Source organism: Serratia surfactantfaciens, from assembly GCF_001642805.2.
Taxonomy (GTDB): domain Bacteria; phylum Pseudomonadota; class Gammaproteobacteria; order Enterobacterales; family Enterobacteriaceae; genus Serratia; species Serratia surfactantfaciens.
Genome location: NZ_CP016948.1, coordinates 3,300,726 through 3,354,909 on the forward strand (window position 1 = coordinate 3,300,726; position 54,184 = coordinate 3,354,909).

62 protein-coding genes and 1 other RNA gene (3 of these 63 cut by a window edge) are annotated in these 54,184 nt (G+C 57.8%); 23 read left to right on the top strand and 40 right to left on the bottom strand.

Annotated features, from left to right (window positions below; translation table 11 throughout):
- On the top strand, window positions 1–1,197 hold the 3' portion of the coding sequence (srmB, locus tag ATE40_RS15525) for an ATP-dependent RNA helicase SrmB (protein ID WP_016929798.1). The gene continues 126 nt to the left of window position 1, outside the view; the window shows 1,197 of its 1,323 coding nt (coding positions 127–1,323); its start codon lies off the left edge, out of view; its stop codon occupies window positions 1,195–1,197.
- A gap of 52 nt (window positions 1,198–1,249) precedes the next feature.
- Here srmB and ATE40_RS15530 read toward each other — a convergent pair whose 3' ends face one another.
- The 3 genes from ATE40_RS15530 to grcA all read right to left on the bottom strand — a co-directional run bounded on the left by ATE40_RS15530 (window position 1,250) and on the right by grcA (window position 3,531).
- The gene (locus ATE40_RS15530) at window positions 1,250–2,005 is read right to left on the bottom strand and encodes an ankyrin repeat domain-containing protein (protein ID WP_063919912.1); all 756 of its coding nucleotides are present in this window, start codon (window positions 2,003–2,005) and stop codon (window positions 1,250–1,252) included.
- On the bottom strand, window positions 1,998–2,960 hold the full coding sequence (locus tag ATE40_RS15535) for a Tle-like phospholipase domain-containing protein (RefSeq protein WP_063919913.1): 963 nt from the start codon (window positions 2,958–2,960) through the stop codon (window positions 1,998–2,000). Before ATE40_RS15535 ends, ATE40_RS15530 begins: the two co-directional genes overlap by 8 nt.
- Window positions 2,961–3,147: 187 nt before the next feature.
- Window positions 3,148–3,531 carry an autonomous glycyl radical cofactor GrcA gene (grcA, locus tag ATE40_RS15540; RefSeq protein WP_004929114.1) on the bottom strand — a complete coding sequence of 128 codons (384 nt, stop codon included), beginning with the start codon at window positions 3,529–3,531 and terminating at the stop codon, window positions 3,148–3,150.
- A gap of 346 nt (window positions 3,532–3,877) precedes the next feature.
- Between grcA and ung the strand changes: the two genes are divergently transcribed.
- The gene (ung, locus tag ATE40_RS15545) at window positions 3,878–4,561 is read left to right on the top strand and encodes a uracil-DNA glycosylase (protein WP_033635636.1); all 684 of its coding nucleotides are present in this window, start codon (window positions 3,878–3,880) and stop codon (window positions 4,559–4,561) included.
- Window positions 4,562–4,616: 55 nt separating this feature from the next.
- Here the strand turns inward: ung and grpE are convergent, their stop codons facing one another.
- On the bottom strand, window positions 4,617–5,201 hold the full coding sequence (gene grpE, locus ATE40_RS15550) for a nucleotide exchange factor GrpE (protein ID WP_063919914.1): 585 nt from the start codon (window positions 5,199–5,201) through the stop codon (window positions 4,617–4,619).
- A gap of 125 nt (window positions 5,202–5,326) precedes the next feature.
- Here grpE and nadK point away from each other — a divergent pair, with 125 nt between their 5' ends.
- The 3 genes from nadK to bamE all read left to right on the top strand — a co-directional run bounded on the left by nadK (window position 5,327) and on the right by bamE (window position 8,532).
- Window positions 5,327–6,205, top strand: coding sequence for an NAD(+) kinase (gene nadK / locus ATE40_RS15555; protein WP_019452304.1), 879 nt, complete (start codon window positions 5,327–5,329; stop codon window positions 6,203–6,205).
- 86 nt (window positions 6,206–6,291) lie between these two features.
- Window positions 6,292–7,953: a DNA repair protein RecN gene (recN, locus tag ATE40_RS15560; protein ID WP_063919915.1), complete on the top strand. Its 1,662-nt coding sequence runs from the start codon at window positions 6,292–6,294 to the stop codon at window positions 7,951–7,953.
- Window positions 7,954–8,193: 240 nt separating this feature from the next.
- Complete coding sequence (gene bamE / locus ATE40_RS15565; RefSeq protein ID WP_004929101.1) at window positions 8,194–8,532, top strand: outer membrane protein assembly factor BamE; 339 nt, start codon at window positions 8,194–8,196, stop codon at window positions 8,530–8,532.
- 117 nt (window positions 8,533–8,649) lie between these two features.
- Here the strand turns inward: bamE and ATE40_RS15570 are convergent, their stop codons facing one another.
- Both ATE40_RS15570 and ATE40_RS15575 read right to left on the bottom strand, forming a co-directional pair.
- Window positions 8,650–8,934 (bottom strand): RnfH family protein, encoded by a 285-nt coding sequence (locus tag ATE40_RS15570; RefSeq protein WP_019452302.1) that lies wholly within the window; start codon window positions 8,932–8,934, stop codon window positions 8,650–8,652.
- A complete protein-coding gene (locus tag ATE40_RS15575) occupies window positions 8,927–9,361 on the bottom strand; it encodes a type II toxin-antitoxin system RatA family toxin (protein ID WP_025159544.1) in 435 nt (144 codons plus the stop codon). Before ATE40_RS15575 ends, ATE40_RS15570 begins: the two co-directional genes overlap by 8 nt.
- Before the next feature lie 161 nt (window positions 9,362–9,522).
- Between ATE40_RS15575 and smpB the strand changes: the two genes are divergently transcribed.
- Window positions 9,523–10,005 (top strand): SsrA-binding protein SmpB, encoded by a 483-nt coding sequence (gene smpB / locus ATE40_RS15580; RefSeq protein WP_004929094.1) that lies wholly within the window; start codon window positions 9,523–9,525, stop codon window positions 10,003–10,005.
- A gap of 49 nt (window positions 10,006–10,054) precedes the next feature.
- Window positions 10,055–10,418, top strand: a transfer-messenger RNA (tmRNA) gene (ssrA, locus tag ATE40_RS15585).
- Between the two features lie 297 nt (window positions 10,419–10,715).
- Here ssrA and ATE40_RS15590 read toward each other — a convergent pair.
- The 15 genes from ATE40_RS15590 to ATE40_RS15655 all read right to left on the bottom strand — a co-directional run bounded on the left by ATE40_RS15590 (window position 10,716) and on the right by ATE40_RS15655 (window position 25,671).
- Entirely contained in the window at window positions 10,716–12,026 is a 1,311-nt protein-coding gene (locus ATE40_RS15590; RefSeq protein WP_063919916.1) for an L-cysteine desulfidase family protein, read from the bottom strand.
- A 30-nt stretch (window positions 12,027–12,056) separates the two neighbouring features.
- Complete coding sequence (locus ATE40_RS15595; protein ID WP_063919917.1) at window positions 12,057–13,388, bottom strand: SLC5/6 family protein; 1,332 nt, start codon at window positions 13,386–13,388, stop codon at window positions 12,057–12,059.
- Window positions 13,389–13,724: 336 nt separating this feature from the next.
- Entirely contained in the window at window positions 13,725–15,386 is a 1,662-nt protein-coding gene (locus ATE40_RS15600) for a DUF2534 family protein (protein WP_063919918.1), read from the bottom strand.
- Between the two features lie 71 nt (window positions 15,387–15,457).
- Entirely contained in the window at window positions 15,458–15,874 is a 417-nt protein-coding gene (locus tag ATE40_RS15605) for a DUF2946 domain-containing protein (protein ID WP_244889047.1), read from the bottom strand.
- A gap of 326 nt (window positions 15,875–16,200) precedes the next feature.
- Complete coding sequence (locus ATE40_RS15610) at window positions 16,201–16,782, bottom strand: response regulator transcription factor (RefSeq protein ID WP_063919920.1); 582 nt, start codon at window positions 16,780–16,782, stop codon at window positions 16,201–16,203.
- Between the two features lie 309 nt (window positions 16,783–17,091).
- Entirely contained in the window at window positions 17,092–17,904 is an 813-nt protein-coding gene (locus ATE40_RS24765; RefSeq protein ID WP_156785434.1) for an MrpH family fimbial adhesin, read from the bottom strand.
- Window positions 17,905–17,922: 18 nt separating this feature from the next.
- Window positions 17,923–18,456 (bottom strand): fimbrial protein, encoded by a 534-nt coding sequence (locus ATE40_RS15615; RefSeq protein ID WP_063919921.1) that lies wholly within the window; start codon window positions 18,454–18,456, stop codon window positions 17,923–17,925.
- A gap of 12 nt (window positions 18,457–18,468) precedes the next feature.
- Window positions 18,469–18,960 carry a fimbrial protein gene (locus ATE40_RS15620; protein ID WP_063919922.1) on the bottom strand — a complete coding sequence of 164 codons (492 nt, stop codon included), beginning with the start codon at window positions 18,958–18,960 and terminating at the stop codon, window positions 18,469–18,471.
- An 11-nt stretch (window positions 18,961–18,971) separates the two neighbouring features.
- Complete coding sequence (locus ATE40_RS15625) at window positions 18,972–19,475, bottom strand: fimbrial protein (RefSeq protein WP_063919977.1); 504 nt, start codon at window positions 19,473–19,475, stop codon at window positions 18,972–18,974.
- 13 nt (window positions 19,476–19,488) lie between these two features.
- Window positions 19,489–20,139 carry a fimbrial protein gene (locus ATE40_RS15630; protein ID WP_063919923.1) on the bottom strand — a complete coding sequence of 217 codons (651 nt, stop codon included), beginning with the start codon at window positions 20,137–20,139 and terminating at the stop codon, window positions 19,489–19,491.
- A 35-nt stretch (window positions 20,140–20,174) separates the two neighbouring features.
- Window positions 20,175–20,948 carry a fimbria/pilus periplasmic chaperone gene (locus ATE40_RS15635; protein WP_063919924.1) on the bottom strand — a complete coding sequence of 258 codons (774 nt, stop codon included), beginning with the start codon at window positions 20,946–20,948 and terminating at the stop codon, window positions 20,175–20,177.
- A 52-nt stretch (window positions 20,949–21,000) separates the two neighbouring features.
- On the bottom strand, window positions 21,001–21,873 hold the full coding sequence (locus ATE40_RS24770) for a hypothetical protein (protein ID WP_156785435.1): 873 nt from the start codon (window positions 21,871–21,873) through the stop codon (window positions 21,001–21,003).
- Between the two features lie 10 nt (window positions 21,874–21,883).
- Window positions 21,884–24,415: an outer membrane usher protein gene (locus tag ATE40_RS15645; protein ID WP_063919926.1), complete on the bottom strand. Its 2,532-nt coding sequence runs from the start codon at window positions 24,413–24,415 to the stop codon at window positions 21,884–21,886.
- Window positions 24,416–24,479: 64 nt separating this feature from the next.
- Window positions 24,480–25,019, bottom strand: a complete 540-nt coding sequence (locus ATE40_RS15650) for a fimbrial protein (protein WP_015378836.1) — start codon at window positions 25,017–25,019, stop codon at window positions 24,480–24,482.
- A gap of 100 nt (window positions 25,020–25,119) precedes the next feature.
- Complete coding sequence (locus ATE40_RS15655; protein WP_063919927.1) at window positions 25,120–25,671, bottom strand: fimbrial protein; 552 nt, start codon at window positions 25,669–25,671, stop codon at window positions 25,120–25,122.
- A gap of 413 nt (window positions 25,672–26,084) precedes the next feature.
- Between ATE40_RS15655 and ATE40_RS15660 the strand changes: the two genes are divergently transcribed.
- Window positions 26,085–26,804, top strand: coding sequence for a winged helix-turn-helix domain-containing protein (locus ATE40_RS15660; protein ID WP_063919928.1), 720 nt, complete (start codon window positions 26,085–26,087; stop codon window positions 26,802–26,804).
- A gap of 42 nt (window positions 26,805–26,846) precedes the next feature.
- On the opposite strand, the gene ATE40_RS15665 is transcribed toward ATE40_RS15660, so the two are convergent.
- The 4 genes from ATE40_RS15665 to ATE40_RS24965 form a co-directional block, all read right to left on the bottom strand.
- Window positions 26,847–27,335, bottom strand: coding sequence for a hypothetical protein (locus ATE40_RS15665; protein ID WP_063919929.1), 489 nt, complete (start codon window positions 27,333–27,335; stop codon window positions 26,847–26,849).
- A complete protein-coding gene (locus tag ATE40_RS15670; protein ID WP_063919930.1) occupies window positions 27,319–28,083 on the bottom strand; it encodes a winged helix-turn-helix domain-containing protein in 765 nt (254 codons plus the stop codon). The genes ATE40_RS15665 and ATE40_RS15670 overlap by 17 nt, the downstream gene beginning before the upstream one ends.
- A gap of 150 nt (window positions 28,084–28,233) precedes the next feature.
- Entirely contained in the window at window positions 28,234–28,647 is a 414-nt protein-coding gene (locus ATE40_RS24960) for a S1C family serine protease (RefSeq protein ID WP_244889048.1), read from the bottom strand.
- A gap of 5 nt (window positions 28,648–28,652) precedes the next feature.
- The gene (locus tag ATE40_RS24965; protein ID WP_244889049.1) at window positions 28,653–29,249 is read right to left on the bottom strand and encodes a trypsin-like peptidase domain-containing protein; all 597 of its coding nucleotides are present in this window, start codon (window positions 29,247–29,249) and stop codon (window positions 28,653–28,655) included.
- 326 nt (window positions 29,250–29,575) lie between these two features.
- Here ATE40_RS24965 and ATE40_RS15680 point away from each other — a divergent pair, with 326 nt between their 5' ends.
- Genes ATE40_RS15680 through ATE40_RS15705 form a run of 6 tightly spaced genes read left to right on the top strand, consistent with a single transcriptional unit; the run spans window position 29,576 to window position 35,508 of the window.
- Window positions 29,576–30,988 carry a PTS transporter subunit EIIC gene (locus ATE40_RS15680; protein ID WP_063919931.1) on the top strand — a complete coding sequence of 471 codons (1,413 nt, stop codon included), beginning with the start codon at window positions 29,576–29,578 and terminating at the stop codon, window positions 30,986–30,988.
- Window positions 30,989–31,017: 29 nt separating this feature from the next.
- On the top strand, window positions 31,018–32,763 hold the full coding sequence (locus ATE40_RS15685; protein ID WP_063919932.1) for a sulfatase: 1,746 nt from the start codon (window positions 31,018–31,020) through the stop codon (window positions 32,761–32,763).
- 54 nt (window positions 32,764–32,817) lie between these two features.
- Window positions 32,818–33,534 carry a GntR family transcriptional regulator gene (locus ATE40_RS15690; RefSeq protein ID WP_015378844.1) on the top strand — a complete coding sequence of 239 codons (717 nt, stop codon included), beginning with the start codon at window positions 32,818–32,820 and terminating at the stop codon, window positions 33,532–33,534.
- Window positions 33,531–33,863, top strand: a complete 333-nt coding sequence (locus tag ATE40_RS15695; RefSeq protein ID WP_015378845.1) for a YidH family protein — start codon at window positions 33,531–33,533, stop codon at window positions 33,861–33,863. The genes ATE40_RS15690 and ATE40_RS15695 overlap by 4 nt, the downstream gene beginning before the upstream one ends.
- Window positions 33,860–34,192 (top strand): DUF202 domain-containing protein, encoded by a 333-nt coding sequence (locus ATE40_RS15700; protein ID WP_015378846.1) that lies wholly within the window; start codon window positions 33,860–33,862, stop codon window positions 34,190–34,192. Before ATE40_RS15695 ends, ATE40_RS15700 begins: the two co-directional genes overlap by 4 nt.
- A 14-nt stretch (window positions 34,193–34,206) precedes the next feature.
- On the top strand, window positions 34,207–35,508 hold the full coding sequence (locus ATE40_RS15705; protein WP_063919933.1) for an anaerobic sulfatase maturase: 1,302 nt from the start codon (window positions 34,207–34,209) through the stop codon (window positions 35,506–35,508).
- A gap of 47 nt (window positions 35,509–35,555) precedes the next feature.
- Here ATE40_RS15705 and ATE40_RS15710 read toward each other — a convergent pair whose 3' ends face one another.
- The 6 genes from ATE40_RS15710 to ATE40_RS15735 form a co-directional block, all read right to left on the bottom strand.
- A complete protein-coding gene (locus tag ATE40_RS15710) occupies window positions 35,556–36,239 on the bottom strand; it encodes a fimbria/pilus chaperone family protein (protein ID WP_063919934.1) in 684 nt (227 codons plus the stop codon).
- A gap of 16 nt (window positions 36,240–36,255) precedes the next feature.
- Window positions 36,256–38,571, bottom strand: a complete 2,316-nt coding sequence (locus ATE40_RS15715; RefSeq protein WP_244889050.1) for a fimbria/pilus outer membrane usher protein — start codon at window positions 38,569–38,571, stop codon at window positions 36,256–36,258.
- 133 nt (window positions 38,572–38,704) lie between these two features.
- The gene (locus tag ATE40_RS15720; protein ID WP_063919935.1) at window positions 38,705–39,340 is read right to left on the bottom strand and encodes a DUF1120 domain-containing protein; all 636 of its coding nucleotides are present in this window, start codon (window positions 39,338–39,340) and stop codon (window positions 38,705–38,707) included.
- Window positions 39,341–39,388: 48 nt separating this feature from the next.
- Complete coding sequence (locus ATE40_RS15725; protein WP_063919936.1) at window positions 39,389–40,027, bottom strand: DUF1120 domain-containing protein; 639 nt, start codon at window positions 40,025–40,027, stop codon at window positions 39,389–39,391.
- A gap of 160 nt (window positions 40,028–40,187) precedes the next feature.
- Complete coding sequence (locus ATE40_RS15730; RefSeq protein WP_080062487.1) at window positions 40,188–40,853, bottom strand: DUF1120 domain-containing protein; 666 nt, start codon at window positions 40,851–40,853, stop codon at window positions 40,188–40,190.
- 567 nt (window positions 40,854–41,420) lie between these two features.
- A complete protein-coding gene (locus ATE40_RS15735; protein ID WP_084799208.1) occupies window positions 41,421–41,873 on the bottom strand; it encodes a GNAT family N-acetyltransferase in 453 nt (150 codons plus the stop codon).
- 100 nt (window positions 41,874–41,973) lie between these two features.
- On the opposite strand from ATE40_RS15735, the gene ATE40_RS15740 reads away from it, so the two are divergent.
- Window positions 41,974–42,708: a class I SAM-dependent methyltransferase gene (locus tag ATE40_RS15740; protein ID WP_063919938.1), complete on the top strand. Its 735-nt coding sequence runs from the start codon at window positions 41,974–41,976 to the stop codon at window positions 42,706–42,708.
- 70 nt (window positions 42,709–42,778) lie between these two features.
- Here the strand turns inward: ATE40_RS15740 and ATE40_RS15745 are convergent, their stop codons facing one another.
- A complete protein-coding gene (locus ATE40_RS15745) occupies window positions 42,779–43,279 on the bottom strand; it encodes a GNAT family N-acetyltransferase (RefSeq protein WP_063919939.1) in 501 nt (166 codons plus the stop codon).
- 85 nt (window positions 43,280–43,364) lie between these two features.
- Here ATE40_RS15745 and ATE40_RS15750 point away from each other — a divergent pair, with 85 nt between their 5' ends.
- The gene (locus tag ATE40_RS15750; RefSeq protein ID WP_063919940.1) at window positions 43,365–44,291 is read left to right on the top strand and encodes a LysR substrate-binding domain-containing protein; all 927 of its coding nucleotides are present in this window, start codon (window positions 43,365–43,367) and stop codon (window positions 44,289–44,291) included.
- On the opposite strand, the gene ATE40_RS15755 is transcribed toward ATE40_RS15750, so the two are convergent.
- Window positions 44,286–44,801 (bottom strand): DUF1543 domain-containing protein, encoded by a 516-nt coding sequence (locus ATE40_RS15755; RefSeq protein ID WP_063919941.1) that lies wholly within the window; start codon window positions 44,799–44,801, stop codon window positions 44,286–44,288. The two genes, ATE40_RS15750 and ATE40_RS15755, sit on opposite strands and share 6 nt — an antisense overlap.
- 120 nt (window positions 44,802–44,921) lie before the next feature.
- Between ATE40_RS15755 and ATE40_RS15760 the strand changes: the two genes are divergently transcribed.
- Window positions 44,922–45,104 (top strand): YodC family protein, encoded by a 183-nt coding sequence (locus tag ATE40_RS15760; RefSeq protein ID WP_019452265.1) that lies wholly within the window; start codon window positions 44,922–44,924, stop codon window positions 45,102–45,104.
- 32 nt (window positions 45,105–45,136) lie between these two features.
- Here the strand turns inward: ATE40_RS15760 and ATE40_RS15765 are convergent, their stop codons facing one another.
- Both ATE40_RS15765 and ATE40_RS15770 read right to left on the bottom strand, forming a co-directional pair.
- Window positions 45,137–45,415, bottom strand: coding sequence for a GNAT family N-acetyltransferase (locus ATE40_RS15765; protein WP_019452264.1), 279 nt, complete (start codon window positions 45,413–45,415; stop codon window positions 45,137–45,139).
- Window position 45,416: 1 nt separating this feature from the next.
- On the bottom strand, window positions 45,417–45,647 hold the full coding sequence (locus tag ATE40_RS15770; protein WP_025159532.1) for a (4Fe-4S)-binding protein: 231 nt from the start codon (window positions 45,645–45,647) through the stop codon (window positions 45,417–45,419).
- Between the two features lie 192 nt (window positions 45,648–45,839).
- On the opposite strand from ATE40_RS15770, the gene ATE40_RS15775 reads away from it, so the two are divergent.
- Window positions 45,840–46,253, top strand: coding sequence for a DoxX family protein (locus tag ATE40_RS15775; protein ID WP_019452262.1), 414 nt, complete (start codon window positions 45,840–45,842; stop codon window positions 46,251–46,253).
- A gap of 50 nt (window positions 46,254–46,303) precedes the next feature.
- Here ATE40_RS15775 and smrA read toward each other — a convergent pair whose 3' ends face one another.
- Entirely contained in the window at window positions 46,304–46,876 is a 573-nt protein-coding gene (gene smrA, locus ATE40_RS15780; protein WP_063919942.1) for a DNA endonuclease SmrA, read from the bottom strand.
- Window positions 46,877–47,060: 184 nt separating this feature from the next.
- Between smrA and ATE40_RS15785 the strand changes: the two genes are divergently transcribed.
- Together ATE40_RS15785 and ATE40_RS15790 are read left to right on the top strand one after the other, a co-directional pair.
- Entirely contained in the window at window positions 47,061–47,396 is a 336-nt protein-coding gene (locus ATE40_RS15785; RefSeq protein ID WP_063919943.1) for an MbeD/MobD family mobilization/exclusion family protein, read from the top strand.
- Window positions 47,397–47,463: 67 nt separating this feature from the next.
- Window positions 47,464–47,910 carry a DUF1198 family protein gene (locus tag ATE40_RS15790; RefSeq protein WP_063919944.1) on the top strand — a complete coding sequence of 149 codons (447 nt, stop codon included), beginning with the start codon at window positions 47,464–47,466 and terminating at the stop codon, window positions 47,908–47,910.
- 27 nt (window positions 47,911–47,937) lie between these two features.
- Here the strand turns inward: ATE40_RS15790 and ATE40_RS15795 are convergent, their stop codons facing one another.
- The 3 genes from ATE40_RS15795 to ATE40_RS15805 all read right to left on the bottom strand — a co-directional run bounded on the left by ATE40_RS15795 (window position 47,938) and on the right by ATE40_RS15805 (window position 50,626).
- A complete protein-coding gene (locus ATE40_RS15795) occupies window positions 47,938–48,276 on the bottom strand; it encodes a DUF2002 family protein (protein ID WP_019455568.1) in 339 nt (112 codons plus the stop codon).
- Window positions 48,277–48,378: 102 nt separating this feature from the next.
- Window positions 48,379–49,551, bottom strand: a complete 1,173-nt coding sequence (locus ATE40_RS15800; RefSeq protein ID WP_084799174.1) for an MFS transporter — start codon at window positions 49,549–49,551, stop codon at window positions 48,379–48,381.
- Window positions 49,552–49,645: 94 nt separating this feature from the next.
- Window positions 49,646–50,626 carry a helix-turn-helix domain-containing protein gene (locus tag ATE40_RS15805; protein WP_244889051.1) on the bottom strand — a complete coding sequence of 327 codons (981 nt, stop codon included), beginning with the start codon at window positions 50,624–50,626 and terminating at the stop codon, window positions 49,646–49,648.
- A 135-nt stretch (window positions 50,627–50,761) separates the two neighbouring features.
- Here ATE40_RS15805 and ATE40_RS15810 point away from each other — a divergent pair, with 135 nt between their 5' ends.
- Window positions 50,762–51,841, top strand: coding sequence for an alpha/beta hydrolase family protein (locus ATE40_RS15810; RefSeq protein WP_244889052.1), 1,080 nt, complete (start codon window positions 50,762–50,764; stop codon window positions 51,839–51,841).
- Here the strand turns inward: ATE40_RS15810 and ATE40_RS15815 are convergent.
- A complete protein-coding gene (locus tag ATE40_RS15815) occupies window positions 51,801–52,697 on the bottom strand; it encodes a LysR family transcriptional regulator (RefSeq protein ID WP_063919948.1) in 897 nt (298 codons plus the stop codon). The genes ATE40_RS15810 and ATE40_RS15815 overlap by 41 nt on opposite strands.
- 105 nt (window positions 52,698–52,802) lie before the next feature.
- Here ATE40_RS15815 and ATE40_RS15820 point away from each other — a divergent pair, with 105 nt between their 5' ends.
- Window positions 52,803–54,184 carry the 5' portion of an MFS transporter gene (locus ATE40_RS15820; protein ID WP_063919949.1) on the top strand. 1 nt of this gene lie beyond the right edge of the window, so only the first 1,382 of its 1,383 coding nucleotides appear in the window; it begins with the start codon at window positions 52,803–52,805; its stop codon straddles the right edge of the window (only 2 of its three bases are visible, at window positions 54,183–54,184).
- Window positions 54,182–54,184 carry the beginning of a DUF4440 domain-containing protein gene (locus tag ATE40_RS15825; protein WP_063919950.1) on the top strand. Its footprint extends 378 nt past the window's final position, so only the first 3 of its 381 coding nucleotides appear in the window; its start codon is at window positions 54,182–54,184; the stop codon falls past the right edge of the window. Before ATE40_RS15820 ends, ATE40_RS15825 begins: the two co-directional genes overlap by 4 nt.

Sequence of the window (54,184 nt, forward strand, 5' to 3'; positions counted from 1 at the left end):
GACGTCTTAGGTTCGGCTCCGACCGGCACCGGCAAAACCGCCGCCTTCCTGCTGCCCGTGTTGCAGCACCTGCTGGACTTTCCACGTAAGAAATCCGGCCCGCCGCGCGTGCTGATCCTGACGCCAACGCGCGAACTGGCGATGCAGGTCGCCGACCAGGCGCGTGAATTGGCTGCTCATACCTCGCTGGATATCGCCACCATCACCGGCGGCGTCGCTTACATGAACCACGCGGAAGTGTTCAGCGAAAACCAGGACGTGGTGGTCGCCACCACCGGCCGTTTGCTGCAATACATTAAAGAAGAGAACTTCGACTGCCGCGCGGTGGAAACCCTGATCCTCGACGAAGCCGACCGCATGCTCGACATGGGCTTCGCGCAGGACATCGAAACCATCTCCGCCGAAACCCGCTGGCGCAACCAAACGCTGCTGTTCTCCGCCACGCTCGAAGGCGAGGCGATCCGCGAATTCGCCGAGCGCATCCTGAAAGAGCCGGTGGAAGTGGAAGCCGACCCGTCGCGCCGCGAACGCAAAAAGATCCTGCAGTGGTACTACCGCGCCGATGACGTGCAGCACAAAACCGCGCTGCTGATCCACCTGCTGAAGCAGCCGGACGTGCAGAAATCGGTTATCTTCGTGCGCAAGCGCGAACGCGTGCACGAGCTGGCCACCTGGCTGCGCGAAGCGGGCATCAATACCTGCTATCTCGAAGGCGAAATGGTGCAGGCCAAACGCAACGAAGCGGTTAAACGCATGATGGATGGCCGGGTTAACGTACTGGTCGCCACCGACGTCGCCGCGCGCGGTCTGGATATCCTCGATATCACCCACGTGTTCAACTTCGACATGCCGCGCACTGCGGATACCTACCTGCACCGTATCGGCCGTACCGGCCGCGCCGGGCGCAAAGGCACCGCCATTTCGCTGGTGGAAGCGCACGACCATCTGCTGCTGGGCAAAGTGGGCCGTTACCTGAACGAGCCGCTGAAAGCGCGCGTGATCGACGAACTGCGGCCGAAAACCAAGGTGCCGAACGAGAAGAGCAACGGCAAGCCATCGAAGAAAGTGCTGGCCAAACGCGCGGAAGATAAAGCGAAGAACAAAGAAAAGGCCAAGGTGAAAGTGCGCCATCGCGACGCCAAAAACGTCGGCAAACGCCGTCAGGCGAAGGCCAAGCCGGCCGGCGACGCGGAATAACCGCCGCTGCCTAAGAAAAAACCGCCTGTGCAGGCGGTTTTTTTATGGGCGTTTACTGCTGCGCGTAGTGCGTGGAAAGACGATGCCCCTGCAGCCATTTGTCCAGCTCGCGGAACTGCGCCTTCAGCTCGTCATTCTGCAAATGCGCCGGCGTTTGCGAGAAGTAAAACTGGAACGCGACGCCCTGCTGGTTGCGCGCCTGGGCATCGGCCCCGGCCTGCAACAGCAGCAGCGCCAGGTGTGGCGCGTTGATCTTCGCCGCCAGATGCAGTGGCGTATCCCCCAGCCGATCGCTCAAGGTGGTATCCGCTCCGGCCGCCAGCAACAGCCGCAGCTGCTCCTCACGCCCGGCCAATACCGCCGCCGCCAGCGGCGTAGCGCCGGTCACGGCATTGCGCACGTTCACCTGCCCCCCTTGGGTCAACAGCAACCGCAGATACTGCGGGTCTTGCAGCATCGCCGCGGTGTGTAGCGCGCTGTTGCCGTCCAGCCCCGCAGCCGCTGCGTCGGCGCCGAGATCCAGCAACGTCTGCACGCTGCCCGGCTGCTGCGAAAGCACCGCCCACTGCAACAGCGTGACCTGCCGATCGCCCCGCTCGCGCAAACGATCCTGCGTCGCCTGCGCATGGATGCCCTGCGTATCGCCGCGCGCCACCGCCTGAGCCAGCGCCAGATTGCTGCGGCCGTCAAACGGCGAAATCTCTTGCCCCATCTGTTGCTCCTTAGCCATCATCAGTAAACCGGTCACCGCGACCAGCGCCAGTAAGGCTATCGCCAGCGCCCGCCGCAAGCGACGCCCTTCAGGCATTGGCCTTGGCCTCCCACGGCTTTTGTTCCGCCATCGAGCTTAACACCTTGTCGATGCCGTGCGCCGTCAGGCTGCGATCCAGGTGCTTGCTCGGCCGCCAGTCATCGATGCCGGTCAGGGTATCGTTGTTGGCCAGGGTTATGTTGTGGCCGATAGCGTCCGGGATCAGCGAGGTCGATTCCTGAGTGCTGGTCAGCATGTCATATTGTTCGCTGTAACGGCGAATGCCACCGGCTTCGGCATCTTTCTTCGCCGCCGCCGGATCGATGCCCAGGCGATTCAGGGTGTAATCCGACACTCCGGCCGCGTTGAAGGTGACCGCCGTAGTGCCGGTCGCCAGTGCCGCCGTAGCCGCCAGACCGCCGCCGAGCGAATGGCCGGCGATCACCAGCGCATCGCCAAAGGCCGCCTTGGCGCTTTTGGCGGCGGCAACCGCCTGATTGTACTGCACATCGTCATAGCCCGTCGCCTGCCGCACGTTGCTCAACCAGTCGCGCCAGTCGTTGGTGCCGGCAAACGCCAATACAAACTGCTTGTCGTTGCTGTAAATCCCGGCCTGGAAACCGCTGCCCGCGTCGTGCAGGCTGGCGGGATCGATGCCGAAACCGAGCAGCGCGCTGTCGCTCAGTCGGTTGAACCCGGCGGCGCCCTGGCCGTTCAGCGAGTAAACGTCCTTGGCCAACAGCGCCAACGCATAATCGCCCTCTTGCGATTGCTGCCCCCGGGTAACGCCCGGCGCTGCCGCCGCCGTCGGCGCCGCCGCAGAGAGATCGCCGACCAGCGTATTCAACAGATTCTGCGCATTGAGCGTGTTCTGAGAGGGGGTGGCCACCGGCGCGGGACTTGCCGGCGCGGCTGCGGGCTGCGCCGCCGGTGCCGTCTCGGCGATGACGCGAGGTGTAGGGATCGCGGCCACCGGAGATACTGCAGAGGTAAAACTTAAAGGCATACTCATGCCGACTCCTTGTCGATAGACTTTTTATTGAGCACCTGAATAGGTACTGATTTAGCTATCGGCAGGTCGGATGAGTTCTGTATTAGGAATGCTTAACTTTGTGCAAATTGTGATCCACGTTCGGTTTTCGGCCGCCAAACGCAAAAAGGGAGCCGAAGCTCCCTCATTACTACGATTGCGCCGCCGATCACAGGCTTTCGGTAAAGGTGCGGGCGATAACGTCGCGCTGCTGTTCCGGCGTCAGAGAGTTGAAGCGCACCGCATAGCCGGACACACGGATGGTCAGCTGCGGGTATTTTTCCGGATGCTTGACCGCGTCTTCCAGGGTTTCACGGCGCAGCACGTTAACGTTCAGGTGCTGACCACCTTCTACTCGCACGGTCGGCTGCATTTCCAGCGGCACTTCACGGTATTCGATCTGGCCCAGGTCGCTGACTGCGACAACCTGATCTTCCGCGTAGTTGGCCTTGGCGCACACGCAGCGAGCCTCCGCTTTTTCATCGTCCAGCAGCCAGAAAGAATTCACCAGCGCCTGGTCGTTCGCTTTGGTAATTTGAATACCGGTAATCATTATGTTGCCTCCGTACAAGGGCGTAAAAATTCACGTCGTGAGAAAACCCAATTCTGGTTTCGGCCATTTGGTAAAACCATTGTTGTCTTGTTGTTCTGTATACCAGCCTGACCGGGCCAGTTCTTTGATTAAAGTCAATTTTTACCGGGTAGGCACAACGCGTGAAGGGGCAAATTTATGTTTTATATCAATTTTCCCGTCGCGCCAAAAACCAATTATTTTTGTAAATTTTCAAAAATAATTGCATTGCGCGCGACGGCGAGAAACGAAAAGCGGGTTTCACTGCGCGTGCCGACACGGTAAGCTATAGCCTATGAATTGCTAAAGAAAACAAAGGAGAGCGTTTATGGCCACCTCCCTCACCTGGCATGACGTGATCGGCAAAGAGAAAGAGCAGCCCTATTTTGTTGAAACGCTCGCCTTTGTTGCCGCTGAGCGCCAGGCCGGTAAGACCATTTATCCACCGCAGAAGGACGTGTTCAACGCTTTCCGCTATACCGAGCTGGCGGACGTCAAGGTCGTCATCCTCGGCCAGGATCCCTACCACGGCCCCAACCAGGCGCACGGTCTCTCTTTCTCGGTACGCCCCGGTGTGCCGGCGCCGCCGTCGCTGGTGAACATGTATAAAGAGCTGGCGACCGACATTCCCGGCTTCGAACGCCCGGATCACGGCTACCTGCAAAGCTGGGCCGAGCAGGGAGTGCTGCTGCTCAACACCGTGCTGACGGTAGAAGGCGGCCGTGCGCACTCGCACGCCAACCTGGGCTGGGAAACCTTTACCGATAAAGTGATCGCCGCCCTGAACGAGAACCGTGAAGGCGTGGTATTCCTGCTGTGGGGCTCGCATGCGCAGAAGAAAGGCAACTTTATCGACCGCAATCGCCACCACGTGCTGAAAGCGCCGCATCCGTCGCCGCTCTCCGCCCACCGCGGTTTCCTCGGCTGCCGCCACTTCTCGCAGGCCAATCAGCTGCTGGAGCAGCAAGGCCTCACGCCGATCGACTGGATGCCGCGCCTGCCGCAGGCGTAGCCCAGAGACAAAAAAGGCACCCTCGGGTGCCTTTTTTATGCCGTTGCCGGGGCGATTACGCCTTGGCTTTGGAGACCGCGACCATCGCCGGGCGCAGCAGGCGGCCGTTCAGCGTGTAGCCTTTCTGCATCACCATCATCACATGGTTCGGCTGGTGATCGGCGGATTCCATCATGCTCATCGCCTGATGCACTTCCGGGTTGAACGGCACGTTGACGTCGCCGACGATTTCGATGCCGTACTTGCGCACCACGTCCAGCAGCGATTTCAGCGTCAACTCGATGCCTTCGATCATTGCGGTCAGTTCCGGATTGTTTTTATCCGCCAGATCCAGCGCGCGCTCCAGGTTGTCGATCACCGGCAGCAGATCGCCGGAGAATTTCTCCAGGGCGAACTTGTGCGCTTTCTCGACGTCCAGTTCGGCGCGGCGGCGGATGTTTTCCGCTTCCGCTTTGGCGCGCAGCAGGCTGTCGCGCTCGTGCTGCTGCGCTTCCGCCAGTTGGGCTTCCAGTTCGGCGATACGCGCATCGCGCAGATCGACGCCTTCCGCCGCTTCCGGCAGCGTATCCTCGTGATGAGCGTGTTGTTCCATTTCTTCCGAGACTTGCTCGTTTGGCGTCTTCTGTTCTTTACTACTCATGAATATCTCCGCGTTTTAGCATTAATCTCGCAACTTGGCTTATTATGGGGATCAAAACCGGGGTTTCAAGTCAACCGGTCACAATGTGGGGCATAAACGGGTCCCGGTGAGGAAAATCACAACAAATGAATAAAAAATTCGCCTGTATTGGCATTGTTGGCCACCCGCGTCACCCTTCAGCGCTGGCAACCCACGAGATGCTGTTCCACTGGCTGGTCGCCCGCGGCTATTCGGTGATGGTCGAACGCCAAATCGCCCATGATTTGGGGCTGAAAGACGCCGTCACCGGCAGCCTGGCGGATATTGGCCAGCGGGCCGATCTGGCGGTGGTGGTTGGCGGCGACGGCAACATGCTCGGCGCCGCGCGCGTGCTGGCGCGCTACGACATCAAGGTGATCGGGGTCAACCGCGGCAACCTCGGCTTCCTCACCGATCTCGATCCCGACAACGCCCTGCAGCAGCTGGCGGACGTGCTGGAAGGCGAGTATATCGACGAACAGCGTTTCCTGCTGGAAACCATCGTGCATAAAGAGCACCAGCAGTGCCGCATCAGCACCGCCATCAACGAAGTGGTGCTGCACCCCGGCAAAGTGGCGCACATGATCGAATTCGAAGTGTACATCGACGATCGCTTCGCCTTCTCGCAGCGTTCCGACGGCCTGATCATCGCCACCCCGACCGGATCCACCGCCTACTCGCTCTCCGCCGGCGGGCCAATCCTCACCCCGTCGCTGGAAGCGATCGCGCTGGTGCCGATGTTCCCGCACACCCTCTCCGCTCGGCCGCTGGTGATCAACGGCGACAGCACCATCCGGTTGAAGTTTTCGCAGATCGGCAGCGATCTGGAGATCAGCTGCGACAGCCAGATCGCGCTGCCGATCCAGGAAGGCGAAGAAGTGCTGATCCGCCGCAGCGATTTCCACCTGAATCTGATTCATCCGAAGGACTACAGCTATTTCAACACGTTAAGCACCAAGTTGGGCTGGTCGAAAAAATTGTTCTAAAATCTGCGTCGGCCACTTTACTGTATATAAAACCAGTTTATACTGTATGAAACTACAGTTATGTGTTTATACACAGGAAGGTTCCCATGCTGGCGCAATTAACCATCAGCAACTTTGCTATCGTTCGTGAGTTGGAAATCGATTTTCAACCGGGTATGACGGCGATCACCGGTGAAACCGGCGCCGGCAAATCCATCGCCATCGATGCGCTGGGGCTGTGCCTCGGCAACCGCGCCGACGGCAACGTGGTGCGCCTGGGAGCCGCCCGCGCCGACATCTGCGCCCGCTTCTCGCTGGCGGACACCCCGTCCGCGCGCGAGTGGCTGGAGCAAAACCAGCTGGACGACAGCAACGAATGCCTGCTGCGCCGGGTGATCAACGCCGACGGCCGTTCGCGCGGCTTTATCAACGGCACTGCCGTGCCGCTGTCGCAGCTGCGCGAGCTGGGGCAACGCCTGATCCAAATCCACGGTCAACACGCCCATCAGCTGCTGCTCAAGCCGGAGCACCAAAAAGCGCTGCTCGACGCCTACGCCGACGAACCCGCCCTGCTGGCGGCGATGAGCCAGGCCTATCAACGCTGGCACCAGAGCTGCCGCGAGCTGGCGCACCACCAGCAGCAGTCCATCGAGCGCGAAGCGCGCAAGCAGCTGCTGCAATACCAATTGAAAGAGCTGAACGAATTCGCGCCGCAGGCCGGCGAGTTCGAGCAGACCGACGCCGAGTACAAGCGCCTGGCCAACAGCGGCCAGCTGCTGACCCTCAGCCAGCAGACGCTGCAGCTGCTCGCCGACAGCGACGAGAACAACATGCTCAGCCAGCTCTACAACGCCAAACACCTGCTGATCGAGCTGGCCGGGCTGGACGACAAGCTCAGCGGCCTGTTGGACATGCTGGAAGAGGCCTCGATCCAGATCAGCGAAGCCAGCGACGAACTGCGCCACTACGCCGATCGCATGGATCTCGATCCCAACCGCCTGCACGAACTGGAACAACGCCTGTCGCGCCAAATCAGCCTGGCGCGCAAACACCAGGTCGCGCCGGAAGAGCTGCCGCAGCTGCATCAGCAGTTGCTGGATGAACAGCTGTTGCTTTCACAGCAGGAAAGCGACCATGAGCACCTGAACGAGGCGGTTACCCTGCATCATCAGCAGGCGCTGGCGCTGGCGGAAGAGCTGCACCAGAAACGCCTGCACTACGCGGCCGAGCTGACCACGCTCATCACCGACAGCATGCAGGCGCTCTCCATGCCGCACGGCAAGTTCAACATCGACGTGCGCTTCGAACCGCAGCATCTGAGCGCCGAAGGGGCCAGCCGCACCGAGTTCTGCGTCTCCACCAACCCGGGGCAGCCACTGCAGCCGCTGGCGAAGGTCGCCTCCGGCGGCGAGCTGTCGCGCATCGCGCTGGCCATTCAGGTGATCACCGCCCGCAAGATGGAAACCCCGGCGCTGATCTTTGACGAAGTGGACGTGGGCATCAGCGGCCCTACCGCCGCCATCGTCGGCCGCCTGTTGCGCCAGCTCGGCGAATCCACCCAGGTGATGTGCGTCACCCACCTGCCGCAGGTGGCCGGATGCGGGCATCAGCATCTGTTCGTCAGCAAGCAGACCGACGGCACGGTGACCGAAACCCAGATGGCGCCGCTGGATAAACGCGCCCGGCTGCAAGAGCTGGCGCGCCTGCTCGGCGGCAGCGAAGTCACCCGCAATACGCTGGCCAATGCCAAAGAACTGCTGGCGGCATAAAAAAGCTCAACTTTTTCACTTTCCTGCGGTCTGACAGTGACGCTGTTGGCCCGAGAAATATCTAAAGTGCGCCGCGGCGGCGATCCGAAGCCATCTCAACGGCCTGAAACAGGCCAAGCGCTTGAGGTGCAGAAGGAAAGCCAATGCGTCGCAACGTGAAAGATGAAGGGTATAAAGGTTTCCAACTGCCGCAAGGTCTATTATCATCGGCATCCTATGCCCTAAAGGAATGTGATTACTATGCGCTGTAAAACGCTGACTGCCGCCGCTGTAGTTCTTGTGATGCTGACTGCAGGCTGTTCTACTTTTGAAAAGGTGGTTTATCGTCCTGACATCAACCAGGGGAACTACCTGACGTCGACCGACGTGGCGAAAATCCAGAAAGGGATGACCCAGCAACAGGTCGCTTACACATTGGGCACCCCAATGCTGCAAGACCCGTTCGGGACTCAGACGTGGTTCTATGTGTTCCGCCAGCAGCCTGGCCATGAAGATATCACCCAGCAAACGCTGACGTTGACCTTCGACAGCGCAGGCGTGTTGACCGATATCCAGAACAAACCGGCACTGACCAAGTAATCGGCGCCGCCCGCTCTTCCGGCCCATGAGGAGGCATGATGTTCCTCATGACAGTCGCAGGCTGCAACGCGGAAGAGAGAATCAGTTTCAGATAAAAAATAAGGCGCTCATAGCGCCTTATTTTTTTGCCTTTTCTGCCCGTTGCCGGCGCAGTTCTTTCGGATCGGCGATGAGCGGCCGGTAGATCTCAACCCGGTCACCGTCGTTTAGCGTGTCGCCCAGCTTGGCCGGCCGGCTGTAGATACCGATTTTGTTGCTCTTGAGATCGATATCCTGACGCAGCTCCAGCAGGCCCGAAGCCGCAATCGCCTGCTCGACGCTGCTGCCCTCGGCCAGCTTCACCTTGCGCAGGTACTGGCGCTCCGGTAAGGCGTACACCACCTCGACCTGAATGTCAGACACTGTAGACCTCTTTCGCGCGCTGGGTGAATGCCTGCACCATGCTGCCCGCCAGCTCTTTAAATACCTTGCCGAACGCCAGTTCGATCAGTTTGTTGGTGAACTCGAAGTCCAGGTGCAGCTCCACCTTGCAGGCCTCTTCGCTCAGCGGTGTGAACTGCCAACCACCCATCAGCTTGCGGAACGGACCATCGACCAGCTGCATATTGATGCGTTGGTTATCCAACAGCGTATTGCGCGTGGTGAAGGTCTTGCTGATACCGGCCTTGGCGACGTCCACCGCGGCGGTCATTTCATTGGGGGTAGCGTTAAGCACCCGGCTGCCGGTGCAGCCTGGCAGAAAATCGGGATAAGAATGAACATCGTTAACCAACTGATACATCTGCTCGGCGCTGAACGGCACTAATGCAGACCGACTGATCTGGGGCATATCATTTCCTGTAAGACATAAAACGTACAGATAATACCATTTATCTGGCGGCAAACAAAAAATCTGCTAAGGGATGAGGGAACCAAAAATGCGAAAAATTGCGCAGGTGCTGAACGGGAAAGGATTTCTTTCGCTGAAGCATCCAGTATAATGAACGCACTATGACAAAGAAAAAAGCACACAAACCCGGTTCCGCCACCATTGCCCAAAACAAGCGCGCGCGTTTCGAATACTTCATTGAAGAAGAGTTCGAGGCTGGCCTGTCGCTGCAAGGGTGGGAAGTTAAATCGCTGCGTGCTGGCAAAGCCAACCTCAGCGACAGCTACGTGACGTTCCGTGACGGTGAAGCCTATTTGTTTGGCGCCACCATCACTCCGCTCAACGTGGCCTCGTCGCATGTGGTGTGCGATCCGACACGTACCCGTAAACTGCTGCTGAACAGACGCGAGCTGGACACCTTGCTCGGCCGCGTCAACCGCGAGGGTTACACCGTGGTGGCCTTGTCCCTGTATTGGAAAAATGCCTGGAGCAAGATCAAGATCGGCGTAGCCAAAGGCAAGAAAGAGCACGACAAACGCGATGACATCAAAGATCGCGAATGGCAGACGGCGAAAGCCCGTATCATGAAGCACGCCAATCGTTAAGCCGCTGGCTTATCGAGGTAAACTTCTGGTATACTGCACAAAGTTACTTGGGGCTGATTCTGGATTCGACGGGATTTGCGAAGCCCTAGGAGCATGCCGAGGGGCGGTTGGCCTCGTAAAAAGCCGCAAAAAAATAGTCGCAAACGACGAAAACTACGCTTTAGCAGCTTAATACCCTGCTTAGAGCCCTCTCTCCCTAGCCTCCGCTCTTAGGACGGGGATCAAGAGAGGTCAAACCCAAAAGAGATCGCGTGGACGTCCTGCCTGGGGCTGAAGCGTTAAACTCAATCAGGCTAGTCTGTCAGTAGCGTGTCCATCCGCAGCTGGCCGGCGAATGTAAAGATTGGACTAAGCATGTAGTGCCGACGGTGTAGTAATTTCGGACGCGGGTTCAACTCCCGCCAGCTCCACCAAATACGTCGCCAGTGAACCAGATAGACCCGGCGATAATAGCGAAAAAGCCCACAACTTCGGTTGCGGGCTTTTTTGTTTTTGTGGCACTCAGGGGCGAAGGCCCCCACAACCCGAACGCCCTCTGGCCGGCAAAGGCGAGTGTTCCCGATAGAGACCATGCGTAGCCAGCCGGTTGTGTGCAGCAGCACGTTGCGCATCATAGGGGCGTGTTCGATCCGCCCAGTGCATACCACCGCCTGTACGCTCGCACGCACACCGGCTGATTTAACAAAAAACCCCGCCGCAGCGGGGAAAGCTCAGGAAGCTTTTTTCGCCATAATCTCGATGATCTGCCTGTCGGTGTGCTGCATCGAGCGGCTGGCCAGCGCGCAAAGGTTGGCGATCGACTGCTCAACATCATTCGCCACGATCCCCTCGTTGCCGGTTACCGCCGTGTCGTCCAGCGCCATCAGCACCGCCTTCCACGCCGACGAGGCGCTGGTGGAAACCTTCATCGCACAGCTGTTGGAAGCGCCATCGCAAATCATCCCGCTCACATCGCCAATCATGCTGCCGATGGCCTTGGCGATGGTGTCGTACCGGCCATCCGCCAGCCACGCCATCCCGGCGGCCGCCCCCATCGAGGCGGTAGTGGCGGCGCACAGCGCGGAGAGGCGCGGCAGGCGATAGTGGATATAAATGGCGCTCAGGTGCGACAGCATCAGCGCACGCGCCAGCTGTTCCTCATCGGCCGCGAAGTGCTCCGCCACCACCATCACCGGCAAGGTGGCAGCGATCCCCTGATTGCCCGAGCCGGAGTTGCTCATCGCGGGCAGCGTCGCCCCTCCCATCCGCGCATCGGACGCCGCACTGGTGCGGATCACGATGTCGCTGGCCAGATCGCTCGCCATCAATCCGCGTGCGCGCTGTTTTTGCAACGTGGCACCCACGTGTAGCCCCCACTGGCTGCGCAGCCCTTCTTGCGACAGCGCACCGTTGAGGCGCGCGGCATCGAGAATAAAACGGATATCCGCGAACGGCGCCTGCTCGATGAAATCCACGATCTCACGCAGCGAAGTCTGCTCCAGCACTTGCAGCGGGCATGCCGGCTCGGCGCCCTGCGGCTGCGCCTTCAGCGTATAGAGCGTCTCGCCCTGCCGCTCGATACTGACGATGCGGGTATGCCCGCCGACGATGGTGGCGCTGGCCCATTGATCGCCGGCGTAAACCTTCGCCCGGGAATAGAGGATATCTTCGCAAGGCGACTGTAGCATGACGCGCACCGCCCCCTGCGCCAATAGCCGCTTCGCTTGCGTTATGGCCGCTGCAGAGGCCTTCTCGAGCACTTCCAAACCGCCGTCGGCATCGCCGCCGATAGCCCCCAACGCGGCGGCGATCGGCAATCCCACCATGCCGGTGCCAGGCACCGTCACGCCCATGCCATTTTTCATCAAATTCGGCGAAACCCAGGCTTCAATGCGATCCACCGGCCCCGGTAAATGAGCCGCCGCCGTGGCGCTGGCCAGCGCCAGGGAAACCGGTTCGGTACATCCCAATGCAGGCTTCACCTCCTCCTGCACGACGCGGATGTATTTTTTCCATAATGAAAGACTTTCAGGGTTCAACATAATGACAACCTTAATACCGTATTAGCTCTATCAGGAGAATGCCAGGAACGGGGAGACGCACAGAAGCAAGCCGGTCACGATGATAAGCACCAGCGATGCGCCTTTATATTTGTGCAGCGCCGGCACCTTATGGACCAGCCACGCAGGAATAAGGCAGCCCACCAGGCCGAAGATCGGGCTGCAAATGGATGTGAAGCTCAGCACCGGCGCATTCAGCACAATGGCGCTCCAGGCCAGCAGAATAGCGAACACCATAATGCCGCGCTGCACATAGGTTTCATTGATGTTTTCCAGCGGCAGCTTGCGGCGCAGCAGGTTCATCACGATGCCCTGCGTCGCTTCGCGAAAGCCCAAATAAACACCGAAAAAGGCGGTCATCACGGCGAAAATATTAAGGATCACGCTGACGACTTTGACCCAGGCGGCGCCGTCACCGCTAATAAACTGAGCGGCGATCGCCAGGGCGGAAATGTTCTGCTCATAGGCTTTTACCGCCTCATCATGCCCCATCGCCAGCGTAAAAGAGACGGCATAGAAAAAGACGGTGGTAAACAGAATGCCAAAGGCGATATTCATGGCGCGCAGCGCTTTATGGCGGGCAACCTCAATCGATTTTTCACGCGAGCGGTAGGAAATGACCATCGGGCTAAGCGTCTGAATAAACAGAATCGAAGTCAGAGTAAACGGCAGCGTAATAATGGCGTTTTTAATCAACAGCGCCGCCGGTGGCAGCGCGCCGATGTTATTCACATGCCACAGGCCAATCATCGACACGCCGAGCGCCGCCACAACCAGCAGCTTGGTCAGCACCATCAGGCTTGAAAGTTTGAATAGCAGCTGTTCACCGCGCGATGAAATCGCCACTAAAATGCAGATCAGCGCCAGGCCATAAAAAGGGTTGTCGGACAACAGCCCTTCCGTCACGCCGAAGGTGTGCAAATAAGACGCGCTGTCGTTGGTGATGGCGGTGGAATAAACGAACATCCAGATCACCAGCATGACAAAATAGAGTGCGCCGAGTAGGATGCCCCAGTTTTTCCCCAGATAGCCGCTAATCACGCTGGGATAGTCTTTGCACTCGGGCGATTCCGCGAGGGTATTGATAAATAAGCGCTGGAATAAATACATAGCCGGATAACCGATAATAGAGGAGAGCAGAAATACCCACAGCCCCATCAATCCAACCTGCACCGGTAAAAAAACAATGCCGGCACCAATCGCCATGCCGATACTCATAATCACCCAGCCGGTATCGGTACTGTCGAATTTAATTGCCTCACGCCATTCACTTTCCGTCATCTTCGCCCGCAACGCTGGCGACGTGTCATCCAATAGCACGCTATTATTTGAAGCCGTTTCCATAAGGTTCTCGCTTGTGTAGGTAGAGGTTTTTTTTAATAGTTTCTGCACGATGGATAATTCTAAAATGCAGGCGAGTTATCGTTTTAATGTGCGAAATCTTACCCCTGAAACAAGAGAAAAAAGTCACAATATTTGTATGGATTAAGGCTATCAAAGAGAAAAAAATCCCATAAAAAAAGAATAAGAAGAAATAAATTCTATCAAAAACCAGTATGAGAGGCGCATCACATTATCCCAACGCGCCACAATATGAATCACAGACCAGGTGAACGCAGCGTTCCGCCCGTTTTGCATTCGCAGCGCCCGGCAGGCTAAACCGCATACCGGGCGCTCCCTTTACCGCCCCTCTTTCTCCCCCAGGAAGAAATACCATAGCGGAATGGAAAGCAGCAGGGTGAATACCAGCGTATACAGCAACACCATCAGGCTCTGCATCACGATCATCTGTGCGCTCCAGGCGCCGATCGGCAGCTGAAACTGCTCGACGGTGCCGCCGAGGATCGCCTTGCCCAACACGCAGCCGACCGCCACCGCGACCGTCGCCACCGCAGCACGGAACTTACGCACCTCTACGCGCCGAGCGGCCGCTTCCGGCGTTTCTTCGCCATGCCCCTGCCGTTGGCCACGCCAGCGCCACACGTCCGCCACCAATAGCGCCGCGAGACTCACGCCCATCAGCGGCAGACAATAGCCCAAGGCTACGGCGATCGACAGCGTGATTACCCGCGCCGGCAGGGAAAGCGCCAGCCAGGCGGCGACCAGCGTCTGCACCGGATGCTGCGCACCCGCAGCCGGGCGGCGCATCCACCACATGCGGTACCCCAACACGATCGTCAGGCACAGCCCAAGGCCAAACGCCGCCAGCAGCAGCTGATTCGGCAAGCCGAATAGAATACCCATGTGGGCGTCGATACCCCAGCGGGTCAGCTTGGCGATGAGCGGGAAGGTGCTGAACCGCACCTGGTCGACGACGGCGAAGCTCTGCGGCGCGATGGCGACCGCGTCCACCTGCGTTGGCCAGCTGCGATCCACTTCGGTCACCGTCCAGGCTTTACCCTCGCCCTTCGGCTGGCGCAGCTCTATCTTGGCGGTATCGATCCCGGCGGCGCGCGCGGCATGCAGCGCCCGATCCCAATCACCGTTCAGCGCATTGGCCTGTGCGGCAGGGTTCATCTTCATGCCCGGCATCATACCGCGGTGCTCGGCGTGCGGATCGGCCGGCGTCTGCGGCGCATCGGCCTGCAGGCTGGCGTTGACCTGCGGCGTTAGCCAGCCCAGGTTGGCCCGCAGCGCATCGATGTTGCCGCCGGCCCACTGCGACCAGGTCAGCCCGGTGGCCGAGAAGAACAGCAGCCCGGCCAACAACGCTACGCCCAGCGTGATATGCAACTGGCGGCTGGCGGCGAAACGCCCTTTTGCCCTTTTCAGCTTGCGCTTCGGCCGCGTCGCCAGCCACAGCGCCACGCCGCCCAGCGCGGCCACCCACAGCCAGGAGGCCGCCAGCTCGCTGTAATTGCGGCCCAGGTCGCCGAGCAGCAGGCTGCTGTGCAGCTTATCCAGCCAGGTGCGCAGCGGCAGCACGCCGGAGGTGCCATACACCGTCATATCCCCCTTGATCGCCAGGGTGTAAGGATCGACAAACAGCGCGCGCGACTCGGAAGCGCCCAGATCGCCTCCCACGAACTGTACGCGCGTGGTATCCGTCGCGCCGGGCGCCGGGCGCACGGCGTAAATGCGCGTCTCGGCACCCGCCACGCGGCGGGCGGCGGCGATTTGGTCGGCCAGCGATCTTGCCTGTCCGTGCGGTTCGGTGAAAAGCGCATCGCGATACAGCGCCTCTTCAAGCTGCGGCGTCAACACATACAACGTGCCGGTCAGTGCGGCGACCAGAATAAAAGGAGCAACCAGCAGGCCGATATAAAAATGCAGCCGTCTGATCAGGTTCAGCATCGCGCCACGCGGCGATGCGGCAGGTGGAGTTTTGGTTATTGAAGACATGGCCTTTCTCGTTTTTCAAACTGTGCACGCAGGCAAACCGTCCGCAGCGATACGGACGGCGTTACCCATGATCAAGCAATAAGGAAAAACGGCTGGCCGGGCGGCCCGCGCGGGCTCGGCCGCAGGGCAAGGCGCCGAATGGGCGGGGGGACGATGCGCGGCGCGCAAGGCAGGCGCGCAATACGCGCCATCAGCCACAGCAGCGGGACGAATACCCACAGCAGCAGCGGTACGTGAATCAGCAGCTCGCAATAGCCGCAGAAGATCATCTCTGCCGGATCCATGCCATGGTGGCCGGCATGTTCGGCGGCGGGCATCGCCATTCCGTGCATCTCATGCTGCATGGTAGCTGCCGGCTGCGCCATGCCGCTCATCATCTGATGGTGCATCAGCGATTTCGACACCACCGGCGCCACAAACAGCAACAGCACCGCCATAATGGCGATGCTGGCGGCAAAGCGTTGCTGTAGCTGGCGTGGCACTCTCATCGCAGCGGTGAATTAACCCGGTCGGTTGCGAACAAGCGGCCAGTGTAACCTCAATGAACGGTGAGGTGAATGAAAAGCGAAACGTGTGGGATCAGGGAGATCTCCCGCTAACGATTTGGTATCCGCTATAGGCTCTCGACACGACGACGGATTGCCGGCCGACGCTTCTTTCTTGCTGCCCTCCCAATCATGCCCTGGGTGTTTATATTGAGCCTCTTTTTATTAACCGTTTTATAGTGCATATAGAATGAAAACAAACTCAGCAACAACAGCAATAACGCCAAAAACAATAAAATCATCAATGCACCTTGTATTCAAAAATCCATTTACAGCTCATTGCCACGCAAAATCAGCCAGTTATAGAGTTCAACTTTGCGGTTAAAACCGAATTTTTTCATCACGGCCCCACGGTGGGAACTGACGGTTTTAACGCTGATATTCAATTGCATTGAAATTTCTGCCGGCGTGACGCCTTTTGCCAACAGGCGCATGATTTGTTGCTGACGGTGGGTCAAATCTTCTTCAGGCGAGTTAACCCGGCGCTGATAACCAAAATTCTCTCGTTCACGCCACAAGGTATCCAGGTAGAAACGCAGCTGCTGTAAACTTTCTTTTTTTAACAATGCTTGCTGGAGGCGTGCCAAGCGCCATGTCGCAAGGCTGTTTTTTCCCTCACCCAGTGAAAAAAGAATGGTATTCTTGGTTGATGACCGTAAAATCTTGCCAATAAAATAGGCCATGTAGTTACTTGACTCATAAAATATAACATCAGCGTTCTCTAGCCTGTCCTCATTGACAAACACTGCGGATTTATTCTTTTCTTTGAAATACTCAATCAAGAATAATTTCAACCCCTCAGAATGAAACAGGTCGCTATCCAACAAGCCAATATAGACTGGCGCTTTCATATTTACCTCATCGTTATCTGCTTCGCCATCTTTAAAAAGAAAATATCTTTCGCATCAAAAAAAGAGTGCAAATCAGGTTGCCGCATAATAAAAACATTTTTCAGCTATTTGAAGGGCTGGATTCGGCCGATAACGGCGATAGTCTGCAAAGCAGTCCCACCTTCGTCAGGAATAAAGCAATCACGTATTTTCCCGGCGGCAAGACCACATAAGCAGACATGACAGAAAAACACGAAACATAAAAACCAGCATAAGCAACGTTACCGCCAATTTTTCTTTGGGTTAATATGCCGCGTTCTCTTTTCAATATTACACTGGTGCAATAATAATAGTGAAACTCCCAGAGAATTCCCCCTCAAGTTGGGAGGTAAATCCGTTTAATGTTGAGGTAATCCTCAACCGGGTCGGTGATGTCGACGCGGAAATCCTGACGCCATCCCCCAACTTCCTATCATTGATAGTGATATCACTGCGTAATCCACTGGCCTGAGATAAAACAACCGAGTTTATTTGTGTAGGTGAAATGACATAAACAGACATCGCGGAAGAACACGTAACATAAAAATCAGCATAGGCCGAGTTGCCGTTAACCTCCCGGGGGGGCAATGTGCCATGATTTATCTCCAAGACAGGCTGGTCGATCCGGCATACGGTTGGCGGATAATCGCCATAAGTGCAAGCAATATCAAAGGAGTATGCACTTCCAGTACCCCAATTGCTATTAAGATACCCCAGACGCCAGCAAGATTTTCCACCTACACCAGAATTTCTTTTGCCATCGAATCTCTTTCCGAGAAACCCGGCCTTAATAAATAACTTACCTAGCTCCCCCATGGTTTTTGCGTCTCTGGCCCCTGGAACAGTAAACGCTTTAATATCCAGAGCGCCTTCACCAGGGCCAACAGAGTGAAATATAAAGTAAATATCATCATCTTTAACCCCCGGATTTATCGTGCCGGACCAAACGTGCATAGGATTAAACCTCGTATCATTAATATCCCATGACTCTACACTCACCATATCAGCGTACCCAGGCGTCGTCACAACATTTAGTTCATAGGGAGCAGAAAACGCCACCGAAGAATAAAAAGCAGAAACAAAAAAAAGGGGGAAAACTTTCATTTTATGCCACCTGTAATATTATTCATACGCCAAACTAAACGTGGCCACCGCGCCAAACGCCCCGCGCCCAATCGTTTTTCTCTCGATCGCCTGCGGTTCACCGCGCACATAGGCCTGCAACGCGACGCTATTGCCGCCGGCCCGCAAACTGTATTTATCGCTGGTTTTATTCATCGGCAGCGCTTTTCCTTCCGGCGTCTCCAGCCCGATAGCAATCCCCTTCGCCTGGCTGTCGGCGTTAATCGCCAGCAGGCCGGGCAGCGCCAGACTTTCCGTTCCCAGCAAGGTTATCGCCACCGTTTTCCCCAGGCTGATATCGCATTCCGCCAGGTGAATTTCAAACGTCTGCCCCAGCGTGCGGGTATTGAGGTACAGGTATTTGTCGATGATGGTGCCGAAATCCAGTGCGATTTCCTCATCGCCCGGCGCGATCACGCACGGCTCCGCCACCAGCGCGCCATGCAGGCGCAGGTTATTCACCGCCGCCAAGGCCGCGCCAGCGTTCAACACTAAAACCGTGGCCAGCAGGTATGTGCCAATAATCTTTTTCATCGTTTACCCTTCCTACTGATAATCGGCCTGCAGTGTCGCCCAAGCCTCGAATGCCCCCTCGCTCAGCGTGACACCTTGTTTTTGTACCGGCACCGCCTCCAGCTGCGGTGGGTTATCCAAGGTGATGTTCAAGGTGCTGCCCGGCGTGAAAGGCTCATCGTCCCGGTATATGCGGATGCCCAAATCGCTTTTGTTGGTCGCCAACGCCTGTTTATCGAAGCCGCTGACGCCGCCCTTCAGACTTAGGGTTAGCGCCCAATTGCCGTTGGTCGCTCTGTCGCAGGTAATTTGGTAATTCAGCACCTGGCGGTAGTTAACCCCGTCCACCTTGTTAATGCCGACGCGCTGACCGAAGTCCACGTCAACCTGGTTGCCGTCATTAATGCGGCACGGCGGCGGCGCAAGCAGTGTGCCGCGGAAAGTCATGTTCTCCGCCGCTAGCGCGATATTCAGCGGCCCTATCAGGCCGCCTGTCAACAACAGGGCACGCATCGTTTTATTCATTTTCCGTTCCCTTACTGGTAAGCCACCTTCAGCGTGGCGCCCGCCGTAAATTCACCGCCGCTGAGCGCAGTACCGCTCTGTTTAATCGGCACCGCCCATAGTTCCGGTGCATTCGGGTAGGTGAAATTCAGCCAGCTATTGATCGCCAGCTTGCTGCTGCCTTGCTGCAATTGGATGCCCAGCGCTGTTTTATTGGTTTTCAATGCCGTCGAGTCAAAGGCCGTACCGGTGCCCTGCACCTGTAACTTCATGGCATTTTTACTTTGGCCGCTGCAGGACAGGGTGTAACCCACCGCCGTCCGATAATTTTTGCCGTCTACCCGAGTGGTCATGACTTCGCCAAAATTCACCTCGATCGGCCGATCGCCGTTAATCACACAGGGTGGCGGCGCCACCACCGTAACTCTTACGGTCACCGTGGTCGCCGCCTGTAACATCAGCGGCACGGTAATCAACAATGCGCTCAGGCAGCCGATTCGCTGTCGGTTCCTTACTCTCGTTATCGTTTCATCCATGTTCAGCCCCGCCTCAGTCATAGCTCAGATAAAAGTCCATCACCGCCCGGTAGCTGCCAGCCAGCAAACCGGCCGCCGTGCGTTCCGGCGTGATGGTGTAGCTCAGGCTGTTTCGCCCCGGCGTCAGCAGCAGCGGCGCACCTCTTTCGCCCAGCCGCACATCGCGCCCGTGTGCATCCTTTAGCCGCAGCCCCAGGCCGGATACGCCGCGCGCCTGCACCAACTGCGGGTTATTCGCATCACGCGGCGCCCGGAAACTCACCGTCACCGCCGGCTGGTCATTGGCCCAGACCAACCCGCCGGTTCGCAGGTCACGGCTGCCCGCCGGGCTGCGCAGGCAGTCCGCCAGCCGCAGCTCAAAGCGCACCGGCGTGCCGCGATCGCCTGTCTGCTTCAATCGCCCGGTGCCGACTTCACCCAACGCGATGTCCTGGCGCACGCTGTCCATCTCCAGCCGACAGGCGCTCTCGGTCAGCGCGCCCTGCACATACAGCACGCCGTTGGCACCCTCTACCTGCCAGTTATCCGCCGCCTGCGCCGCTGGCAACAGCCACAGCAGCGCGGTCAGGCTCAATGGCGCCATCAAGGCCAGTGCCGCCAGCACGGCGTAATATCGCAGCTCGCTTATCCAGTAAGCGCGTTCCGCCATCAGCTCCTTTGCCATTTATCCTCCTGTCTACTTTTATCTGGATGCAGCGGTTAATCGCCTTTATTCTCCGGCACCACCTTGCAGATAGTGCCGCTGCAGCTGAAGCTCAGCTGTGGGCGGCCGCCGTAGTCGTTGACGTAGGTCAGCACCGGGCTGTTGCCCACGCTCGCCGCACTCACCGTCAGCGGCAGGCTGCCCTTCGGCGGCACCATCATCGGTTCGAAAGCTTTCACCGGCGCGCTCTTGCTGCTGCCCGCATCTACCAGGGTGACGTAGTACGGCGTCGGGTTGTTCACCACGTACTTGTCGCCCTGCCGGCTCAGCGTCAGCTGCTCCTGCGGCGGCGGCGCATTGGTGTCGATGCCCAGCCCCGCCGGGCGGTAGAACAGCTTGATGCGCGTCTGCAGCGCGATCTGCAGGGTGTTCGGTTTGTTGCTCTTCGGCGGGATCTCGCGCAGGTTGAAGTAGTAGACCGTTTCGCGGTCCTGCGGCAGCTGTTTGGCCACCGGCAGCGCCTGGATCTTCACCTGGCTGGGCTTGCCCGGCTCGATGCGCTGCACCGGCGGCAGCACCGTCAGCGGGCTCTGGATCTTGTTACCCTGCTCGTCTTCAATCCAGCCCTGCGCCAGATACGGCAACTGCTTGTTCTGGTTGCTGACGCTCAGGCTCACCGAGTTCAGCGAACCGTCAAACACCACGCGGGTGCGATCCAGGGCAATTGCCGCCTGGGCAGGCAACGACGTAGATACGATCAGCACGGCCCCCGCTGCCGCCACAATGTGTTTTTCGGCAAACGCCGCAAATAAACGTTTCGTATTTTTCATAACAACCTCAACTCAATAAATATAAAAATTCATCCAATCAATAAAAGTTCATTTAGATAACATTAAAAATAATCACCGCACTGCCGGTAAAGTCGCCTGAGGTTTCTTTTTTCAGTTCCGACTCATCGAGAGAGGCAAACAGCTCGACGCTGCCCTTATAACCGACCTTAACGGTCACATCTCGTTTGTTGCTGGAGCCCGGTGCATCAACGGACAGTTTCACTTTGAGCTGCTGTTTATTTTGCGGATTGCTCAATATGATGGTATTTCCGCCGCTGCGATTGGCATCGGTAAATATTAAGCGCGCCGTCGCTTGTGAGGTGTAATCACCATCGCAGATCAACGATGCCGTAATGCTGGCGGTTTTAGATTCCTGGTTAACAATGCCAAAATCAATTTCACTGTTACTTAAACCATCGACCCGGCAAAATACGTTGACGGGGGGAAGAGGATCTATCGGTGGAAGACGGCCATCCTTGGTTGAAGCTAACCTTGTTCTATAGCCATTAAAAAAATCAATCCATACAATCGGATCCTTGCAAGGATATATCTTATTTATCGTTCCTTTGAACGGCATTTTATCTTTAATGGCTTTGTTAATTTCATCAAAGCTATGCCATTTACTATCGTTAAAAAGCACAATGCTGCTTAACGGGGAGAAAGGCGCACCACACACCCCCCCTGACGTAATGTTGGTATAGATACTGACCGAACATGTCCAGGTGTCAGGACAATAACTCCCTTTGGCGTCCATGTTCTCATTCCCCTCGCTATCCTCAGGGCCTAGTGTAATGCTGGTAACGTTGTAATCCACCGCAGTTCGATTATTAAGCCAATACCAGTCAGAAAAACTGGCGACTGTCGTTGCGGCGTTGCAAGCAACGGTAAAGAAAAACAAAAAAAAACCGATAAATAACACCATCATGCCACCCCGATTACTTATTTCTTTCACCGCCAAGCGAATGACAAGGCAGCAACAATGTATTCATCAACATCTCCGCCGGCAGCGGGCTCGGCATGCGCACCTCACACTGCGCCGCCCCGTTCCAGCGCACCGTCATCGCCTCGCCCGGCTGGATGCCGCTGAGATAGACGCTGCCGCCGTCGTTGACGATGCCGGTTTCCTGCTTGCGCCCGTTCAACACCGTGGCGCCGAACGGCGGTTCGCTGCCGTCCGCCAGCTTGATCACCGCCATCGCCTTGGCCCCCGCTATCACGTCAAACTGCCGGTAACCGATGGCCCCCTCGGTCAGCGTCGCCTGCACCACCGATGTGGTCGCCTCAGCGTTGTCGCCCAGCTGGTTCAAATCGATGCTCGCCTTGTTGCGGTAGTAGCTGTTCACGTCGCCGATCACCGCCTTGCCCCAGGCGTTGGTGCGGCTGGTGCGCCCGTAGCCGCGCACCGGCACCTCCGCCACCCCCTGGGTGTCGATCAACATCCGCGTGCCACCCGCCATGCCGCTGCGGTGCAGCGCGCCGCCCTCCGCCGTCAGCGTCATCCCGCCCTGGGCGCTCAGCCCCACCGCGCTGTAACGCCCTTCCTGGTAGCTGGCGTTGGCGCTCAGCCGCGCGATATCGCCCTCGCGGCTGTAGTAGCCGCTGGCGTTGGCGCCGCTGCGCGACGTGCCGGCGCTCAGCTGGTAGTTGCTGCGCTCGTCAAGCCGGTCGTAATAGCTCACCCGGTTCGTGGTATCGTTGCGGTTCACCGTGGTGTTGTAGCTCAGCGTCGAGCGCTCACCCCACGGCATCGACAGCGACAAGTAGGCCCCGTCGTCCTTCATTCCGTTGTACTGGTTGCGGTAGGCCGACAGCGACAGGCTCAGATTGCGGAACCGGCCGATATCGAAATAGCGCGACAGCGTCAGGTTGTAGCGATCGTTGGCCGGCCTGTCCCAGTAGGTCTCATGGCTGTAGTTGAGGTAGCTGCTCAGCCCCCAGTCACGGAAGTGCTTGTTGAAGGTAATGGTGTACATCTCCTTGCCGCTGCCGTTGCGGTTGCCGTAGTAGCGCGCGTCCAGGTACTCGCTCATGCTCATGAAATCCTGCTCCGAGAAGCGGTAGCCGGCGAAGGTCACCTGGCTGTCGTACTCGTCGAAGCTCTTCGAATAGCTAAGCCGGTACGAACCGCCGCTCAGCGCGCCGTCTTCCTGCGGCAACCGCGCCCGCGACTGGGTAGCGTCGAATGACAGCGCCCCGAACGCCATCAGGTCACGGCCCAGCCCCAGCGACAGCGCGTTATAGTCACCGCCCGCCAGCGCACCGCCGTACAGCGACCAGCCGTTGCTCACCCCCCAGGAGAACTCACCGGTGCCGAACAGCGGCCCGCGCGCGTGGTGCTCCCAGTCCGACGGCTTGCCCGCCGCCAGCTTGAAACGCACCGAACCCGGCCGCGTCAGGTACGGGATGCTGGCGGTGTTCATCACGAACTCCTGCACCGTGCCGTCCTGCTCCTCCACCCGCACGTTCAGCTCGCCGCTCACCGCGTCGTTGATGTCCTGAATGCGGAACGGCCCGGCCGCCACCGTGGTTTCGTAAATCACCCGCCCCTGCTGGCTGATGATGATTTTGGCGTTAGTCTTCGCCACGCCCACCACCTCCGGCGCATAGCCGCGCAGGTTGGGCGGCAGCATGTTGTCGTCCGACACCAGGCTGGCGCCGGCAAAGCGGAAGCTGTCGAACATGCCGGAGTCCAGGTAGCTCTCGCCCAGCGTCAGCTTCGAGCGCAGCGCCGGCAGCGCGCGGTAGGCATAGTAGCGGCTCCAGTCCAGCCGCGTGTCGGTCGGCTGCCCGCTGCCGGTCTGGTGGCTGAGGCTGCCCTGCCAGTCCGCCCGAAGGCGCCAGGCGCCGAAGTTGGCGCCGGCGGTGCCGTTGCCGCTCAGGTTGTAACCGCGGGTACCGCTGCGCTGCTGGTGCTGGCTCTGTGCGTTGAGGTTATAGTCAAACAGCAGCCCCGGAATGCCCTCGTCCCAGCGCGACGGCGGGTCCCAGTTCTCGGCGGTGTACTCGAGAAACGCCTGCGGAATATTCAGGTACAGCGACGAGGTAGCCAGGTCGCCGCGCATCTCCATGCCCGTCACGCTGCTCTCGTCCAGGCACTCGCCCTGGTACCACCAGCGCAAATCCTTCATCACGCCCTCTTTAAGGCCAAGCTGTTCTACCAGCGCCTTGTTGATGCAGGCGCGGCTGCCGTTCGGGTCGTCCTGCGGCGGGTAGAACGGTATCTGCTGCTCCGGCAAATCGTTCTTGTTGATGTGCACCACCATGCCGTAGGTGCCGGGCATAATGTAACCGCCACGTGAAAACTGGCTCAGATCGATGTTCTTGCGGTCATGCACGTCCAGCACGTCGGTGTTGAATTGAATGTCATCGGCGGCATACACCTGTGACGGGAGGGCGCCGAGCGCCAGGGCAATGCATAATCCCAGCGCATTGATACGTACCATTTTTCTTGCTGGTGATTTTCTCATGTCCCCGTTCCCTTATAATTATTTCTTGTCCCTGCGCTCTTGCAATTAGTCCCCATCGCCGGCCTCAGAAATAATCCAGTTTGAAACGGACGGCCGTGAAATAATCGCCGGCCTTCGGCGCATGATTATTGGCGACTAATTTCAGGGCGTAATTCAGCCGCATATCGCCGGGAATAATGTCACCGCGCGGCAGAGGGTGGCCCGGCGTGGCGATATTGCCGGCGGCATCGGTGATTTGCAGCGCAATGCCCGACGCCTCGCCGCGCACGCCAAATAACCCCTCCTCGGCATCGCCGTCAAAGGTCACCTGAAACTGTTTCCAGTCTGGCAATTTATTATTGGCGCGTTCCAGCGTGCAATTAACCAGCTCGATGGCGAAAGTTTTTATTTGGCTTTGCCCGTCGCGAATAATGTCCGCTATCGGCACGATATCCATATCCACGGTCTGATAGCGGCTCTCGACGGCAATGGCGCAGGCGGTGTCGATAATAGCGCCTTGCATATTTACCCTGCCCCAGCCTTGAATAGCGCTGCCTGCCTGTGCGAAAGCAGTGAAGATAAATAGGCAAGCCGCCAGCGGAAATAGCCTGATTTTAATCCACATAACGTTATTTCCTGATAAAGCGTTTCTGAAAAATGCATGCGGGAACCCCGCATGCATTAGCATGCTTAATTCACTTCAATATTGAAGAAATTAACGTGGCTTAGTTATACGCCAGGGTAAAGTCGGCCACTGACTGGAACTCACCTTCAGTCAGTACTGCACCAGAAGCCACATCACCCTGCAGGTAGGCCGCGAAATTCAGGGAGTTAGAGCCATTTTGCAGCTCCTGCGCCTTGGTTGCCTTGCCCAGCTTGATCACCTGGCCGGAACCGTCGGTAATGGCTACGCTGGCGCCCTGCGCGGTACCGGTAATACCCAGCAGGCCGTTATTGGCTTTGGATTCCATGCCGGTAAAGGTCAGTGTAACCTTGTTTTTCAGAGGGTTACCAGTGACCGCATCATTTTCAAAGGTGCAATTTTCCAGATCGATAGCGAAGTTGCGCGGCGTAGATTTACCGCCGTTCAGCAGCGCCACTTTGGAGATCTGGCCCAGCTCAACGGTCTGATCGATAGACTCAGGGTTAATAGAGCACGGCGCATCGATAATAGCGCCGGTGAAAGTGACTTTACCGTGACCCTGGTCGGCCGCAAACGCAGTAGAAGACAGACCAAAGGCAAGCGCTGCCGCCATCATGATGTTGTTCAGTTTCATAGTTCTTACATTCCTTAGTAAGTAGAAAGAGTTAAATAAGACTCACTTTATCTGCAGAAGATAATGCTTCCCGGCTTACTGCCATTTCCGTATCAGCACAGGAACCCTTCTGTTTCTGGCCTTCAAACCAGTGAGGACAATCTACTACCACAGCTCACTTCTTGAAATATAAAACTGCAAATTAAACAAAATTAAGAATATGTATAAATTAAAAACCTTAAAAATAGATTTTAAATCCGATTAAATGCGCAAATTAACCGACCTGTAAATAAAAAAACCGATCAATTCATGTTTAATTAACCCATTATCCATGCAATATAAGAAAATTCTAATTTCAATAGCCATGAGACAGTTGAAAAAAAACGCCAGCAGCCACAGTATTAAGCACGGACAGATTATTTACAGGGAGCAACATGAAATACATTATAAATAACGCCATCATTTATGATGCGCATAAAGGGACATTATCACTCAACAAGAACAACGATGATAAAAACGTGGTTTTATTAAAACCTTCACAGCGACTGTTGTCGTTGTTTATTGAGTGCAATAATGAAATTGTAGAGAGGGAGCGTTTGCTGGATGAGGTATGGAATAATCATGGCCTGACGGCATCGAACAATAACCTGAGCAATTATATTTCAGGGTTGCGCAAGACGCTGGCTCAGTTAGGCCAGGATGACATTCTGGTTACTTACCCAAGGCAAGGGTTCAAGTTCGTCGCCGAGTCGATAACCCTTTTAGGGGAGGAAAAGGATGAAAATAATGGCGAAACGCCGAAAGCGCATCCGTTAACGGAAAAGAAAACCAGGCGTATAAAACCGCTCATTCTGCTTCTCCTGCCTTTGGCCGTCGGCCTTATCGCCATCGGCGTCGCGTTGCATTATTACACTGCCAATAATGATCTGAGCTTTATTGGTAAATATCGCAGCTGCAACGTGTTCGCCATCGACAGTGCGCAGGATATTTCTTCGGCCAGGCGGCTGCTGAGCGAGTTTGATTATGATTGCAACAGCAGCGCCAGCGTATATTTATACAATCAGGTTGCCGATGACGACAGCACAGCGGCCGTGATGACCTACTGCCCCAGACAGGGCCTGTCTGCGTGCAAAACGGTAAAGCTGCAACAGTAGGCATAGACTCTTCTGGCATCAAAATAGTGCCTTGTTAGGGCATCAACGCTTGTTGCAAATAAAATTAGGAGAACGATTGTCGGCAAAAATGTATTGCTGATCATTGATCTTCTCGACCGTAAACAAGATGTCCTTCCCCACCACCGGGAACAGCTTGTCGACTTCTTTATTATTGTGGCTATCGTCATTAGAGCGTCGAACGATGTTTGTCGGGCGCAGCAAGAAGCGCCCTTCATTCGCGGTATAAGTCATGCTAATGGTGCGCGCTATGGTAAAACGCTCATTATTATAGGCCACGCTGCCGTTGATAATAAATGCGCTCTCTCTTGCATTTATATTGACAATACTGACAAACAACACTCTGGATAACGAATGTTTTTCATCATGATAATCGGTGCGGATCACCGCATTGCATTCCGGCATAATCGGAACAAAAAACTGCAGATAGATACCGAAAAATATAAATCCCCCACCAATAATTATCAGTGATGCAAGCACCCCTTTTATTGTTTTTTTATTTTTTGAAAACATAGACATTCTCACAGGCCGCGTTAATGTTTTTTTCATTTTCTGGGCAATAGGCGAAAAAGGTTGCCATCGAGTGCAAGGCGCTAAGAACCAACGCACCGCCGTTATAATAATAAACCGTTGCTGGTTTATTGCAGTCAAAGCCGCCTTCCGCGATGGTGTTCCTTACATCCTGCACCGAAATATTCGTGCGCACCAGCTTGTGGTGACTGTTAATTATTTCGATTTCACAATTCTCAATACGCTGAGCGGGTATAAACTTCGCCGTCGGAATATAAACCTGGCGCATCCCCACAGCCAACATCACCAGGCCGCCGATAAAAACAGCCATTGCCACGCAGAGCCATAAATACTCCATCCGCCGGGAATTCTCTTTCCCAATAAGTATTTTACTCAATTCAGGCTTTTCTTGGTTTCCTGTCTCATCCGTGCGGGCAACCCCCGCCTGAAGCAAAACCCCCTGCTTTGGCAAGGTGATCAACACTTCACCTTCTCCCAGTTCGGTAAACGCCTTGCGCAACTGAGAAAGCGCATTATTCAGATTATTGCCCGACTCTATTTGGCCATAGCTGCCCCAAACCTGGCTCAGCAAAAATTCACGGCTTAATACTTTGTTATCGTTCCGTACAAACAATAACAACAATCTATTAACCGTCGCCGTTAACGAGACTTTAGATTGTTCATCATCAATAACGCAGAGCTCAGAGATATCATCCCGGTAAATAATTCTGTTGTTTATCACATAAGCCATAGCGCACCTCTTATTGAACGCTAAAATGATATCACAACGCAATTTTTATAGGAATATTCTTAATAAAAATAATTAACCTTTTAATACATGAGGTTATATTTGAAGATTATAAAAATCATATTATTTTCTCTGTCAGAGAATCTCCTTGGGTTATTCGTTATCACAATCCTCAACCTTCAGCGATGAAACCCTGTTTTTACCTTTTCTTTCCACCGTAACCTCAACATGTTGGCCCGGCGGCGTCTCTGCAAAGATATTCAAAGCTTCCTGGGCATTATCAATCACTTTCCCTGCAACTTTATTAATGATATCGCCTTCCTGTAAGCCGGCGTCGCTCGCAGCCCCCGAGTGTTTTACACCTGTCACCCGCACATTATATCGCCCCCCCAGTTTTCCATGGATAGCGGAGACATTAGCGGCTTCCACGCCGATGCAGCCGCGAATGACTCGCCCATCCGCCACGATTTTTTTCATTACCTTATTCACCAGGCGCACCGGCAAAGCAAAACTGATGCCTTTTACGCTATTCAGATCCTGATCTACCGAGAAAACCGACGTATTCATGCCGATCATTTCTCCAGATGCATTAACCAGTGGCCCGCCGGAGTTACCTTATTGATCGGCGCATCGGTTTGAATAAACGTCTGTCTGCCAATGACGCCGAAGCCGCTGCGGCCAATAGCGCTAACGATACCGTGTGAAACGGAGCCAACCAGATTGTAAGGATTACCGATGGCCAAAACAAAATCACCGACTTTGATTTTCTTTTCTTCATCGATACGAATGGGCGTGGTCGCCACAGGATCCAGTTTCATCACGGCTAAATCGGTCAGTTTGTCGTAGCCCACGACGATCGCTTCTCTTACCGTCGCGTCGCTGAGCAACGCCACCATGTTCTTGACGCCATTGACCACATGATAATTCGTCACCACATGCCCACGATTGTCCATAATAACGCCGGTGCCCAACGGGCAACCATAAACAACATCATTACAATCTTTAGAATATATATATACAACGGATGGGAGCGCGCGTTCTATCGCCATACTCAGTGACAATTCATTCACATTTTGCCGGTTCTGGTTAGCGAATTGCTTAAAATAGAGGGTGCTGACGACTGCGCCAATAAACACGCCAATTAACATATGAATAACCTTTTTATTCATCGCACCCTCAAAATGGCAAATGGTTTTTATAAGAACATTCTTCATACCGAAGGTTAAATACACTGACAAGCGAAAATTGACGCAGTCAACGGCCCCTGGCTCAAATCTCTGCTCCCCCTGGTTTGAACACCTTTCCTCCTTCCCTGCGAACCTTTCAAACTCCCCGAAAAAAACAACATACTGATTTAATTAAATTTTAAACCCATCACACGCATTATTTTGTTCCGTTCCTGCATAAAAAAACGGCATTGTATGATCGCCCTCACAAACATGATAACATTATATTGTTATAACAAATGGCGACAACAACCAAAAGGAACCTCTGGATGAACTACCCTCTTGTTGGCAGCGCCATTGTTGAGCACAGCGGCGGTTTAAATAACTTACGCCATGTCACTAACTGCATGACACGGGTTCGCATGACCCTGGTCGATCCTGCAAAAGTGAATATTCAGGCGCTTAAAGGCATCGAAGGCGTGCTGGGCGTGGTGGAAGACGATACTTTGCAAGTGATTGTCGGCCCGGGCAAGTCGTCTAAAGTGGCGACGGTAATCAATGAACTGTTGGCCTCGGGCCGGCAAACGGCGCCACTGAGCGACGTAGAACAAAAAGCGGCGCTGGCACGCGAGAAATCCCGCAAACCCACGCGCACCAAAGCCGTGTTGAAGCACATCGCCAACATTTTCGTTCCCATCCTGCCGCCGCTGATCGCCGCCGGGATTTTGATGGGGCTGAACAACGTCTTGGTCAACTCCGCCGCCTCCTATGCGCTGACGCACGCCATTGCGGCCAGCGGCGAGCTTTCTCCGGCCCAGATAGTGTTGGATCAGCGCCATCTGCTGGGCCTGAGCCAATTCCTTGATATCGTTTCCAAAGCGCTGTTCAACTTCCTGGCCATCTATACCGGCGTCACCACGGCGAAAGAGTTCAACGGCAACGCCATCATGGGCGGCCTGCTGGGCGCCATCACCATCGCGCCCCAACTGCCGCTTTTGGGGTTAATCCCCGGCCAGGGCGGGTTGATCGGCGTTATTTTCTGCGTCTGGCTAATGTGCGTGCTGGAAAAACAGGTGCGTCGCGTCGTGCCCGACATTCTGGACGTGGTCTTGACACCGACGATCGTGCTGACGGTGATGGCCGGCGCCTTGCTGTTCGCCATCATGCCCGTCGCCGGCCTATTGTCCAACGGCATCCTGCACAGTTTGAACGGCCTGCTGGCCACGGGTGGCCTGGCCGCCGGCTTCGTGCTGGCCTCGCTGTTCCCATTCCTGATTTCGCTCGGTCTGCACCATGGCCTGTTCCCGATCCATCTGGAGATGATCAATGCGACCGGACATGCCCCGCTGTTCGCCATCCAGATCATGTCCAATGCAGGCATGGTCGGCGCCGCCACGGCGGTGCTGCTGCTGACCCGCGATCCGGTGATGAAAAAGATCGCCAAAGGCGCCATTCCCACCTCGATCCTCGCCGTAGGGGAACCCACCATCTTCGGTGTGAATATTCCGGCGGGATTCGCCTTTATCACCGGCTCTATCGGCGCCGGCTTCGGCGGCATGATGGTCGTGTTGCTCGGCGTCTCCACCAATGGCGTCGGCGCCGCAGGTTTGTCGGCCCTGCCGCTGATCGCCGACGGCAAATATCTGCAGTATATCTTCGCCTGGCTCACCGGCTGCCTGGCGGCCTTTGTGCTGACTTACATCACGGGCAAGCTGCGCAAATACGATCGGGAAAGCGTCTGACGGGACGACAAACAGTTAAGGGAGCAAAAATGAAAGCCATCATGTTGATGTTCGATTCACTGAACAAACATTTGCTGTCCGCCTATGGCAGCGACCGGGCCATCACGCCCAACTTCCAGCGGCTGAAAGAAAGAACGGTGCGTTTCGACAATTTCTACGTCGGCAGCATGCCCTGCATGCCGGCCAGGCGCGAGATCCATACCGGCCGCTATAATTTCCTGCACCGGTCCTGGTCGCCGCTGGAGCCCTTTGACGACTCCATGCCGGAAATTCTGAAAAAGCACGGTATCCACACCCATCTGGTTACCGATCACAAGCATTACTGGCGCGACGGCGGCGCCACCTACCACTCCCGTTACAACACCTATGAGTTCGTGCGCGGGCAAGAGGGCGACTCCTGGAAGGGCGTGGTCGACAAGCCGATTTATCATTATGAATCCGGCGAGCCGGAAGAGATCAAACAGCGCCGCATCGCCAGCCGCACGCAGCATCAAATTAACGTGCAGTTTATGAAGGACGAGCAGGATCATCCGCTGGCCAGAACCATCCAGAAAGGCCTGGCGTTCATCGACGAGAACCACGCGGCCGATAACTGGTTCCTGCAACTGGAGTGCTTCGATCCCCACGAGCCGTTTTTCGTGCCGGAAAAATACCTGCGGATGTACGGCATTGACGACGCCAGCGTTTTTGACGGCTGGCCGCCCTATTACTTCGTCACCGAAAGCGAAGAACGCAAGGACGCCATTCAGAAGTACTACCTGGCCTTGCTGACCATGGTGGACGCCTATGTCGGCAAGGTCCTGGACTACATGGACAAATACGATTTATGGCGGGATACCCTGCTGATCGTCAACACCGACCATGGTTTCCTGTTGGGGGAGCATGAGTGGTGGGGCAAAAATATCATGCCGCTGTATAACGAAGTGGCGAATATCCCCTTCTTCATCTGGCATCCCGAGCACCCTTATCGCGGCGAAGCGCGGCAGGCGCTGGCGCAAACCATCGACATTCCCGCCACGCTGCTGGATTTCTTCAAGCTGGACAAGCCGGCGGATATGCAAGGCGCCTCTCTGGTGCCGGCGATTTGCGACGATACGCCGATACGCGACTATGCGCTGTTCGGCTACCACGGCTGCCATATCAACATTACCGACGGCCGCTATGTCTATATGCGTTCACCGCAGGTACACGGCGCCGAGGATCTGTTCGAATACACCCTGATGCCCACCAGCATCAACCGCCGGCTGTCCCCTGAAGAACTCCGGCACATGACGCTGCATCCGGGATTCCGTTTCACCAAGGGCTGCCAGGTGTTGCGCATCCCCGCTTCTTCGGTGATGACCCGGGGCGCCGATCGCTTCGGGCACCGGCTGTATGACCTGGCGGAAAATCCGAAGCAGGATCGTCAGTGCCGGGATGCCGCCGTCGCCGAACGCCTGCTGTCCGCCATCCGTTGCATGCTGGAACAAAGCGACGCGCCGCCGGAACTCTGGGCACGCTACCAATTGTCGGACCCCGCTTCTCCGCTGTTGGGCGCCGATCCGGACTGGGTGCCGGTTTTCAAAGATTATGCGCCGCAGGTGCGCTACGGTATGTTGGCCCTGATGCAACATCTGGAAGGCACTCATCAAACGGCAATAATTGATAAACTGAATGCTTCCGCCAAATCCTCATGGACCACCGCCGATCTGTGGGCCTTCGTGCAGCAAGAAGTCCCGCCAGAACAGCACGCCGGCGTGTTTTATAAACTGGCGCTGGAAATGCGGCTTGATTGAGAGGTCGCCCCGCCCTTTCGGCGGGGCGACTGCAGAACAGAAGGAAAATTAACGATGGGACAAGAACTGGACTACTCGCGCGGCGCCAAGCCGCTGTATGCCCAGCTGTATGACATCCTGCTGGAGAAGCTGAAAAACGGCGAATATCGGAAGAACGACGTACTGCCGACAGAAGCCGAGTTTGAAGAAATGTTCGGCGTCAGTCGCATCACCGCGCGGCGGGCGCTGGCCGAACTGGTCGCAAAAGGGTTGGTCAAACGTCAGGCCGGCATCGGCACCATGGTCATCAGCACATCGGAAAAGCAGAGCGTCAAGACCCGAATCAGCTTGATCGACGGCCAGCAAACGGAGGCGATAGCACGCAACAATCTGTCCCTGGCCCCTGTGCAGCCGCCGGAGCCTATCGCGCAGTTGTTCGACGCCGACAACGCGCTACTGCTGACGCGCACCATTTACCGCCAAAACGAGGAACCGGCGCAGGTCAACTATATCTATCTGACCCCGCGTTTAAACACGCTGACGTTGTCGGATCTGGAAAAAGGGTTGTACTGCGCATTGGAACAGCACAACGAAAACATCGATGCCTTCGAGGACATCATCACGGCCGAACTGCCGACGCCGGAAGACTGCGCAATCCTCGGCGTTTCCCCCTCGGTGCCGCTGCTGGTCAAAACCCGCAAAGGGTACAACGAGCAGGGCCTACTGGTGGAATACACCATCGCCAAGCATATCGCGCGTTACTATCAATACATCGTCGAGAACAGCAAATGAGCTGGTGGACGCAGGGAAAATCACCGGATTACCGGTTTACATTAGCTAATGAACGCACCTTTCTGGCCTGGATCCGCACCGCGCTGACCTTTATGGCCGCCGCCGTCGGCCTAGATCAGTTGACGGACTCAACATCGCTGAAGGTGTTGATCATCGTGCTGGCGCTTACGGCGGCGGCGCTGGCCTGCTACGCCTACCATCGCTGGGCGGGCAACGAGAAAGCAATGCGGCATGAACAAGCCTTAGGCTATCCACGCCTGCTGATTTGGCTCAGCACGGGTCTGGCGGCAGGGATATTGCTGACGCTGGCCACATTGGTTCGGCCATGAACGCCGCTTGTCCGCAGCGCGATCCTGGCCTGCAGCCGGAAAGAACGGCGCTGGCGTGGCAGAGAACCGCATTCTCTCTATTGCTGCTGGCGCTTATCACCGCGCGTACCGGCCTTTACCGCGAAGAATATGTGCTCGCCGCACTGGGCTGCGCTTCTTTTTTCGTGGCGATGCTGTTGGTATTTGGCTCTTTTGTTCGGCAAAAATCGCTGATGGGCGCGATGGCGCTCCCGCTTGTCTGGTCGGCGTGGTTTAAAAGATTGCTCAGCCTCGCCCTCTTGTTCAATGCGCTGGGTCTCGCGCTGCACAGTGCGCTCATGCTGTTATAGGAAGGAAGTATTCAATGACGGCTACCCACGGTTGTCTGGTGATGGCGAAGCCCACCGGATCGGTTTGCAACATCGACTGCACCTACTGTTTTTATCTTGAAAAAGAGGCGCTTTATCCCGAACGCCAGCAGAACTGGCGCATGTCAGATGAAACGCTGGCGCTGTATATTCAACAGCATATCCATGCTCAGGATGGCGAGCAGGTGATGTTCTCCTGGCAGGGCGGGGAGCCCACCATGATGGGGTTGCCTTTTTTCCGGCGCATCGTCGAACTGTGCCAAAAATATGCCGGCGGCAAGCGCATTCAACACGCGCTGCAAACCAATGGGCTATTGCTGAACGATGAGTGGGCGCGCTTTTTCGCCGAACACCGCTTCCTGATCGGCATTTCGATCGACGGCCCGCAAGCGCTGCACGATCGTTACCGTACCTCGCGCTCGGGCAAAGGCACCCACGCCCAGGTACTGGCCGCCCTCACTCTGCTGCAAGAACACGGCGTCGAATTCAACACGCTTACCGTCGTCGGTAAGCATAACGTCGGCCAGGCGCGCGAGGTTTACGAATTTCTTTTGGCCGCAGGCTCTCGCCATATTCAATTCATTCCATTGGTTGAACGCCTGAGTACGGCGGAGAGCACCGCGCTGAAGCTGGTCATGCCGGGCGAAAGCGCCGCCACGCTGGCGCCCTGGACTGTGCCAGCCTGGCAATACGGCGAGTTTCTCAATCAGATTTTCGATATCTGGGTGCGGCGGGATGTCGGGCGCGTCTCTGTACAGATGTTTGACGTGGCGCTATCCGCCTGGTGCGAACAGCCGCCGGTGCTGTGCGTATTCGCCGAAACCTGTGGGCACGCCTTCGCTCTGGAAGCCAACGGCGATCTGTATAACTGCGATCACTTCGTCTATCCGGAGCATCGGCTGGGGAATATTCATCAGCAAGATATCCGCACCTTGAATAACAGCGAGCAGGCGCATGTGTTCGGCCGCGCGAAAAAGACGTCGCTAACGCCGGATTGCCGCCAATGCGAATTCAGGTTCGTCTGCCACGGCGGATGCCCCAAACACCGCTTCGCCGTGTCGCCGTCCGGCCATCCGGGGCATAACTATCTCTGCCCGGGGTACAAGCATTTCTTCCGGCATATCTCTCGCGAAATGAACCTGATGAAGGACTTGCTCGCCAACGGCTACCCGGAACAGGCCATCATGTACGCGTTGGCTCAGGAACAGCGGGCCGGCGCCGGCAGCGCCAAACCCAATGCTCCCTGCCCATGCGGCAGCGGTAAAAAGCATAAGAAGTGCTGCGGTGCGAAAAAATAAGCCCAAAAGCCCGGTAAACGTCACCGGGCTCCTTAACTTGCGTCACGCTACTTCACCGCCAGCGTGACCGCGTCCTGCTTGAAGCCGTAGCGGCTCAGCGGCGTGATCATCACCGACGTCGGTCGCCCTTCCACCGCCAGCGTCTGCGTCTCGCCCGCCATCAGGTAGTAGTTCTCCAGCGTCACCACCTTGCCCGACGGCTGCAGCGTCAGCTGCGGCGCCAGCCGCACCACGTGCAACCCGCCGTTGGTGAGCGTCAGCCGACCGTCCGCCGCGCTCAACCGCAGGTCGTCCCACGGCGTCTTGCTCACCGCCACCGATTTCGGCTGCAATATCAGCCCGATGCTCTGACGCACCGGCATCCGCGCGCTGTTGTCCACCGCCTGCCCTATCCCCTCGAACGACGCCTTCAGCATCACCTCGTGCGGCAGCGCCGTACCCGGCTTCAGCACGAAGTTCACCTGCTGGCTCTGCCCCGCCTCGATGCGCGCTATCGGCGGCGACAGCAGCACCGCCTTGCTGAACCCTTTGCCATCCAAATCCTCCACCTTCGTCGCCAGCAATATCGGCTCCGACGAGCTGTTCCTGATGCTGAAGCTCACCCGCCCCGGGTTCTCCTCCAGCACGATGCCCATGCTCTCCAGCTGAAACGACGCCCCGGCGGAATGCGCCAGCCCCAGCGTCAGCCACAGCCCGCCCAGCAGCTGCGCCAGGCTCCGTTTTATCGTCATGATTGCTCCTCTCTTCTCATCCATTATCGGACGAGCCGCCCGCCGCACGGCAGACGCCATCGCCCTCTTCGTACAACACCGACGGGTCGAACGCCGCCGGCACCGCGTAACTCACCACGCATTCGTTCATGTTCAGACGCCGCACCCGCAGCGCCTTGCCGATATCGTCATTCACCAGCATCAGGTTGCCCTCGCCTATCAGTGTACCCAGCAGCTGCCCCCGCTCGTCGTGCACCGACGCCCCGGTCGGCAGCAGCGCGCCGCTCTCATCCCGCAGGGTCAGCAGCAGCTGGCGCACTTCGGTCACCCGAAAACGCCGCTCCGCCACCGTGCCGCGCGCCAGCTCGAACGCCGCTTCGGTGCTGTCCAGCCGCAGGTTCAGCGGAAGCGACAGCGTATCGACCTGCGCGCGCAGCGGCATATAAGGCATCAGCATCGGCAGCAGCGCGTCGCCGGCAAAATCCGTCATGCCGCTGCCGCCGCCCGACACCCTGACCCCCGACTGTCCCGCCACCCTCATCACCGCGAAGGTGTCGCCGATGCGCTGCGGTGACGTCACCCAGGTGCCGTTGGCCACCCCCAGCCCGCCAGACGATGCAAGCGACAGCGAGGAACTGCCCTGCCCGCTGTGCGAGGCCCCCAGCGACAGCCGGGTATACGCCGTCTCGCCGCTCAGGTTGCCGGTGCCCTGGTACTCGCCGTCCGCGTCCCGCGTCACGTCCAGATAGCCGTTCAGCCGCTCGCTCACCGGCCCCTGCCAGCTGCCGCCCAGCGTCTGCTGATTGTTGCGCCGCGACTGCAGCCGGCTGCTGACGCTGCCCGCCCCCCAGGGCAGGCTCAGCCCGGCGTAGACCGCCGCGCGGTCGTAAGCGGAAGACTGCAGGTTGACGCTCAGCGTCGCCCTTCCCAGGCTGACGCCGTACGCCAGCGCATGGGTCCAGCTGCGCCGGCTGTCGCGGTAATAGCGTTCATGCGACAGCGAGTAGGTCAGCGCCCCGGCGCTCAGGGTGCGCCAGGAGAGCGCCGCCCCGCCGTTGTAGCGCTGCCGGGCCGCCCCTTCCGCCTCTGCGGGCGGGTTCAGCCCTTCGTCCGCGTCCCGAAAGCCTTCGGTGCGGTACTGCGACGACAGCGACAGCGCCAGATGGGGCCCCAGCGCCACCTGCCCCTGAGCCTCCAGCTGCACGCCGGACTGCCGGCCACGGGTGAAGGTCGCGCCGCCCGACAGCCAGTTGCCGGCGTCGTCACTCACACTGCCCTGCCAGCCCAGCCGATGGTAGGTGCGCGCCAGCAGCCCGCCCGCCGTTATCTGCCCCCGGCCGAGACGGAACGCCTGCTCACCCAGCAGCAGCGCCGGCGGCGAGGCGCCCTCTCGCCCGGCGCCGTACGGGCGGTAGCGCCCCGCCGCCAGCCGATAGCCGCCCGCCCGGCCCGCCGGGTCGCCGGCGTCGGGGGTGACCGTAAAGCGTTGCCGCCGCCCGTCGGTTTCCGTCAACGTGACCTCGGCCTCCACCCCGGCCATCACCGGCCCCAGCTCGCTCAGCGAAAACGGCCCGGCCGGCAGCAGGGTGCGGTACATCACCTGCCCGCGCTGTTTGACCTCCAGCGTCGCCGGGCTCGCCACGCTGCCCTGCAGCGGCACCGTCAGCGCCGCATCAGGCGCGCCGGCCGTCAGGGAAAGCAGCTGTCCGCCGCTGAGCGGCACGTTGCCGCTCAGCGCGCCGCCGGCGCTGAACTCGCCGAGCTGAACCACCGCCCCCCAGGCGGGAAAGTCTTTGCTCGCCGAGGTCTCGTATACCTCGAGCCGGCTGCCGCTCTCGTCGTTGCTGTAGCTTGAGCGATTGCGCAGCACCCAGTTGCGCAGGTTGACGCCCGGCTCCAGCATCGCCTGCAGCGTCTGCTGATTGCCGTAGCGCCCCTGACGCCGGTTGGCGTACAGGTCGTAGTTCAGCAGCACCGCATGGCCGCCCGACTGCTCGCTGCGCAGTTTGTCCGCATCGAACGCCGCCTCCGGCAGGGTGATTTCCACCCGAAAGGCGCCGGGAAACACCTGCACCACCGCCTGCGGCCAGTGCGAATCGAAACGTTCGCAGGCCCCCGGCGGCGGCGTGACCCGCAAACGCAGCGTCTGCGCCAGGCTTTCATCCAGACACAGCGCCCCCTGCGCATCGAAACGCACCTCTTCCTGGTAACGCTGCGCCGCATTGACCTCCAGCGTCACCCGGTGCACGCCCGGCAAAAACCGGGCGGTATTGAAAAATTCGGCGATATCCGCGTTGTACCCCAGCTGCGCCAGGGTTTTGACATCAAATCCGGCGGCAGCGGTTTTCGTCATCGGCCAGACCAACAAAAACAGCAATGCCGATGCCCTTTGCCTGATAGACACGTCATCTTCTCTGGGTTAATGCCGGGAGCGACAGATTCAGAAAAAGGGGGAGAACCCTCCCCCTTGCGTTACCCATCAGACATTACAGTCCGAACGCGAAATCCAGCGTGGTGGAGCCGTCCAGACTCGTGCCTTCGCCGATACCGCCGTGCATATCGCCGCTTTTGGCCAGGAAGGCCTCCACACTGAGTATTGCGGTGAAGGTCTTGCCGATGGCCAGCGTATTGGCATTTGAAGCCCAGCCCACGCGCTTGCCGTGTTCGAGTTGTACGCTACCCGTTGGGGAGGTGATCGTGCTGTCCTGGGTCACGAACAGTCGACCGAGTTTGCCATCAATCTGCGGGTGATAGGCTGTTACCGCATAGAACCCCAGCTTGCCGGTATTATTGATGCTACCGAGACCGAAGGTTTTTCCCGTCTCGCTGGCGGTGCCCAGACGGTTGTCGATAACGTTGAAGGTCATCGGCGTTTCGGCATCGCATTTCACCTTCATGGTGCCGTTACCATTTATCCCCAGGCTGACCGCTTTGTCCCTGTTGATTTTCGTATGGTTGATGCTGCCGTAATCAAAAACCCCGTCGTTAGGGAGTGACACCTCACAGGTCGGCGCCACCAGCTCCCCCACCACTTTGATTTCCGCGCTCGGGCCGGCGGCCAGACTGCCCCCGGCAACAAGCAGCGTGGACGCTACCATCACACGCAATGCAATTTTATTCATCAGTCGACATCCTTATATCGCTTCAATCCAAAGAACTTTCTCAGGCACTCAAATGCCGTACGCGAAACTGAGCGTGGAAGAGCCATCCAGTTTGACGTTATCGGTAATTGGGCCCTTCATGTCTTTGGCCGAGGCCAGATAAGGCTCAACCTCCAGCATGGCGGTAAACAGCTTGCCGCTGTTTTGTACGTTGCCCGACTTTGCCCAGCCGGTGATGTTGTTTTTATCGATATAGGCGGAACTGACGGTGGTGAACGCCGTGGTGCCTTTCTTCACGCTGAACAGCGCCGAAGGTATGCCATTAACCCCAGCGCTGAGGACGTTGACTTTATAATAGCCGAGCTTGCCGTCGCCATTGACGCCCCCCAGGCCAAAGTGAGCGCTGCCGGTTGCACTGGCGGTCCCCTCACGGTTATCGACCACGGTGAAATTCAGGAAGGTTTCGGCCTCGCAATTAACGACCAGCTGCTTTTGCGACTTGGCTAACGCCGTGGCCGCCGCTGAGTTGATTAACCCATTGGACAACTTACCCAGTTCGAAAACACCGTCGTTGGTGATGGACACCTCACAGGATGGCACCGCCATTTGCCCTTTCACTTTCAATTCCGGCGACATAGAGGCCGCAGAGACCTGATTCGCCATCATCAGGATTGCGGCGATGCTTGCAGAGATTACTGTTTTTTTCATCATGAATATCCATACTCATAGTTAATATTATCCCGTTCAAAACAGATGACAGGATGTTAAGCGGAGATAAACCCCGTTTTGCCACTCAAATTCACTGTCGTTACCCATGCCGGCGTAAAAACAATGCATGAATTGACGCTGCGCACTTATTGCTTGTTATTCAGAGCCCGAAAACGAAATTCAACGTGACAGAGCCGTCCAGCCCCACTTTATCGACGGCGAGAATATTGGCGTCCAGAACCGGCGTCACTGAAATATCCATGGTGTAGGTCTGGCCGGCGGCGCGCGTCGCATCCGCCAGCAACCAATCGGTACGCTCACCGGAAATCAGCGCGGCTTCAGTGTTCGGCGGCACTGACGCATTGCGTGAACGCAACGTAGCCGGGAAGCCGTTTACGGCAGAGTGAGACAGCCCCAACAGAAAATAGCCAACGGGTTGCCCATCCGGCGCATTGCCCAGCCCGAAACGGCGCAGATCCGGCTCATTGCGGCTGGCCGCGCGGTTATCCGTCGGAATGATGGCCAGATAAGTATCGCCTTCACAGCGTACCTGCCAGGTTTGTTTCAAGGTCGGTAATCTCTGCGCCTCACCCCGAGCGCCTCCCCGCACGGCGCCATAATCATAAACGCCGTCATTACCGGCGATAACGGTGCATCCTGAATGTTTTATTTTCCCGGATACTTTCAACTCAGCCGAAGGCGCAGCGATAAGTTGACCGGAAAAAAGAACCCATAAAGCGATCAGGCTTGTTTGCAACAGTCTCTTTTTCATCCCAGCGTGGTTTCCATTCCCATTAATCCGCACGCTTGCAATTACGCAAGCCATCGATGAGACAAATAGTTCTCACTTCCCCTGACGCAGAAGCGATAAACGTTCTCTCATTAGATAACCATCAATTTTTATTTCTCAGCACGGCTTCACCTGCATCAATGCCAGCGACGATGCAGGAAATGCCAATTTAGCGTCCCGGAACAACAATTGAAATATAAAACCAAATACGGAGGAAAATTCAGAGCATATAGCAGAATAAGTAGAAAAAAATAGGCTGAGACGACTAAAAAACAATAAAATCATACCAACAGACAGACAAACGCCCCATGATAATTACATTTAATTAACCGCCACAGCCACACATTAAAAATATACACAGTACATTAAAACCGAAAAACAGCCCAAATGATAACTCACATAAATAATTAATATAGATCCAACAAAAAATGAATGATGATATGCCGTCACTCCCCCCTCAGATGTAACGACAAAGGCTCTCGTTTCTCTCTGCGCCGTTTTCTCATTGCGGGAATGAGCTGAAAATATTCGGCACGGCAGATGAAACACAACCGCAATCCCATCAGGATAACCATCGGACCGAATTGGCAAACAACGAGCGGTTTACAGCGCCCGCGAATAGACCCGCGAGGCTTCTCCCCAGGGGTGATAGCCGAGCCCGTTATAAACGAAGCCATTACGCTCGTAGTAACCCTCCAGATCGGTGCACAGGTGCAGCTGCGGGAAGCCCAACCGGCGAGTTTCCGCCGCCACATGCTCAATCAGCTTGGCGCCGCAGCCCCGGCCGCGCTGCGTTTCCTCTACGTAGAGCGCACACAGCCAGGGATACAGCTCACCGCGGCTGATAAAGTCGTTGGTAATCAGCCCCGCACAGCCGAGGATCTGGTCATTTTCCATCAGCAGGTACCACTGCGGCAGCGGGTTGGCGGCGCCGAGGCTGCGGTTGATAGCGTCTTCATACATCATCAGCGTCTCTGCCGTGGCCCAGTGCCGCTGAAAATATGCAATGGCGCGCGGCGCCAGCTCGGGCGCTTGCCGCACCGAAATCATGTCCATCGTCATTCCCGTTATTCATGTTGTCAGCGTAGAATTATGCAGCAATATGCAGAGTATGGCAGTGGCATTCCGCCGCCGTCATTCACCCCAAGGAGTCATCATGACGCAAAACATCTATGACAATCAGGCCTTTTTCGAAGGCTACGCGCAGCTCAGCCGTTCGCAGCACGGCCTGGACGGCGCGCCGGAATGGCCCGCCATCCGCCGTATCCTGCCGGATTTGCAAGGCAAAAGCGTGGTCGATCTCGGCTGCGGCTACGGCTGGTTCTGCCGCAGCGCGCGCGAACAGGGCGCCGCCAACGTACTGGGGCTGGACGTCTCGGAAAAGATGCTGGCCAAAGCGCAGGAGATGACTGCCGACGCGGGCATCGAGTATTGTCGGCAAGATTTGGCGCAGCTGCAGCTGCCACCGGAAAGTTACGATCTGGTCTACAGCTCGCTGACGCTGCACTACCTGGAAGATCTGGCCGCGCTGTTCGCCATGGTTTACGCCGCGCTGAAACCCGGTGGGCAGTTTATCTTCACCGCCGAGCACCCGATCTACACCGCCCCGGCGCAGCAGGGCTGGCTGACCGACGGCAACGGGCAGAAATCCTGGCCGGTCAACGGCTACCAACGGGAAGGCCAGCGCGTCTCCAACTGGCTGGCGGAAGGCGTCATCAAGCAGCACCGCACGCTCGGCAGCTATATCAATCTGCTGGTGCAGCAGGGGTTCATCATTGCGCATTTGAACGAATGGGGCCCCAGCGCGCAGCAAATCGCCGCTAATCCGGCGCTGGACGAAGAGCAGGAACGCCCGATGATCTTCATTCTCGCCGCCCGCAAACCCGCCTGATGCTTGCCTGATTTACCCGCAGTACACCATTAACACCGCCAAATTTGGGGAGGCCGCCTCCCCCCAACGGCTATTGCGCCGGCAGCGCCGCCCCGTGCGCCGCGAAGTGCGTCAGCGCCTCGCCCTCCATGCGATAGCGCACCCACTCGCCCTGCGGCTGAGCGCCGATGCTGAGGTAGAAATCGATGGCCGGTTGATTCCAGTCCAGCACGCTCCACTCCAGGCGGCCGCACTGCCGCTCGCACGCCAGCCGGGCGATGTGCCGCAGCAGGGTTTTACCGGCGCCCGCGCCGCGATGCTTCGGCGCCACGTACAGATCTTCCAGATAGATGCCGTTTTTACCCAGCCAGGTGGAGTAACTCATAAAGAACACCGCATAGCCCGCCGGCTCGCCGTTCACCGTACAAATCAGCGCTTCTGAACAGGCCCCCGGCCCAAACAGGCTGCGTTCGATATCTTCCACGCTGGCCAGCACCTGCTCGCGCGCCTTTTCGTACACCGCCAGCTCGATAATCATATCCAGAATCAGTTTGGCATCGCTTTTTTGCGCCGAGTAAATCTCAATGGTCATGGTGAATCCTGAGTGTATTGATGACTGTGCTTGCCAGCATATAGCGCCTCCAATACTGTATGAACTGCATTTTCATCAACAGGTAATGAATATCATGCATCTGGATTTGAAACGTCTCGATCTCAACCTGCTGCTGGTGTTCGAGGCGGTGTATCGGCTGCGGTCGGTGACACGCGCCGCCGCAGAATTGGCCCTCAGCGCATCGGCGCTGAGCCACGCGCTGATCCGGCTGCGCAAGGCGCTGGCGGACGAGCTGTTCTACCGGGTCGGCAACGACATGCACCCGACGGTGTATGCCGACAGCCTGGCTCCTACCGTCAGCGAAAGCCTGGCGCTGCTGTCTAAAGGGCTGCATCCGCGCCCGCGCTTCATCCCCGCCGAAAGCCGGGAAAGCTTCACTTTCGCCGTTACCGATTACACCGCCTTCGCGGTGTTTCCGGCGCTGATGGCGCAGATGCAGCGTCTGGCGCCTGGGCTGTCATTTCAGCTGCGCTATTCCGAGCGCAAAGTGGCGCTGAACGATCTGCTGGCGGGGCGCATCGATTTCGCGCTGGGCTTTACCGAAACCGACGGCGAAAGCTACCCGGAGATCGACGAGGTGAGCTGGCTGGAGGATGAGTATGTGGCGGTCTGTTCGCCCGCGTTCAGCGCAAGATACGGCGAACTGACGTTGGAAAATTACCTGCGGGCGCGCCATCTGGTGGTGACGCCGTGGAACGAGCAGCGCGGCGTCATTGACTATCAGCTCGACAAACTGGGGCTGCAACGCGATATCGCCATTCGCACGCCTTCATTGCTGGGTGCACCGTTCATCGTCGCCGACAGCGAACTGGTGATGAGCATGCCGCGCTACGCCGCGCAAAAATTACGCCAGGCGGCGGTACTGGATGTCCACCCCCTGCCGTTTCCGGTGCCGCCGTATCAGATCAAAATCTACCTGCACCGTAAGAACGGCAGACCGGAGGCCTGCCGCTGGTTGCGGCAACAGCTGCAGGCGCTGGCGGCGTTATAACGCCGGTTCGCCGATCGGCAGATACCCCTGCCACAGCGGCCGGGCCGGCTTGCCGTGCGGGTTGGCCCGCAGATGAACGTGATAACCCTGCAGCGCCTGCAGCAGCAGGCAGTCGTCCACTTCAGCCAGATCATCCTTGTGTTGCTGCGCGCTGTCCCTCAGCAACACCCGCTTGGCTTTGTCTTTAGCCTCATCGGCGGAACGCGCCACGAACAGGCCGAACTGGTGCAGTTCCGCCAGCTCATCGCTGCGGTAACCGCCCACATTGACGAAAAACAGCTTCTCTTCACCGGCGAACGGCGCAGGTTCCAGGCTTACGTCGTAACCGTCCGCCCAGTCGATGCGCGCATAGCCGTCGACATGCACCTTGCGCTTGTCGCCAAACCACTTTTCACGCAGCAGCGGGTAAGCCTCTTCCGGCCGATCCGCCGCCGCAAACTGCACGTCGTGCAACTCAATATTGGCGCCCGGCGCCGTACCGCCCACATAAAACATCAATAATCCCGGCATGTTATTCTGCTCTCCTTGGTGATAATCGCTGTATAAATTAATACATAACGAAACATCTGCCAACGGCGGCGCCATTCTGTGTTATCAATAGATGAGGTTTAATCTGTTGTGGAGGAACGCATGGCATTCAATATCGGTGATTTTGTGCAACGCACTACCGGCGGCCCAAAGATGACCGTGGTGGCGATCGACGGCGAAACCCTGGTTTGCAGCTGGAATGAACTGGGTCAAGAGCAGCGCACGGAGGTGCAGGCCAGCGACGTGGCGCTGTACCACGAAGACGGCGATTTCGGCGTCTGCTGAATGACCGGGGCGCGCCGCGCCCCGTTATCGCCTCAGGCGCGAATGTCCTGATAGGCCGGTGTGGTATCGAACTCATGCTTGGCGAACGGGCACAGCGGAATGATTTTGCGCTGTTCCGCGCGCATTTTCTCCACCACCAGCGCCACCAGCTTTTTGCCGACGCCCTGTCCCTTCAATGACTCATCTACCCAAGTGTGATCGATAATAGTCAGCTTGTCGCCGCTCGGCACGAAAGAGATCTCGGCGATCGTCTTGCCCTGCTCGTCATTGATATAAAAACGCTTCTCGTCTGCCAGTATTTTAAGATCCATATTATTTCTCCCTATATTTCAGTGCGCCGCTGGGGCAAGTGTCGATAACGCGTTTCACCTCCGCCGCGTCGGCATTGTCCGGCATAATCCACGGGCGGCGGTTCAGGGTAAAAATAGCCGCGTTGCCGCGCACGCAGTTGGCGGAATGGCGGCATATCGCGCTGTTAAAATAAACGTCAATCTTATCGCCGGAATAACGGCGGTAACCGGTTGCGGTCAATTCCTCGTCCATCATGGCCTCACATTGCCTGTTTTATTGTTTTTGCTCCAGGCTCAAGTATAGGCAATGTCGCCGGCTTCACCACGCGTCTCGCTCACCGAAAAAAGAGGCGCAACCGCCCGCCGCCGCTAGAAAAAAACGTAAATTGATCTAATCTTTAATCAGCAAGACAACATAATTCCGACAGTGGCTAAGGAGTTCGAAATGGGTGATAGCTCAAAAGACGGCGTAATTCTGCTGTCCCGCATTCTACTGATGGTTCTGTTTATCATTTTCGGCTGGATGAAACTGGTCAACTTCGGTGCGACCGTCACGGCGATGGAAGGTTATGGCACGCCGATGCCTTATTTGGCGGCGATTATCGCCGTGGTGGTGGAGTTTATTTTCGGCATCGCGCTTATTCTCGGCCTGTTTACTCGCCCTATCGCGGTCATTTTCGCCCTGTATGTTCTGGGCACTGCGTTTATCGGCCATCCGTTCTGGAAGATGACCGGCATGGAAATGATGGGTAACGAAATCAACTTCTTTAAAAACATCAGCATCATTGGCGGTTTGCTGTTGCTGGCGGTGACCGGCGCCGGCCGTTATTCGCTGGACTATAAAATATTTAATAAATAATTCATCGATGGCCGGCGAGATTCGCCGGCCATTTTATTTGGATTATCCTTTCAACGGCTGCGCTTGGCGTGGCGCTCGAAGTTTTCCGCCTTGGCCTGCGCCGATTTACGCAGCGTGACGTAGCAAGCCCCCTCGCCGCCGTCGCGGGGTAAGGCACGGCAAAACGCCTGCACCTGTTCAAACTGCGCCAGCCATTTGGCGACGTAACTGCGCACGATATTCTGATGGCTCTCGTTCTGGCGCCCGCGGCCGTGTACGATCAGCAGCGAACGCAGGTTTTGCGCCTCCGCCTGCTCGATAAAGCGAAACAGCGCCTGCCGGCTGGCTTCAACCGACTGACGCAGCAGGTTCAGCGACGCCTGCGGCGGGTAACGGCCGTTGCGCAGCTTGTCCAGCACGCCCTGCTGAATGCCTTCCCCTTTGAACTCCAGCGGCTGTTCACAGGGGATCACCTCGAGAAAGTCGGTGCTGAGGAAATTTTCTTGCAGCAGCCGCTGCGCTTCGAGCCGCGCGCTTTTGTCCGTCGTCTCCTGCGGCTTGAGGTACAGCGTCTGCCGCCCGCTCGCCAGCGGCACCACGTCCGCCATCGCCTGTTCAAAAAAGTCTTTTTCCTGCTCGCTCATGTTCCACCTCTCTTGAACGGCAGCCTTTACGGCCGGGGATGGGGACGATTGTAAGACGCCTTGGCGCGGTTGCAAGCCGGGAATTGTCAGCGGCATTTGTCTCATTTGTCGTCAACGGGTGAGCTTGCGAGCAGTTTTCGCTATACTGCTAAGCCATCATTGAGTGCCGCAAAGGATCGAGCCCATGACAATGCGCGAGCTGGAAATCCAGTTTCAAAATGCGATGAATGAGTTGCAGAGCAGCTTCGAACGGCAACACCGCAAATGGCAGCAAAGCTACCAGGCGCTGCAGCAACTGCTGGAAGAAGCCAAACAGCGCGAAGCCGCGCTGCGGGCGCAGAATGAACAACTGGTGCGCAAGCTGAGCACCGCCAGCTCGGTGCCGGAACAGCATGCGCTGGTGAAGCAGATCAAAATGCTCGGCGCCCATCTGGATGCGCTGGCCAAAGACGCGGCCACCTTCAATCACCACCTGCGCCAACAGAGCGCGGTCGGTAATTTCAGCGGCGAACAGCATTGATAACAGGCGCTGTCGCACAGCGCCTCCCGCCCCTCTTCTGGCGTATTGAGAGTGTAATAAAGCCTAAATGACCTGGATCATCCTCGCCGCCCTGATCGTCGTATTTATTATCGGTTACCGCATTTTGACGTCCGACACCCGTAAAGCCATCGATTCGCTGGCCCATCTGCTGAGGGTCAAACCGATGCTGATCGAATCGATGATCCAGGAAATGGGCGGCCGCCAAAGCCAGACCTTTATCCGCATGCTGAACAACGGCTACACCGAAGAGATGCACCAGGCCGCTTACCTGCTGTTCATCTACCTGACGTTCATCAAGCAGGCGGATGACGAACAGATCGGCCAATGGCGCGATATGCTGCTGCGCGCCGGGCTGTCGCCGGAGCTGCACGCCGAACACACGGAAGCGGCGCTGTTTTACTTCGCCGAGCTGGATATCGATGCGTTTGAACTGGCGCAGTTCCGTCGCGCCTACAATGAGCGTTTCAACCGCGAAGCATTGGCCCACGGCTAATAGCGTCCCCCTGGGGCGGGGGACCGATTACAGGAACATGCTGTAGAGGTAGCGCGACAGCGCTTCGCGCGAGCTGAAGCCGTGTGCGATGCCGTAACGCTGGTTCGGGGCGTCGCCGCTTAAATCCAGGGGAAACTCCAGATACTGTTCGCTGGTGCGCACCGGCGAGGTCGGCGTGGCGAAATGCACGCTTTTCTCTTTCAACGCCGGGTGGATCACCAACGCGGTTCTGCCCATCCGCGCTTCGCGATTCACATACACATAGTGTGCGCCCTTGCGGTAGCCATAGGCCTGATCGGTGACATAATCACGCTCAAAGCCGGTATTCTCCAACACTTTAGCCACTTCATCCGGCCGTAAATACATCGATTCCTCCTCTCATTCTGGACCGCTGAGCGACCTTACCGTAATCATTCACCGAAACAATGATTTTCTGGGGAGGAATCCGGGTTTCAGACTATTCCTGACTCAGGCCCGACGCTGCTGCAACAGACGCAGAGTGAGTAATACTCCGAGCGCCACCAGCAGCGCCGCCGCCAGATAGATCGGCGGCACGCCCGCTTGCCCAATCAACAGCCCGGCCAGCGGTCCGGTGATGCCCAACGCCAGATCGAGGAAGGCCGAATAGGTGCCGAGCGCCGTCCCCTGATTCTGCGGCGGCACCTGCTTGACCGCCTCGACGCCCAGCGCCGGGAACACCAGCGAAAAACCGGCGCCGGCCAGCAACGCGCCGGTTTGCACCATCCAGGGCTCGCCGGCTTGCCAGATCAACAGCAGCCCGACGATCTCCACCAGAAACGACGCCAGCGTCACCTTCAGGCCACCGTGGCGATTGATGACGTTGCTGAAGATCAGGCGGATGCCGACGAAGGCGCAGCTGAACAGCGTCAGCGAAAACGCCGCACCGCTCCAGCCCTTGTCGGCGTAGTAAAGGGTGATGAACGTGGCGATCACGCCGAAGCCGACGGTGCCCATCGCCAGTCCCAGGCCATAAGCCCAGATACGGCCGAGCACCGCGCTGAAGGCGATGCGTTGCCCGGCGGCGATCGAGACGTCCGGTTTGCCGCTCGCCAACAGCAGCGCGACCGCAACCGCCAGCACGATCAGCGCCGCCACACCGGCCAATCCCCACTGCTGGTTCAGATACACGCCGAGCGGCGCACCGGCCGCCATTGCGCCGTAGGTGGCGACGCCGTTCCAGGAAATCACGCGCGCGGTGTGCATCGCCCCGACCCGGCCGATACCCCACAGCGTGGAACCGGTGCTGGCGAAACTTTCGCCGACGCCGAGAAACACCCGCCCCACGCACAGCAGCAGCAGGCTGAGCCACGGCCAGCCGTCAACGCCGAACGCCAGCGCGTAAAACAGGCCGCTGACGCCGCAGCACGCCAGGCCGAACAGCACCACCTTCTTCGGCCCCAGCAGATCGGCGTAGCGCCCGGCGTGCGGGCGGCTGAACAGCGTGGCGAAGTACTGCGCGCTGATGATAAGGCCCGCCAGCACCGAGTTGTAGCCCAGGTGGTTATGCACAAATCCCGGCAGCACCGCCAGCGGCAGGCCGATGGTCAGGTAGCAGACGAAGGTGAACATCACCACGGACAGAATGCGTCGGTTCAACTGGAGGTTATTTTCTGCGGTCATCGAAGGTGGCTCGCATCGGACGGGGTAGGCGAAGCTCTCCAGCATACCCCGATGAGATTTGATGATAAATGAGAGAGTGATAACGAATTATTATTTAACTAAGTCTTTGCTGCCTGCGCCATTCGCTGGGATTGGCACCATATACGCGCAAGAATTCGCGGTTAAAATTCGACTTGGTGGTAAATCCCGACTCATGCATGATTTCGGTTATCGGGCGGTCGCCGACAAGCAGCCTTCGCGCCGCCTCACCGATGCGCAATTGGTTCACGTATTGCGAGACATTCATCCCGGCATACTGATTGATGGCCTGCGACACCCGGCGCGCCGGCAATCCACTTTTGCGCGCCAACAGCGCCAAATTCAGCTCCGGTTGCAAATAAAGATCGTCTTTCAGCAATTGCTGTTGCACCTGAACAAACCAGTGGTGGATCTGGTCATCATTCACTGCGACGACTTTAACAGGCTCCGGCGTTTCCTCGACCGGTTGCTCCGCCGGCCGGGTGCGGGACAAGACCAGGTACACGCCCAACGTAAGCAGCAGAGTGTCGACCGTCACCAACAGGCCGGCATGTCGCCCGCCAAACCAGGCAAAATCGAGGGTAATGATCAGCTCCGCTATCGCGACGGTGAACAATAAAATGGCTAACCCACACCACAGACGGCAGCAGAGCCAGCTTTCCGCCAACGCCACCTGCTTCAAACTGTTCTCACCGCCGCGCAGTGCATACCACAAGGCCGCGCCGTAACCCGCATCGGCGGCAATAATCAACGCATCCAACCAAACTGGCGCATACCAACTGGCCAACAGCGTCAGGCATAAGGGCGCAAAATGCCAGACATCGGCAAGCCGCAATCGCCCCTGCGTGCTCACCCGGAAGGCCAGCCAGACCAGCACCGGGATCATGACGGCTCCCATCGGCTGCAACCGGTTGAACTGCGTTAAGTCGTAACCGTAACGCAACCCCACCAGCAGGCTTTGCCATGCGCACAGCAGCAGTAACAGCTGGAAAACCCAACGCCGGGCGCTGGGCCGGCCAAGGCGAAGCAACAGCCCGCAGCACAGCAGGCTGAACAAAAAGGTAACGGGAATGAGCGGCATTCATTACGCCTTATCCAAAGAGACGAAGCGGAAAAGTGTATGGCCTTAAGTCTGTTAAAACAATAATTTAACGACCTTGATCGCGATCGAGGTCGCCGAGAGGCACAGCCGATGTCACCTTTGCGCTTTTGTCGTAATGAGGATGTGAGGATGAAAAAGTTACTGTCCCTGTGGCTGCTGCTGTGCACGACGGCCAGCGCATCGCCTTATCAGATCGCCATTCATGATGAAGCGTTTTCCCGGGGTTCGCGCACGCTCGCCAGCCGTATTTATTATCCCACCGAGGCCGAAGGCCCACGACAAAACGTCGGTGCCAATCCGGTATTCACCGGTATTGCCGGCCAAATTGACGCACCACCGGCCAGGGGCACCTTTCCCTTGGTGGTGTTCAGTCACGGCAGCGGAGGGAACAATACCAGCCAGGCCTGGCTGGCGGCAGCGCTGGTTAGCCATGGCGTGGTGGTGATTGCCGCCAACTCACCCGGCAGTACCACCGGCGACTCAGTCCCGGCGCAGTCCATCAATCTTTGGCGGCAAACCGAAGATATCTCCGCGCTGATTGACGCGATCGGCGCCTCCCCTCGCTGGGCTGCTCTCGTCAACCCTCACGCCATCGGCGTTGTCGGCCACTCCAAGGGCGGTTACAGCGCTATCGCGGCCATCGGCGGCAGAGTCAGACTGGCAGATTTCATCGCCGGTTGTCGGCAACGGCCGCAGTCACCCAATTGCCGGTTCTATACCCAGGCCAGGGTTGACCTGACGCAGGTCGCCGCCGATCGGTTCGATGCCGATTATACCGACCCGCGTATCCGCTTTGCCGTCGCCCTCGATCCCGGCATGGTGCCCTATCTGCGGCCGGAGAGTTTGCGTCACCTAAACAGCCCCTTGTTGATTATCGAACCGCAAAACTATCTGCCAAGCGAGAAAGGCTCGCGTTTGGGTGGGGCGTCGCTGGCAGCTAACGGCGCTGAACAGCCTATCCGCGCACAGCGATTAACCCGCGGCAATCATTTCGATTTCTTACCCATTTGCCAACCCAACGGCCGCAAAATTTTGGCCTCTGAAGAACAGGAAGCAGAGGTACTATGCGCAACCACGCCTGCCCAACGTGAATGGGTACATCAGCAAACGGTGGCGGCAATATTGCCGTTCATTCGCCCCTGGCTACCCGTGCGCGCAGAAAATCGATAAACGCCCGCACCTTCTCCGGCACATGGCGGGTGTTCGGGTAGAGCGCATAGATGCTCTGCTCAGGGAAACGGTGATCCGGCAGCAACCGTTGTAGCCTGCCGGCATCGATTTCGGGCTGCGCCAGCCACGCCGGCAGCAGCGCCACGCCGCCGCCATGCAAGGTGAACGCCAGCAATGCCGCAGCGCTGTCGCCGGTGAGCGTCGCGGCGTCCGCGACCTTGAACAGCACCGCTTCGCGCTGCGGCGTGATCACCTGCCAGCTGAGCGGCGAACTGAGCCGGCTGTGGGCGATCCACTGCGCCTGTGCCAGATCCGTCAGCGAATGGATCGGCCGGTCGGCCAGATAATCCGGCGCCGCCACCGGAAAAATGGCGAAGCTGTCGATCAAGGCCGCACGGTGGCTGGAATCCGCCAGTTGCCCCAGGCGGATCGCCACGTCGAAGCGCTCCGAGATCAGATCGGCATGGTAAGAAGAAGAGACATGCTGGATGCGCAGGCGCGGATGCTGTCGCGAAAACGCCGCCAGCGCCGGCACCACCACCTGCGCGCCATACTCCGGCGTGCTGGTGATACGCAGCACGCCGCTCAACCCATGATGATCGCGGCGCACGTCGTCCAGCACATTTTCCGCCTCCTGCAGCAGCTGCAGGCTGCGCTGGTAGAAACGCTCGCCGGCATCGGTCAGCGATAGCCGCCGGGTGCTGCGCGCCAGCAGTGAAACCCCCAGCTCGTTCTCCAGCTGCTTGACGTTAAAGCTCACCACCGCCTTGGTTTGCCCCAGCGCCACCGCGGCGGCGGTAAAGCTGCCAGCCTCCACCACCGCCGCGAAGATCGCCAGGCGCTGCAAATTCAGCATTTCGATACCCTTATTGTCAAAATGATTTTGACAGTGTAATCGCCCGCCGCCGATTTATCCGCACTTTTCCCCCCGCTACACTGCTCGCCTTCAACCGGAGGCACCATGTCTTATCGCAGCAAAGTGGCAATCGTCTATCTGCTCGGCTTTTTCGTCGATCTGATCAATATGTTTATCGCCAACGTCGCCTACCCCGCCATCGGCCAGGCAATGCGGGCGTCGGTCAGCCAGCTGGCGTGGGTCAGCAACGGCTATATTCTCGGCCTGACGCTGGTGATCCCGCTCAGCGCCTGGCTGGCGCAGCGCATCGGCGGGCGCCGGGTATTTATTCTTTCACTGGCGCTGTTCATGCTGGCCACCCTCGGTGCGGGCAACGCCGAGAGCATCGGCGCGCTGATCGGCTGGCGCACCCTGCAGGGCATGGGCGGCGGCTTGCTGATCCCCATCGGCCAGACGCTGACCTATCAGCTGTATCGCAGCCATGAACGCGCCGGGCTGTCGGCGGCCATCATGTTAGTCGGGCTGCTGGCGCCGGCGCTGTCACCGGCGCTGGGGGGCTGGCTCGTCGATCGGTTGGATTGGCGCTGGGTGTTTTTCGCCAACCTGCCGCTGGCGGCCTTGGCGCTGGCGCTGGCGGCGCTATGGCTGCGCGCGGAAACATCGGCGACGGAGCGAAAACCGCTCGACGCCACTGGCCTGCTGAGCGCCTGCGCGGCGTTGACGCTGCTGCTGCTCGGCCTGACGCGGCTCAGCGAAGCCGGTCATCAGGCTTCCGGCACGGCGCTGCTGATCGCCGGCCTGCTGGTGCTGGCCTATTATCTGCGCCATAGCCTGCACACTCCGCAACCGCTGCTGAACCTGCGACTGATCGGCGACCCGCTGCTGCGCAACGCCATGGCGGTTTACTTATGCATTCCCGGCCTGTTCATCGGCGTCAGCCTGGTGGCGATGCTGTATCTGCAAAACCAGCTGGCGATGCCCGCCGCTCAGGTGGGCGGCCTGATGCTGCCCTGGGCGCTGGCGTCGTTCCTGGCTATCACGCTGACCGGCAAAAGCTTTAATCGCCTCGGCCCGCGGCCGCTTTTGATCGTCGGCTGCCTGCTGCAAGGCGCCGGCATGCTGACGCTGGCGCAGATCGATCAGGCCGGGCAGCATGTGCTGCAGATCGCCGCCTTCGCCCTGATGGGGTTCGGCGGCAGCCTGTGCAGCAGCACCGCGCAGAGCAGCGCGTTCCTGCAGATCCCCGACGGCCAATTGGCGGACGCCAGCGCGCTGTGGAATATCAACCGCCAGCTCAGTTTCTGCCTCGGCGTGGCGCTGCTCAGCCTGCTGTTGAATCTGCTGCTGACCGTGTTGCCACCCGCAGCCGCCTACCGAACCTGCTTTATTCTGGCGGGCGCCAGCGTACTTATTCCGCTGCTGTTGTGCCTGCGTCTCGCCAACCGCGCCATCGTGCGCCAACTCAACGCTAAACAGGATGCTGTATG

Excerpts from the sequence above, each read along its gene's own strand:
- ATE40_RS15530 (WP_063919912.1), bottom strand. The coding sequence starts at position 2,005 with ATGCCTGAAGGGCGTCGCTTGCGGCGGGCGCTGGCGATAGCCTTACTG.
- ATE40_RS15535 (WP_063919913.1), bottom strand. The coding sequence starts at position 2,960 with ATGAGTATGCCTTTAAGTTTTACCTCTGCAGTATCTCCGGTGGCCGCG.
- grcA (WP_004929114.1), bottom strand. The coding sequence starts at position 3,531 with ATGATTACCGGTATTCAAATTACCAAAGCGAACGACCAGGCGCTGGTG.
- ung (WP_033635636.1), top strand. The coding sequence starts at position 3,878 with ATGGCCACCTCCCTCACCTGGCATGACGTGATCGGCAAAGAGAAAGAG.
- grpE (WP_063919914.1), bottom strand. The coding sequence starts at position 5,201 with ATGAGTAGTAAAGAACAGAAGACGCCAAACGAGCAAGTCTCGGAAGAA.
- nadK (WP_019452304.1), top strand. The coding sequence starts at position 5,327 with ATGAATAAAAAATTCGCCTGTATTGGCATTGTTGGCCACCCGCGTCAC.
- recN (WP_063919915.1), top strand. The coding sequence starts at position 6,292 with ATGCTGGCGCAATTAACCATCAGCAACTTTGCTATCGTTCGTGAGTTG.
- bamE (WP_004929101.1), top strand. The coding sequence starts at position 8,194 with ATGCGCTGTAAAACGCTGACTGCCGCCGCTGTAGTTCTTGTGATGCTG.
- ATE40_RS15575 (WP_025159544.1), bottom strand. The coding sequence starts at position 9,361 with ATGCCCCAGATCAGTCGGTCTGCATTAGTGCCGTTCAGCGCCGAGCAG.
- smpB (WP_004929094.1), top strand. The coding sequence starts at position 9,523 with ATGACAAAGAAAAAAGCACACAAACCCGGTTCCGCCACCATTGCCCAA.
- ATE40_RS15590 (WP_063919916.1), bottom strand. The coding sequence starts at position 12,026 with ATGTTGAACCCTGAAAGTCTTTCATTATGGAAAAAATACATCCGCGTC.
- ATE40_RS15595 (WP_063919917.1), bottom strand. The coding sequence starts at position 13,388 with ATGGAAACGGCTTCAAATAATAGCGTGCTATTGGATGACACGTCGCCA.
- ATE40_RS15600 (WP_063919918.1), bottom strand. The coding sequence starts at position 15,386 with ATGTCTTCAATAACCAAAACTCCACCTGCCGCATCGCCGCGTGGCGCG.
- ATE40_RS15605 (WP_244889047.1), bottom strand. The coding sequence starts at position 15,874 with ATGAGAGTGCCACGCCAGCTACAGCAACGCTTTGCCGCCAGCATCGCC.
- ATE40_RS15610 (WP_063919920.1), bottom strand. The coding sequence starts at position 16,782 with ATGAAAGCGCCAGTCTATATTGGCTTGTTGGATAGCGACCTGTTTCAT.
- ATE40_RS24765 (WP_156785434.1), bottom strand. The coding sequence starts at position 17,904 with ATGAAAGTTTTCCCCCTTTTTTTTGTTTCTGCTTTTTATTCTTCGGTG.
- ATE40_RS15615 (WP_063919921.1), bottom strand. The coding sequence starts at position 18,456 with ATGAAAAAGATTATTGGCACATACCTGCTGGCCACGGTTTTAGTGTTG.
- ATE40_RS15620 (WP_063919922.1), bottom strand. The coding sequence starts at position 18,960 with ATGAATAAAACGATGCGTGCCCTGTTGTTGACAGGCGGCCTGATAGGG.
- ATE40_RS15625 (WP_063919977.1), bottom strand. The coding sequence starts at position 19,475 with ATGGATGAAACGATAACGAGAGTAAGGAACCGACAGCGAATCGGCTGC.
- ATE40_RS15630 (WP_063919923.1), bottom strand. The coding sequence starts at position 20,139 with ATGGCAAAGGAGCTGATGGCGGAACGCGCTTACTGGATAAGCGAGCTG.
- ATE40_RS15635 (WP_063919924.1), bottom strand. The coding sequence starts at position 20,948 with ATGAAAAATACGAAACGTTTATTTGCGGCGTTTGCCGAAAAACACATT.
- ATE40_RS24770 (WP_156785435.1), bottom strand. The coding sequence starts at position 21,873 with ATGATGGTGTTATTTATCGGTTTTTTTTTGTTTTTCTTTACCGTTGCT.
- ATE40_RS15645 (WP_063919926.1), bottom strand. The coding sequence starts at position 24,415 with ATGAGAAAATCACCAGCAAGAAAAATGGTACGTATCAATGCGCTGGGA.
- ATE40_RS15650 (WP_015378836.1), bottom strand. The coding sequence starts at position 25,019 with ATGTGGATTAAAATCAGGCTATTTCCGCTGGCGGCTTGCCTATTTATC.
- ATE40_RS15655 (WP_063919927.1), bottom strand. The coding sequence starts at position 25,671 with ATGAAACTGAACAACATCATGATGGCGGCAGCGCTTGCCTTTGGTCTG.
- ATE40_RS15660 (WP_063919928.1), top strand. The coding sequence starts at position 26,085 with ATGAAATACATTATAAATAACGCCATCATTTATGATGCGCATAAAGGG.
- ATE40_RS15665 (WP_063919929.1), bottom strand. The coding sequence starts at position 27,335 with ATGTTTTCAAAAAATAAAAAAACAATAAAAGGGGTGCTTGCATCACTG.
- ATE40_RS15670 (WP_063919930.1), bottom strand. The coding sequence starts at position 28,083 with ATGGCTTATGTGATAAACAACAGAATTATTTACCGGGATGATATCTCT.
- ATE40_RS24960 (WP_244889048.1), bottom strand. The coding sequence starts at position 28,647 with ATGAATACGTCGGTTTTCTCGGTAGATCAGGATCTGAATAGCGTAAAA.
- ATE40_RS24965 (WP_244889049.1), bottom strand. The coding sequence starts at position 29,249 with ATGAATAAAAAGGTTATTCATATGTTAATTGGCGTGTTTATTGGCGCA.
- ATE40_RS15680 (WP_063919931.1), top strand. The coding sequence starts at position 29,576 with ATGAACTACCCTCTTGTTGGCAGCGCCATTGTTGAGCACAGCGGCGGT.
- ATE40_RS15685 (WP_063919932.1), top strand. The coding sequence starts at position 31,018 with ATGAAAGCCATCATGTTGATGTTCGATTCACTGAACAAACATTTGCTG.
- ATE40_RS15690 (WP_015378844.1), top strand. The coding sequence starts at position 32,818 with ATGGGACAAGAACTGGACTACTCGCGCGGCGCCAAGCCGCTGTATGCC.
- ATE40_RS15695 (WP_015378845.1), top strand. The coding sequence starts at position 33,531 with ATGAGCTGGTGGACGCAGGGAAAATCACCGGATTACCGGTTTACATTA.
- ATE40_RS15700 (WP_015378846.1), top strand. The coding sequence starts at position 33,860 with ATGAACGCCGCTTGTCCGCAGCGCGATCCTGGCCTGCAGCCGGAAAGA.
- ATE40_RS15705 (WP_063919933.1), top strand. The coding sequence starts at position 34,207 with ATGACGGCTACCCACGGTTGTCTGGTGATGGCGAAGCCCACCGGATCG.
- ATE40_RS15710 (WP_063919934.1), bottom strand. The coding sequence starts at position 36,239 with ATGACGATAAAACGGAGCCTGGCGCAGCTGCTGGGCGGGCTGTGGCTG.
- ATE40_RS15715 (WP_244889050.1), bottom strand. The coding sequence starts at position 38,571 with ATGACGAAAACCGCTGCCGCCGGATTTGATGTCAAAACCCTGGCGCAG.
- ATE40_RS15720 (WP_063919935.1), bottom strand. The coding sequence starts at position 39,340 with ATGAATAAAATTGCATTGCGTGTGATGGTAGCGTCCACGCTGCTTGTT.
- ATE40_RS15725 (WP_063919936.1), bottom strand. The coding sequence starts at position 40,027 with ATGAAAAAAACAGTAATCTCTGCAAGCATCGCCGCAATCCTGATGATG.
- ATE40_RS15730 (WP_080062487.1), bottom strand. The coding sequence starts at position 40,853 with ATGGCTTGCGTAATTGCAAGCGTGCGGATTAATGGGAATGGAAACCAC.
- ATE40_RS15735 (WP_084799208.1), bottom strand. The coding sequence starts at position 41,873 with ATGGACATGATTTCGGTGCGGCAAGCGCCCGAGCTGGCGCCGCGCGCC.
- ATE40_RS15740 (WP_063919938.1), top strand. The coding sequence starts at position 41,974 with ATGACGCAAAACATCTATGACAATCAGGCCTTTTTCGAAGGCTACGCG.
- ATE40_RS15745 (WP_063919939.1), bottom strand. The coding sequence starts at position 43,279 with ATGACCATTGAGATTTACTCGGCGCAAAAAAGCGATGCCAAACTGATT.
- ATE40_RS15750 (WP_063919940.1), top strand. The coding sequence starts at position 43,365 with ATGAATATCATGCATCTGGATTTGAAACGTCTCGATCTCAACCTGCTG.
- ATE40_RS15755 (WP_063919941.1), bottom strand. The coding sequence starts at position 44,801 with ATGCCGGGATTATTGATGTTTTATGTGGGCGGTACGGCGCCGGGCGCC.
- ATE40_RS15760 (WP_019452265.1), top strand. The coding sequence starts at position 44,922 with ATGGCATTCAATATCGGTGATTTTGTGCAACGCACTACCGGCGGCCCA.
- ATE40_RS15765 (WP_019452264.1), bottom strand. The coding sequence starts at position 45,415 with ATGGATCTTAAAATACTGGCAGACGAGAAGCGTTTTTATATCAATGAC.
- ATE40_RS15770 (WP_025159532.1), bottom strand. The coding sequence starts at position 45,647 with ATGGACGAGGAATTGACCGCAACCGGTTACCGCCGTTATTCCGGCGAT.
- ATE40_RS15775 (WP_019452262.1), top strand. The coding sequence starts at position 45,840 with ATGGGTGATAGCTCAAAAGACGGCGTAATTCTGCTGTCCCGCATTCTA.
- smrA (WP_063919942.1), bottom strand. The coding sequence starts at position 46,876 with ATGAGCGAGCAGGAAAAAGACTTTTTTGAACAGGCGATGGCGGACGTG.
- ATE40_RS15785 (WP_063919943.1), top strand. The coding sequence starts at position 47,061 with ATGACAATGCGCGAGCTGGAAATCCAGTTTCAAAATGCGATGAATGAG.
- ATE40_RS15790 (WP_063919944.1), top strand. The coding sequence starts at position 47,464 with ATGACCTGGATCATCCTCGCCGCCCTGATCGTCGTATTTATTATCGGT.
- ATE40_RS15795 (WP_019455568.1), bottom strand. The coding sequence starts at position 48,276 with ATGTATTTACGGCCGGATGAAGTGGCTAAAGTGTTGGAGAATACCGGC.
- ATE40_RS15800 (WP_084799174.1), bottom strand. The coding sequence starts at position 49,551 with ATGACCGCAGAAAATAACCTCCAGTTGAACCGACGCATTCTGTCCGTG.
- ATE40_RS15810 (WP_244889052.1), top strand. The coding sequence starts at position 50,762 with ATGTCACCTTTGCGCTTTTGTCGTAATGAGGATGTGAGGATGAAAAAG.
- ATE40_RS15815 (WP_063919948.1), bottom strand. The coding sequence starts at position 52,697 with ATGCTGAATTTGCAGCGCCTGGCGATCTTCGCGGCGGTGGTGGAGGCT.